Genomic DNA, 57,194 nt, shown 5'->3' with positions numbered 1-57,194 from the left:
ACCGTTATGCGGAACGCGCGGCCCGTTTCTGGCCGGCTGCCGAGCGGAAACATCTGATACAGGCGGTTTTGCGGGTCATCTCCGAACCGGCAGTACAATCGGCTTTTTCAGACAATAGCCGTGCTGAAGTATCCATCATGGGCACGATGGCGATCGGCCGGCAGCAATATGCCGTTTCCGGCCGTATCGACCGGCTGGCGGTGGATAGTGATCGCGTCATTCTGGTGGATTACAAGACCAACCGCGTTCCACCGCGCGACGTGCGCGAGATACCCTTTTCTCACACAGCACAGCTTGCCATCTATCGTGAAATTCTCGCACCGCTTTATCCTGGCAAAGAATTTGTCTGCGCGCTGATCTATACGGAAAATGCTAGCTTTATCCGCGTTGACGACGATGCCATGATGCAGGCTCTTGTCGCAATAAAGACAAAGTGAGATACCGGGCATTGAAATTTCGATGCGCCCGTATCACATCGATAAAGAAAAAGTTTAGCTGAAAGGAGAGCCAGATATGGCTACCGTAAAAGTCGACGCCGCCAACTTCCAGTCCGAAGTCCTCGAATCCTCCGAACCCGTTGTGGTGGATTTCTGGGCCGAATGGTGCGGCCCGTGCAAGATGATCGCGCCGAGCCTGGAAGAAATTTCGTCCGAGCTTGCAGGCAAGGTCAAGGTCGCAAAGCTCAATATCGACGAAAATCCGGAGTTGGCCGCTCAGTTCGGCGTGCGCTCGATCCCAACCCTTGCTATTTTCAAGGGCGGCGAAGTGGCTGACATCAAGGTTGGCGCTGCACCCAAGACAGCGCTTTCCGCCTGGATTTCCGGCGCCGCATAAGCAGTTTTTCAGGGAATGAAAAAAGCCCGGCATCACTGCAGGGCTTTTTTATTGGGGAACCGTACCGTTCAAAGAAAGAGCGTTGCCGGCAAGATAAAGCGATCCGCCGATAAGAATGCGCGGCGGCGGCCCTTCCGGATCGAAACGGCGGGAAAGCTCATCCAGCGCCTCGGTGAGAGACGAGGTCGGTGCCGCAACCAGCCCGGCATCGAAGGCCGCATGGGCGAGCACGACGGGATCAATCGCCGCATCAGTGCCGCCGATCGGCACGGTGAAGACATATTCGGCAATATCGGCGAAAGCCTTGAAATAGCCTACCGGGTCCTTGGTATTGATCATGCCGGCGATAATGAACAGCGGCCGGGGCGTCTTTTCCTCAAACCCTGCCATGGCCTCGGCAATGACTTCGCCAGCGCCGGGGTTATGACCGCCATCGATCCAGATTTCCGCATCCTTCGGGGCCATTTCGGCAATCCTGCCGGTCTGGATACGCTGCAGACGGCCGGGCCATTCCACTGACGTCATGGCCTTTTCGATCATCCGCTCCGTCACTTCGAAACCCGCAGCCTTGACGGCGCGGATGGCGGCGGCGGCATTGGCAAGCTGGTGGCGGCCTGGAAGCCGCGGCAGCGGTGCATCGGTCAAGCCGAACTCATCCTGATAGACCATGCGGCCAAATTCTTCATGGGCGGAAAAATCCTGCCCGTAGACCGACACGGGGCAACCGAGCCGCTCAGCCGTCGCAACAAGCGTTTCCAGCGCCGCATCATATTCCTGATGGCCGATGACGACGGGAGAACCCGACTTCATGATGCCGGCCTTTTCGGCGGCGATCAGCTCCACGCGGTCGCCGAGATAGGCCTGGTGGTCCAGCGAGATCGGCATGATGACAGACACGGCAGGATTATTGATTACATTGGTCGCATCGAAGCGGCCGCCCAGACCAACCTCGACGACGGCGGCATCGGCGGGCTGTTCCGCAAAGAGCACGAACATTGCGGCGGTCAGAATTTCGAATACCGTTATCATCTGCCCGCCATTGGCAGCTTCAATACGGCGCAGCGCATCCGCAAAGACCTCGTCCTCGACATAACGGCCCTTATCGCCGGCAACGCCGATGCGATACCGTTCATGCCAGTTGACGAGATGCGGAGAGGTATGAACGTGGACGGAAAGACCTGCGGCCTCCAGTAGAGCACGACAAAAGGCCGTGACCGAACCTTTGCCGTTGGTGCCTGCCACATGAATAACGGGCGGCATCCTATTCTGGGGATTGCCGAGTTTTTCGAGAAGACGGGAAATTCTGTCGAGTGAAAGATCGAACCCCTTGGGGTGGAGCTGCATCAGCTCTTCAATGATCTTCTCTGCCTCACTGATCGCGGGCTTCGTCATGTCTTCTGTTCGCCTTTCAGGCGTTGTCTTGGCCATTTGTCCGCCGCACCCAAAATGATGAATCATGCAACGTATAACGTCACCCCGAAGGCGTTTTCCCGCCTCCGGGCGACATATTTTTCAATCAGGCCGAAGCGGCGAGCGGAATGACTGCGTTTGCTTCCGCCGGAGCCTTCGTCATGATCTTGAGAAGGCTTGCCAGCGTATCGGGGATTTCGCGGCGGTCGATGACCATGTCCACCATGCCGTGCTCGAACAGATATTCCGATGTCTGGAAGCCTTCCGGCAGTTTTTCGCGGATAGTCTGTTCGATCACGCGTTTGCCGGCGAAGCAGATTTCCGCACCCGGCTCGGCAATATGAACATCACCCAGCATGGCGTAAGAGGCCGTGACGCCGCCGGTCGTCGGGTTCGTCAGAACCACGATATAGGGCATGCCCGCCTCTTTCAGCATGTTCACCGCAACCGTGGTGCGCGGCAACTGCATCAGCGAGAGAATACCTTCCTGCATGCGGGCACCGCCAGACGCCGGGAACATCACGAGCGGGCAACGCTCGGATATGGCGCGCTCGAAGGCCTTGACGATGGCTTCGCCGGCGGCAATGCCGAGAGAGCCGCCCATGAACTGGAATTCATGCACGACGGCAACGATCTTCAGGCCTTTCAGGAGACCGACGCCGGCAAGGATGGTGTCTTCCTGCTCGGTCTTCGTGCGGCTGTCACGCAGGCGATCGGTGTATTTCTTGGAATCGCGGAACTTCAATGGGTCCTGCGCCACCTTCGGCTGAGCCAAGGCCTCATAGACGCCGCCATCAAAGAGGTCGGTAAGCCGAGCTTTCGCCGGCATCTTCATGTGATAACCCGAGGCCGGGATAACCCACTTGTTATCCTCGAGATCCTTATGGAAGACCATCTCACCCGTTTCCGGGCACTTGATCCACAGGTTCTCCGGAACCTCCGGACGGCGGCCAAGCATGGAATTGATCCGGGGCCGAACGTAATTGGTGATCCAGTTCAATCAACTACTCCTTGACTGAGCCGCGCGTTATTCCGCAGCGGCAAGGCGCGACGCACGCACGCCTGTTGAAAGTCCCTTTACCAGCGTCGTGACCGACGGCACGGTATCGGCGGTCGCCTGTCCGTCCTTGGTCAGGCTGCCGGCGATCTGGTTGACTATGGCCGAACCGACCACCACACCATCCGCCACGGCACCGATCGCTTTCGCATGATCGGCCGTCTTGACACCAAAACCGACACAGACCGGCAGTTCCGTATGCGCCTTGATACGACTGACCGCGCCCGAGATCAACGATGGATCAGGAAGTGCGGAACCGGTAATACCGTTCATCGAGACATAATAGACGAAACCGGAGGTATTTTTAAGAACCGCAGGCAGACGCTTGCCATCCGTCGTCGGGGTGGCGAGACGGATGAAATTCACACCCCGCTCAAGAGCCGGAACGCAAAGCTCGTCATCCATCTCCGGCGGCAGATCGACGACGATCAGGCCGTCGACGCCAGCTTCCAGCGCATCTTCCAGAAACCTGTCGACGCCGTAAATATAGATCGGATTGTAATATCCCATCATCACGATCGGGGTCGCATCGTCTTGCCTGCGGAATTCACGGGCGAGATCGAGCGTGGTTTTCAGTGTCTGGCCGCCTTTCAGCGCGCGCTGTCCGGCCAGCTGGATAGCCGGGCCATCGGCCATCGGATCGGAAAACGGCATGCCGAGTTCGATAATATCGGCGCCCGCTTCCGGCAGCGCCTTCATGATGCCGAGCGAGGTTTCGAAATCCGGGTCACCGCCCATGAAATAGGTGATCAGGGCCGGGCGATTTTCAGCGCGCAGATCGGCGAAGCGCTTGTCCATACGTGCAGTCATGGTCTTATACATCCATTCCAAGGAACTTGCTGACGGTGTGGACATCCTTGTCGCCGCGACCAGAGAGGTTCATCAGGATGATCTCATCCTTGCCCATCTTCGGCGCACGCTTGATGACTTCGGCCAGTGCGTGGCTCGGCTCCAGCGCCGGAATGATGCCCTCGAGACGGGTCAGCATCTGGAAAGCGTCCAGCGCCTCATGGTCCATGATCGGCACATATTCGACGCGGCCGATATCGTTCAACCAGGAATGTTCAGGCCCGATACCGGGATAATCGAGACCGGCGGAAATGGAGTGGCCTTCCTTGATCTGGCCGTCCTCATCCTGCAGCAGATAGGTGCGGTTGCCGTGCAGAACACCCGGCGAGCCGGCGGTGATCGAAGCGCAATGCTCATCGCCCGAAAGGCCCTTGCCGCCTGCCTCGACGCCGACGATGCGAACGCTCTTGTCGTCGAGGAAAGGATGGAAGATGCCGATGGCGTTCGAGCCGCCGCCGACAGCTGCGATAACCATATCGGGAAGACGGCCTTCCGCCTCCTGCATCTGCGCCTTGGCTTCCTCGCCAATGACGGCCTGGAAATCGCGAACCATTTCCGGATAGGGGTGCGGGCCTGCCGCGGTGCCAATCAGATAATAGGTATCATCGACATTGGTGACCCAGTCACGCAGGGCCTCGTTCATCGCGTCCTTCAAGGTGCCGTGACCGGCCGTCACCGGCTTCACTTCAGCGCCCAGAAGCTTCATGCGGAAAACATTCGGGGCCTGACGGGCCACATCCGTCGCACCCATGTAAACGACACAAGGCAGGCCGAAGCGTGCGGCAACGGTGGCCGAGGCAACCCCGTGCTGGCCGGCACCGGTTTCGGCGATGATGCGGGTCTTGCCCATGCGCTTGGCAAGCAGAATCTGGCCGAGGCAATTGTTGATCTTGTGCGAACCGGTATGGTTCAGCTCTTCGCGCTTGAAATAGATCTTCGCGCCGCCCAGTTCCGCCGTCAGACGCTCCGCGAAATAAAGCGGGCTCGGACGGCCGGTATAGTGCGCGCCGAGATATTTCAGTTGCGCCTGAAATTCTGGATCGGTCTTGGCCTTGTCCCATTCCGCCTGCAAATCCAGAATGAGCGGCATCAGCGTTTCGGCAACGAAGCGGCCTCCGTAAATGCCGAAACGGCCGTCCTCATCGGGACCAGCGCGGAAAGAATTGGGTGTTGGCGCGTCGTTCACTTCAAGCTCCCTTTGGGCCTTTCGACCAATCATTCACCACATCGAAAAATGCGTCGATCATGGCCAGATCCTTGACGCCCGGCGCGCTTTCGACACCGGACGACAAATCTATGCCGTTTGCCCTGGTTTCCGCCAGAGCCTCGGCGACGTTGTCCTTATTCAGCCCTCCGGAAAGCATGTAATCAATACTTCCGTCAAGAGAGCGCAGGATAGTCCAGTCGAAGGAAACGCCGTTACCGCCGGGCAGATCGGAACCGGCGGGCGCCTTGGCATCCAGCAGGAAACGGTCGGCTATGCCAATATAGGGATCGATTTTGGCAAGATCAGCGGCATCGCGAATGGAAAGAGCCTTCATCACCGGCAGACCATACAGCGCCTTGATGTTCAACAACCGTTCCGGGCTTTCACTGCCGTGCAGTTGCAGGATATCCGGTTTTACGAGATCGACGATTTCATCGAGATAATCATTGTCAGCATTGACGGTGACGGCAACGACCTTGGCAGCCCCGTACGCGGCCTCCGCCAGCCTGCCGGCGATATCCGGCTCGATGTTGCGCGGGCTTTTTTCAAAGAAGATAAAACCGACATGGGACGCACCGCGCCTGACAGCGCGTTCCAGCGTCTCCGGTGTCTTCAATCCGCAAATCTTGATATCCGGTTTCATACCCGCGACCTGACATGAAATGCGATGAGAGTCGAGCCAAATCGCATTCGTCTATGGAATGTTTCACGTGAATCCAGATGGCGATCAATGCCTCCGGTTTCAATCGAAATCGATGGCGTGGAGTTTAGATCCATGGCGTTTCAGCCAGCCCTTGGCTTCTTCCGTGTGCGGGCAGAGCTTTTCACACAGAGCCCAGAATTTCGGGCCATGGTTCATTTCCCTGAGATGCGCGACCTCGTGGGCGGCTAGATAATCGATGACCTTTTCCGGGGCCATGACGATGCGCCAGGAGAAACTCAGATTTCCATCGTGAGAACAGGAACCCCAACGGCTGCGGGTGTCCTTCATGCTGATGGATCGCACCGGCCGGCCGGCAGCGGTTGCGTGAACCGCAACCAGTCTCTCCAGATCGGCCTTGGCTTCTTTCTTTAGAAAAGTCGCCACCCGTCTGCGCAGATTTTCGGGTGCGCCGCTGACTCTCAAAACGGCAGCCCCATTGGCATCTTTGGAAATATGGGTCAGGCCGCGCAAGCTGCCGGTGTGGTCTATGCGGTGGGATATGCCGCGAATATCGATGCTCGAACCACCGCGCAAGCCCTCATCGGGGCTGACATTCAAAAGCTTATTTTCAAGCCAACCCTGATGCCTCTCGAGAAAATCATCAACCTGGCCGTGGTGAAGTCCCATCGGGATCGTCAGCTTCAGTGCCCGGCCACCGGGTTCAATACGCAGGGTAATGCGGGTGGCGCGCGGGTTTTCCCTTACCGTGATCGGCACCTGTCTGCCCGCCACGGCGACAGTGCGCTGGCTGGGTGCGGCCTTTTTGGCCGCCGGCGATTTCACGGATTTTCCGAAGAGCGAAAACATGTGCTGTTCATAGCCGATTCGCCAGCGGTTTGGCCATGCAAATGCGCAGCACCGTCTGCTGTCTCACCCTATGCGGTCTGGTGTTTGCGGATGAAATCCAGCATGCGCGGCACGATTTCCTTTCGGAACCGCGAACCGTTGAAGACACCATAATGGCCGACATCGGGTTGCATATAATGCGCGCGTTTTTCATCGGGGATGTTGCGGCAGAGATCATGGGCGGCCTTTGTCTGACCGACGCCGGAAATATCGTCATTCTCACCTTCCACAGTGAACAATGCGACATTGCGAATAGCGGCGGGATCGACCGCCCTACCCCTATGCACCATTGTTCCCTTCGGAAGCGCATGTTCGATGAAGACGGTTTCCACCGTCTGCAGATAGAACTCCGCCGTCAAATCCATGACGGCCAGGTATTCATCGTAAAATTCCCGATGTTTCTCGGCGGAATCGCCGTCATTCTTGACGAGGTTGAGGTAAAAATCCTTATGCGCCGTCATGTGCTTGTCGAGGTTCATGGACATGAAACCGGACAGTTGCAGGAAGCCGGGATAGACATTCCTGCCGAAAGCAGGCTGTGGCCACGGCACCTGCATGACGACATTGTCGCGGAACCATTCGATGGGCTTGGCCTTGGCAAGATCATTGACGGCGGTGGGATTGATGCGCGTATCGATCGGCCCGCCCATCAGCGTCATGGATGACGGCGCAAAACGATCTCCATCCGCTTCCATCAGCGAAACGGCGGCCAGAACCGGCACGGACGGCTGACACACAGCGACTACATGCGCGCCCGGGCCAATCTGCCGCAACATCTCAATGACATAGCTGATGTAATCGTCGAGATCGAAAGTCCCCCCACTCACCGGCACTGTGCGGGCATCGGTCCAATCGGTGATGTAGATATCCGCTGAAGGCAACAGGGCCTCTACCGTTCCACGCAGCAGGGTGGCGTAGTGACCGGACATCGGCGCCACCAGCAGCACCTTGGGATCGGACTGGCGGGCCGCATCGAGTTCTCTTCTGAAATGAACGAGATTGCAGAACGGACGCGACCAGACGATCTCTTCGGTAACAGTGACGGTCTGACCGTCAACAGTCGTGTTGCCAAGACCGAATTCCGGTTTGACATATCGGCGGGTCAGGCGCTCGAACACCTCAAAACCGGCATCGAGGCTACGGCCAAAGGCAGTGCTGGAAAGCGGATTGAGTGGATTGTTGCAGGCTTGGCGCATCATATCGGCACCGGCGCGCAGCGGCATCATGGCCGCATGGTTCATTTCATAAAGATGGTAGAACACTGATGACGCCTCCCTGCGGATCAAGCTCTTTTTTTGGAGCATAGCAGCTTTTCGCAAGTGCACAAAATCGAAGACGCCGGCAGTTTCCCACCGGCGCCTCAATTTCAGTTGAATGCCTGCCGATGATCAGATGTCGGCGACGAAAGTCTGCTTCTGGGTGCCGAGGGCTTCAATGCCGAGCTCCACGACATCACCAGCCTTCAGATAACGCGGCGGCTTCTGACCCATACCGACTCCCGGAGGTGTGCCCGTAGAAATGACGTCGCCGGGATGCAGAGACATGAACTGGCTGAGATAGGAAACCACATGGGCGACGCCGTAAACCATGGTATTGCTGGAGCCGTCCTGCATGGTCTGGCCGTTCACCTTCAGCCACATGCCGAGGTTCTGCGGATTCGCGACTTCGTCCTTGGTCACCAGCCATGGGCCGATCGGTCCAAAGGTGTCGCAGGACTTGCCCTTGGTCCATTGTCCGGCACGCTCCGTCTGGAAGGCGCGTTCGGAAACGTCGTGGGAAACGCAATAACCGGCGACATAGTCAAGGGCATCCGCTTCGGAGACATATTTGGCGGTCTTGCCGATGACGACGCCAAGCTCGACTTCCCAGTCGGTCTTTTCAGAGCCGCGCGGAATGGTGACGTCATCGTTCGGACCGACGATGGCCGAGGTCGCCTTCATGAAAATGACAGGCTCCGGCGGTACGGTCGCACCTGTTTCGGCAGCATGGTCGGAGAAATTGAGGCCGATGCAGATGAATTTTCCGGTTCCCGCAACGCAGGCGCCGATACGCTCTTCGTTCAGAACGGGCAAGGTGGCGAGGTCGATCGCGGCAATCTTCTTGAGGCCTTCGGGAGAGATGGCGTCGCCGCCAATGTCTTTCACGTGGGCGGACAGATCGCGGACTTTTCCTTCCGCGTCGAGAATGGCAGGCTTTTCCTGGCCGGGCTGGCCAACGCGCATCAATTTCATGGAACTCTCTCCCGGTTGTCAGACAAGATGATGCATATATGAACGATGCATTCATCCTTGTCACCCCTTGACTGCTCCCACTTTCGAAAAATACCTTTTCCTTCCCGGCAACCAAAAGGACATGGCCCGTGACGAACAGCAATTCCCGGCAATCCGAATATCCCGTCGATCCCCTCTTCCTCGATCGCTGGTCTCCGCGCGCCTTCGATGGCAGCGCCATATCACAGGAACATCTGCTGACCATTCTGGATGCGGCCCACTGGGCGCCCTCGGCATCCAACCTGCAGCCATGGCGATTTGTCTATGCCCATAAGGACAGTGAAGACTGGCCGCTCTTCGTGGAGCTCCTCATGGAAGGAAACCAGCGCTGGGCAAAAAATGCCTCGGTGCTGCTGTTCGTCGTTTCCCGGAGCTACAACGTCTCCCGCGAAGGCGAGAAAAAACCGTCCGCAACCCATTCCTTCGATGCCGGTGCTGCATGGTTTTCACTCGCCATGCAGGCGCATCTGCTTGGTTATCATGCACACGGCATGGGCGGCATCCTGAAGGACAGGATCGTTGAGGCGCTGGATATTCCTGAAGGATACAAGGTGGAAGCCGGGATCGCCATCGGTACGCTGACTGACAGCTCCGTCCTCCCGGACGATCTGGCGGAAAGGGAAGTGCCGAGCAAGCGCATCCCCCTATCGGAGGTAGCTTTCGAAGGGCGGTTCACCGGCAAGATCGATTGATAGCAGGCAATTCAGAAACAAAAGGCCCGGCGATTATCGATCGCCGGGCCTTTTGTTAAAGTTTCGTTTCACGTGAATCGTCACGCGAGACGCTCCACAGGATTAGATGTCGAGATTGGCAACGTTCAGAGCGTTTTCCTGAATGAAGTCGCGGCGCGGCTCCACTTCGTCACCCATCAAGCGAGAAAACAGGCCGTCGGCATCGGTTGCATCGTTGACCCTGACCTGCAGCAGCGAGCGGACATTGGCGTCGAGCGTCGTTTCCCACAGCTGTTCGGCATTCATTTCACCGAGACCCTTATAACGCTGCATCGAAAGGCCCTTGCGGCCGGCGGCGAAAATAGCATCCAGAAGCGCGCGGGGGCCGGCCAGTTCCATGCTGCCGTCCTTACGTTGCAGAACCGGCGGCGTCACGTAGACGTCGCGCATGCGCACGGCAAGCTGATCGATATGACGGGCATCGGCCGAACCGAGCAGGCCCATATCCAGCGTCGAGACTTCCTTGACGCCACGCACCATACGCTCGAAGCGCAAACCGCCATCTTCCAGCACGGCGCCGGACCAACCACGTTCGGTTTCTTCAGCGATCATGTCGAGGCGGCGGGCCACCTCGGTCACGGTTTCTTCTGCGCGGGCGGCATTGGCCGAAAGCTCCGGGTTCAACGCGCCGGCAATGGCGGCCTGCTCCACGACCGAGCGGTTGTAGCGAGAATGCAGGCCATCGATCAGCATGCGCAAGCGCAGCGCATCCAGAATGGCTTCGCGAAGATCGGCGCCGACCCGGACTTCTCCGGAACCCAGCGTCAGTGACGCTTCCTCGAGGCCCATGGAGATGAGGTATTCTTCCAGCGCCTTCTCATCCTTGAGGTACTGCACGGATTTACCGCGCGTCACCTTATAAAGCGGCGGCTGGGCGATATAGAGATGGCCACGCTCGATCAATTCCGGCATCTGACGGAAGAAGAAGGTCAACAGCAGGGTACGGATATGGGCGCCGTCGACGTCAGCATCCGTCATGATGATGATCTTGTGGTAACGCAGCTTGTCGGCGTTGAACTCGTCCTTGCCGATCGAGGTACCGAGCGCGGTAATCAGCGTACCGATTTCCTGGCTGGACAACATCTTGTCGAAACGGGCGCGCTCGACGTTCAGGATCTTGCCACGCAACGGCAGGATGGCCTGCGTTTCACGCGAGCGGCCCTGCTTGGCGGAACCGCCGGCGGAGTCGCCCTCGACGAGAAAGAGTTCGGATTTCGCCGGATCGCGCTCGGAGCAGTCGGCCAGCTTTCCGGGCAAAGAAGCAATATCGAGCGCACCCTTACGACGCGTCAGTTCGCGCGCCTTGCGGGCGGCTTCGCGGGCGACTGCCGCTTCCACCACCTTGCCGACGAGGATTTTCGCTTCCGAAGGGTGCTCCTCCAGCCAGGTGGACAGGGCTTCGTTGACGAGGCTTTCCACGACCGGGCGCACTTCGGACGAAACGAGCTTGTCCTTCGTCTGCGAAGAGAACTTGGGGTCGGGAACCTTGACCGAGAGAATGGCCGTCAAGCCTTCGCGGCAGTCCTCGCCCTGCAAGCTAACCTTTTCCCTTTTCATAATGCCTGACGTATCGGCATAGGAGGTGACCTGACGGGTGAGTGCTGCACGGAAACCAGCCATATGGGTGCCGCCATCGCGCTGGGGAATGTTGTTGGTGAAGCAGAGCACATTCTCGTGGTAGCTGTCATTCCACCACAGCGCGACTTCGACGGTGATACCATCCTTCTCGCTGTGAATGGTGATGGGTTTGTCCACCAGCGGCTTCTTGGCGCGGTCCAGATAACGGACGAAGGCCTCAAGCCCGCCGTCATACAGCAATTCCTGCTGCTTGACATCCGAGTGGCGTTTGTCGGTGAGCAGGATGCGAACGCCGGAGTTCAAGAACGCAAGTTCGCGCAGACGGTGTTCCAGCGTACCGTAATCATACTCCGTCATGGTGAAGGTTTCAGGGCTTGCAAGGAAGGTGACTTCCGTGCCGGAGCGGCCTTCATATTCGCCAATCACCGAGAGCGGTGCATCGGCGACACCATGGGTGAAGCCGATTTCGTGCAGCTTGCCGTTACGGCGGATTCTGAGCTTCAGCCAGACGGAAAGCGCGTTGACCACCGAGACGCCCACGCCATGCAGACCGCCGGACACCTTGTAGGAATTCTGGTCGAATTTTCCGCCCGCATGCAGCTGGGTCATGATGACTTCGGCAGCGGAAACACCTTCGGAAGAGTGAATGGCGGTCGGAATGCCGCGGCCGTTATCCGTCACCGTCACCGATCCATCGGCGTTCAGCGTCACCGTCACCAGATCGGCATGTCCGGCAAGCGCCTCGTCGATGGCGTTGTCAACCACTTCATAGACCATGTGGTGCAGGCCGGAACCGTCATCGGTATCGCCGATATACATGCCGGGCCGCTTGCGCACGGCATCAAGACCCTTGAGGACCTTGATCGAATCGGCTCCGTATTCAGTGTCCACGCCGACTTCGCTTGACGATGTTTCGGTCATAAGTACTCTTTCCAAAGTTTCCTGGCCAGGTTTTCCAGTGAGAAGGCCTGAAGCCAGCGAATCACTCAAATCCGACATACGACTATAGAAATTCTACACCCAATCCCAAAGGCCGCATGCTTCAGGATGCTGCATAAAGCAGGGGATAGAGGGGGTTTCAATCGCAAGAACGGCTTTTTTGCAGCACCGCTGACAGTTCCTCTATCATACTCGGCGACAGCTTGCGAATATCACGTGCCAGCCGGTTGGCGAAAGCCGTATATTCCGGTGGCAGGCCCACCGTATCGATCACCACTTTAGGGTCGGATGAACCGGCGAGAAAGAACAATTCCTCAGCTTCATCCCAGATGATATTGAAATATCCGGCAATGCGCTGGAGTCGATCAAAACTCGGCTTGCCGCGTTTGCCGTGCTCAAGCGCCGAGAGATAGGCTGGCGACACGCCTATTGCCTCCGCCATCTGCTTCTGCGTCACGCCCTTGCGTTCGCGGAGTTGCCGCACGGCCTGCGCAAACGGTGTCATGATTTTTCACCCCGCCGGCGCGCCAGCCGCACATAAAGTGCGCCGTCGCCGCCATGATTGGCGGATGCGTCCTCGTAGGACGAAATCAGGTGGCGATATTCCGGTTTGGAAAACCACATGGGCACCGCTCTTTTCAGCGCGCCGTCGCTGCCGATCGAGCGCCCCTTGCCGGTGATGACGAGCACGTGCCTGAGACCCCGTTCATGCGCACGCAACAGAAAATCGAGCAACACCGCATGGGCTTCGCTCTGAAACATGCCATGCAGATCGATCCGGCCCTCCAGCGGCAATCGGCCACGGGTCAGCTTGCGTTTGACGGGCTTTTCCATCGGCTGATGAATTTTCGGCTTCTTGTCCGACGTTGCCGGTGGCACATCGACCGGCTCGGCAAGCATGCGCGGAAAAAGGCTGTTGCCGGGTTGCGGGATAACGGGCTCCAACGGGGCCTCTTCCATGTCATCGAAAGCCAGCAAATCTTCCAGCCTGCCGGAGATAGGCCGCGCGGTTCTTGCGACCTTGCCCCACAGAATGCGTTCTTCCTTGCCGAGCTTGCGACTGCCTTTCATCGCCGATACCTTTCCGCAGCAATGTGCGGCAACAGTATATAAAAATCGGCGTCATTGCGCACCGTACCGGCAAGCTCTCCCGCTTCGAAACCGGAGCCGGTGAAAATATCGCCGCGCGCCGGGCCGACGATGGCCGAGCCGGTATCGAGCGCCAGCATCAACCGGGCAAAGGGTTTTCCGTCATCCAGATGCGTCAGGGACGGCGCATGGATGAAAAAGGGGAAACCGAAGGTGTGAATAAGCCTGTCCACGGCGAGCGAACGCCCGGAAACCAGCGGCACCTTGGCGGCCGCAATCGGTCCCATATCCAGATCGGCGACATCCGCCTCGCGGAAAAAAATGAAGGAGCGGTTGTGCCACAGCACCTCATCCACCTCATCCGGGTGGTCAGCAAGCCACTTGCGGATCGTCTGCATCGAAACCGTCTTCGGATCCAGCACACCGCGATCCAGAAGCAGCCGGCCTATCGGTGAAAACGGATGCCCGGCCTTGGCCGCATAGGTCATGCGTTTTACTGTGCCATCCGGAAATACCAGACGGGCCGCACCCTGTACGTGGACGAAAAACAGGTCGACCTTCGATTTCGCCCAGGCGATCTCAAGACCCCTGCCCTCGAGATATCCCTCATCGATCGCCCGGCGATCGGGAAAATAGGAAATACCGCGCTCGTCCGCTTTTCCGAAAGCGTAGGACGGATCGAAACTGGCGGGACGATTGTCGTCGCCGATGTCCACCAGCTCCGGCGGCCGGCGGTAGATCGGATAACACCAGACATCATCACGAACGGATGACACTTCCAGTTCCGGTTCATAGAAGGCGGTTACAAAACCACTTTTTCCTCCAGGCGGAGAAATTTTAAAGGGTACACAATTCGTCTCGAAGAAGCGGCGGGCCTGTTCCGGACCGGCCCCATCCTCATCATCGACCGTTTCCAAAAGAGAAACCAGCTCAGCCGCGGTCAGCCCCAGCGCACCGCTCCTGTAAGGCTTTGCATTCCGGAGATGCGACAGAACCGTCCGCATCGCCGGAAAAAGCTTGCCCGGATCGTCTTCCCGCCAACCGGGCAGGTCTTGGAAAGCAACTTGCTCAATCGAAAAGGGCGCGGTCATTGCTCGGATTCGGTGGCGATCAGCTTCCAGTTCGGATCGCGCGAGCGCATGTCACGCGAGAAGGTCCAGATATCGTCCACTTCCGCAACCGTATCCGGGTCGCCATCCACCAGCTTGCCGTCCTTGTCATAGGTTGCCGAAATCAGCTGGCTGACGATCCTCAATGTGATCTGCACCTCGGAATCGCGAATGCCTGCCTGGGTGATATCGGCCTTCTCGATACCCACGAAAGTGGATTTCACGACTTCGCCGCGACTTTCGCGTTCGGAGATCGCCGCCTCGAAGCCTTCAAACACCTCTTTCGACAAGAGATTCTTGAGGGTATTGCGGTCGCCATCGGCAAAACCCATGACGATCATTTCATAGGCCATGCGAGCACCGTTCAGAAATTCCTTCGGCCGGAACGTCGGATCCTTGGTCATCACCTCGCGCAGGGACGCATTCAGGGAAGAATCCACAGGCGCCAGAGCATCCGCCTCGGCAAAGGGATTTTCATCCTCGGTCTCACCACGTTTCGGCAGAGTCACGACCTTGTTATCGTCCGTGACAGGGCCTTTCGCGACATCGCGCGGGCTATAGGGATCAAATGGCGGTTTCTCATTGCCCGTCCGGCGACCGAGAACACTGCGCAACTGAAGGAATATCAGCACCGCCGCAACGAGAAAAAACAATGTGATAAAGTCGCTAAAGCCCATCTTTTACCAAAACCGCCATTTAAATTCGAAAACCACACCATCATATAGTCTGCATCTTATCATCATTCAAATGTGCAGATTCAATCATCGGTGTTCCGGGGGTGCCCCAAGAACCAGCAATCTGCCAGAGATGCACACGCAAGGCTAGAAGATGCGTTTTTCCTTTCTCCCCATTGTCATCCTGATGATGCCCATTCTCGAAATTGCCGGCTTCATCATCGTCGGCAAAGCGATCGGCCTCTGGCTGACCCTGGCGCTCGTTCTCTTCACGTCGTTTCTCGGATTACTCATCCTGCGTCTCGGCGGTATCGGCATGGTGAGAAATCTTCAGGATGCGGGACGCACCGGCGCCCAGCCGGCAGACGAGCTGGTCAATGGCGCCATGCGGGTCGTTGCCGGGATCCTGCTTATCATCCCCGGTTTCATCACTGACATCCTCGGCCTTCTGCTTCTGTCGACAACGGTGCGACGCTTTTTCTGGAAGGCTTTCGGACCGCGTGTCGTCGTGGCGGGTTCGTTCCGCCAATCTGGCCGGCAATCTGGCCATCAGACCGGTCCCCAACAGGGAGACTATTCCGAGTTCCGCAATGGTCCGGGACGTGCGGGCAATTCGAAGGTGGTCGATCTGGACGAGGAGGAGTTTCACCGCGAAGAGGAGAGGGGCTCCCCATGGTCGCGCAAGCCGGATGATCGCGATCTGCCCAAACCCTGACCGACCCTCAAAACCGATATAGAGGCCCAATCACGAAGGGTTGTAAGGCCCCGGTCGAAATGATAGACCGCCATCCACGAATTCACGCCGCGAGGAAACGTAATGACCGCTGAAAATGGTGCACAGGGCGCAGTTAGTCCTTCCCTCAACATTCTTACCCAGTACATCAAAGACCTTTCCTTTGAAAATCCGGGCGCACCTCGTTCGCTTCAGGCTCGTGACAATGCGCCGGCGATCAACATCAATGTCAATGTCAACGCAAACCCGATCTCCGGTTCGGATTTCGATGTTGTTCTGGCGCTGAACGCGGAAGCCAAGGATGGCGACAAAGTGCTGTTCGCGGCCGAACTGGTTTATGGCGGCGTGTTCCGCATTGCCGGTTTCCCGCAGGAACATATGCTGCCGGTGCTGTTCATCGAGTGCCCGCGCCTGCTGTTCCCCTTCGCCCGCCAGATCATCGCGGACGTTACCCGCAACGGCGGATTCCCGCCGCTGATGATTGACCCGATCGATTTCGCGCAGATGTTTTCGCAGCGCGTTGCCGAAGAGCAGGCCAGAGCCAAGGTTCAGGCCGTACCGAACTGAAGCACTTCAGAATTTCTGACAAAACAAAACCCGGGTTCTTCGCCCGGGTTTTTCTTTGCCTTCATTTTTCTTTTCCGGCATTTGATGTTTTCAGGTCTGAGCGAACCTTAATTTTGGTAACGGTTCCAGATCGCCTTGTCACCCATGCCAAGAACGAGCTTGCCATGAGCCGCAACCGTCTCCGTGTCCAGCCTTGACGCCAATGCCCTCGGCCTTTGAAGCGGCTCAAGCGACACATCATCCTCGATGATGACCGCTTCCTGCCTGGCGGCGGAACCGAAACCGAGCGCCGTCTGACGCCCGCCAATCATCTCGATATAGACTTCGGCAAGCAATTCGGAGTCGAGAAGCGCGCCGTGCTTGGTGCGGTGGGAATTGTCGATGCCATAACGCCGGCAAAGCGCATCAAGGGAATTGGGTCCCATCGGGTTCTTGCGACGGGCAAGCGAAAGCGTGTCCGTCACCAGATCGGCTGCCACAGGCTCAATGCCGAGACGGGCAAATTCGGCATTGATGAAACCCATATCGAATGTCGCATTATGCGCCACCCAACGGGCACCCTCGAAAAAATCACGAATCTGATCGACGACCTCGCCGAATTTCGGCTTGTCTTTCAGAAAGTCGTCGGTAATCCCGTGAACCGCAAGCGCGTCCGGGTGAACCTTGCGGTCTTCCGGGCTGATATAGAGATGCAGCGTGCGACCGGTCGGAAAATGGTTGATCAGCTCAATGCCGCCGATTTCGATCACACGATCCAGTTTCGATTCGAGGCCCGTGGTTTCCGTATCGAAAATGATCTCACGCATTATTCTCTCCGTCGCCCGTCTCGGCCAATCGCTGCAATATTTCTCTTACCTGATCCCGTGCCGCTTCGACACCGTTTCCGCTATCGATGACGAAATCGGCGCGCTGACGTTTTTCGGCGTCGGGCATTTGCCGGACCAAGATCATTTCAAATTTCTCTTGCGTCATGCCGGGCCGTGACAAAACCCGCTGCCGCTGTATGTCCGGCGCGGAACTCACCACCACTATTTTATCGACACGCTTCTCCGCCCCGGTTTCAAACAGCAGGGGAATATCGAGAAGGGCGAATTGCCGCGCCTCTTTGCTCGCCTCCACCAGAAAGGCTTCCTGCCTTTGTCGAACCAGCGGATGGACAATGGCTTCCAGTCTGCTGAAATTAGCCGGATTCTCTCGCAGGACTTCGGCAAGCCTCTGCCGATCCACCGCGCCGGAAATGGTGGTGCCCGGAAACGCAGCTTCGATCAGCGGAACGGCTTCTCCACGATAAAGCGCATGCACGACCTCGTCCGAATCGAGAACAGGAACACCTTCTTCGGCAAACAGCTTCGCCGTCGTCGTTTTCCCCATTCCAATAGAGCCGGTAAGACCGATGACGATCATCAATGTTTCTCCATGTCCGCGATGATCAGGGAGCGGAGAGTTTCGTCAACCTCTGGCATTTCGCCGAACCATCGATGGAAACCGGGTTTTGCCTGATGAAGCAACATACCGAGCCCATCCACCGTTGCCATGCCCTGCTCTTGCGCCATCTTCAGGATCGGCGTTTTTAACGGCACATAGACGATATCAGTCACAACGGCGTTGGCGGCAAGCGGCGAAAAATCGAGTTCAGGTGCTTCGGTGCCGTCCATGCCGAGCGATGTGGTGTTCACAAAAAGCCCGGCATCCTGCAGGACCTCATGAAGTGCCGCCTGGGGATGGGAAAAAACCCGAGGACCAAAACGGTCGGCCAGTTCCCGGGCACGTTCGACCGTACGGTTCAGAACGTGGATTTCGGCAATACCTCGATCGCGCAGGGACTGGATGACCGCCCGACTTGCACCACCAGCGCCGAAAACGACCGCCCGGTCAGTCTTGTCCCAGCCGGGATGGCGCTCATCGAGATTGGAGACGAAACCATAACCATCCGTATTGGTGGCATGGAGCCTACCCTCTTCCACCCATATGGTGTTGGCGGCGCCTAGTTCTTCCGCCAGAGCATCGGGGCTGTCGGCTAAACTATAGGCCGCTTCCTTATGGGGAATGGTGACGTTGCCGCCAACCGCCGTATCCGGTTTGGCTTCCTTAAGAGCCGCGATGAAATTCGGGAAATCTTCCGGGGACACTTCTACAGCCTTATAGGAGCCGGCAATGTCGAATTTCTTCAACCAGTAGGAATGGATAATGGGCGAGCGTGAATGCTTGATCGGGTAACCGGCGACAAAGGCATTTATGGTTAATGTTTCACGTGAATCAGCCATCGATGACATCCATGTCGCGCAGTTTTGATAAAAGTGGCAGGAGCGGCAGGCCGAGAATCGTGAAATAATCCCCCTCGATCGAGGTAAATAGCTGGATTCCCTCCCCTTCGAGCTGATAAGCGCCGACGCTCGTCAGGGCTCTGTCACCCACCCGCTGCAAATGACGGGAGACGAATTCGGCGCTCAAAATCCGCACGGCAAGTTCCGCACTGGAAACCGTCTGCCATAGCACCTCACCGCCTTGGGTGAGAACAGCCGCACTGTTCAGGCGATGAACCTTGCCGGACAATGACAGTAGATGCGCTTCAGCCTCGGCCATCGTCTTTGGCTTGTGATAAACCCGAGTGTCGAGCGCCATGGTCTGGTCGCATCCAAGAACCAGCGCCGCCGGGTGCAGCTTGCTGACTGCAAGGGCCTTCGCCTTTGCCAGTTCCAGCGCCACTTCTTCCGGGCTCGCACCGTCTCGTTCCAGTTGCTCATCGAGCGCGCGCTCATCAATATCTGCTGGTATTGCCGAAAATGTCAGCCCCGCATTGCGCATCAGCATCTGGCGGGATGCACTGGACGAGGCGAGGATCAACTCTTGTTTCATCGACTGTCTGCTCCGAATGATGAGATTCGGATTATCGTGTCCTCGGACGAAGGGCAAGGATGGCAGCAGCCGTTTCCTCAATGGAGCGGCGTGTGACGTCGATCAGCGGCCAGTTGTTGCGGGCGCAGAGCGCGCGGGCATATTTCAGCTCTTCCATGATGGTGGCGCGATCCGTGTAACGGCCGCTGTCAAATCCGCCCGTCACACCCAGTTCCCGGTTTTCGCGCACCTGCGATATTCGGTCGGATGTTGCGACAAGACCGACGATCAGCGGACGGGTGGCAGCATAGAGGCTATCGGGCAGAGGCACATTGGGAACGACCGGGATGTTCGCAGTCTTTATTCCCCGGTTGGCGAGATAGATGCTGGTTGGGGTTTTTGACGTGCGGCTGATGCCGATGATGACAATATCGGCCTCGTCATAGGTCTCCGGCATTTGCCCGTCATCATGGTCCATGGCAAAATTGAGCGCTTCGATCCGCGCGAAATAATCGGCATTCAATACATGCTGCGCGCCCACTCGCCGTCTCGACGGCGCTCCAAGATAGGTCTGAAAGATGCCGATGATCGGTTCAAGGACGTTAACGCAGGGTACTCCGATCGCATGGCAGCGCAGATCCAGGAACTCGGCCAGTTGCTGGTCGACGATGGTATAAAGAACAATGCCCGGTTCCTTGTCGATAAGATCCACGACCTGGCCGAGCTGTTTCTGGTTCCTGATCATCGGATAAACATGTTCCACCGGCATCGAGGCATGGAACTGGGCCGAGACCGCGCGACCCGCCGACATCAGAGTCTCTCCCGTTGAGTCCGAAATCAGGTGCAGATGGAAGAAGCTTTTTTTGTTCTCCACGCTGTTTTTCTCCCGCTGTTGATAAACCGGGACAAACTTCAAAATTGTCCTGAGGGCCGAGCCGCGACATGAATAAGGTGGTGTTTTTCCACAATCCGCAAGTGGCTGCAATCATCCCCGGCGCGCCTGTGAATTATTGGAAGAACGTCAAATTGTTCAAAATTGTCCCCAAATTATCCACAGATTGAGCGTTCTAGTGGTACAATCTAAATTATTGAAATTATTTGAAAAATTTTCTTTTTCCAATTTACCTTGCGACACTCTGCCGGACAGTATTCACAGATGCTCAATGAACCTTGCGGCTGCGGCATTTCGACTGGAATGATTTTAATCCTTGCTACCCACAGACTCTAAGAAATAGAAAATCTTTTAAATCTCTTTGATTTTATTTTTTAGAAGTTGGGTGCCATGAACGAGCGTAAGGTAATGACGGTGTTGAACGGGCAGACGGTCACGCCGCCACCCATATGGCTGATGCGCCAGGCGGGACGCTATCTTCCGGAGTACAGGGAAACTCGGAAGAGTGCCGGAAGTTTCCTTGATCTCTGTTATAATCCCGAGTTGGCGGCAGAGGTTACCCTTCAGCCCATTCGCCGGTTCGGGCTGGATGCCGCCATTCTCTTTTCCGACATTCTGGTCATACCCGACGCGCTTCATCGCAACGTGTCCTTCAGCGAAGGCAAAGGTCCGGCCATGGACCCGATTGACGTAAGCGGCATCGAGAAGCTGAATGCGACGAATGTGATGACGCATCTTGCGCCTGTTTTCGAAACCGTTTCCCGTCTGCGCAAGACGTTGCCGAATGAAACGACGCTTCTGGGCTTTTGCGGCGCCCCCTGGACGGTTGCGACCTATATGATTGCTGGCCACGGAACGCCGGATCAGGCGCCGGCGCGGCTGTTTGGTTATCAGGAACCGGCCGCCATGGAAAAGCTGCTGGCCTTTCTCGCCGATATTTCCGCCGACTATCTGGTGGCGCAGATCGATGCCGGCGCTGATGCGGTGCAGATTTTCGATTCCTGGGCCGGTGTGCTCGGTGAAAAGGAATTCGAGGAATATGCGGTAAAACCGGTTGCCCGCATTATCGCATCGGTGCGCGCTCGTCGCCCCTCAGCAAAGATCATCGCTTTCGCCAAGGGTGCCGGTTATCTTCTCAAGGATTATCGCCGTAAAACGGGTGCAGACGCCATCGGGCTCGACTGGTCGGTGCCGTTGACCTTCGCCCGGGATTTGCAGAAGGAAGGCCCTGTGCAGGGCAATCTCGACCCGATGCTGATGGTGGCGGGCGGCAGGGCTTTGCAGGATGGTATCGATGCGGTGCTGCAGGCGCTTGGACAGGGTCCGCTGATCTTCAATCTCGGCCATGGCATTACCCCTCAGGCCGATCCGGAAAACGTTACCAGACTGGTGCAGCGGGTGCGTGCTGGCGGAGCCGGGGTATGAGCGAGGAGAAACAGACCTCTGCCCGTTCTGGAAACAGGGCAGCCTTGCGGGCCGGTATCGCACTCGGTGTCTTTGCGGTTTTCGTTGCCCTGTTGTTTTACGCCGACCCGGCCGATCTCTATCTCTGGATCAAGGCGCTGCATATCATCGCGGTGATCTCATGGATGGCGGCGATTTTTTATCTGCCGCGTCTCTTCATCTATCATACCGATGCGCCTGCCGGTTCGCAGCAATCCGAAACCTTCAAGGTGATGGAGCAGCGATTGATCAAGGTGATCATGAACCCGGCAATGATGATAAGCTGGATATTGGGGCTTTATCTGGCATGGTCGGTTTACGGTTTTTCCGGTGGCTGGCTGCATGCGAAGATCGCGCTGGTCGTGCTTCTAACAGCCACCCATGTTTATTTCACCCGCAGCGCCAAGCGTTTCGCCAGGGATGAAAATACCAGGCCTGCCCGTCACTGGCGGTTGATGAACGAGGTTCCAACGGTTCTGATGATCCTCATTGTCATACTTGTGGTTGTGAAACCCTTTGGTTAAGGGGCTTTGACGATAAATTTCGCGGAATTCGTGCTTTCCTCTTGCAGCGGCCGTATTCAGTCGCTATTTTCAGGCCACTCATCTTCGTGGCATGTGAATTATTCAGTCATCTGCGGCATTTCCCACAGCATCTGATTCGCGAACACGCCCTCCCCCGACATTACATTATTAGACGGTCTTCCCTTCATGGCTGAAATGAAGCTTCAGGAACTTAAGAGCAAATCGCCTACCGACTTGCTGACTTTTGCCGAATCCCTGGAAGTTGAAAATGCGAGCACCATGCGCAAGCAGGAGCTTATGTTCGCAATCCTCAAGGTTCTCGCGAGCCAGGATATCGAAATTCTCGGCGAAGGCGTCGTGGAAGTCCTTCAGGACGGTTTCGGTTTTCTGCGGTCTGCAAACGCAAACTATCTGCCGGGTCCGGACGATATTTATATTTCGCCCTCGCAGATCCGCCGCTTCTCGTTAAAGACAGGCGATACCGTCGAAGGCCCGATCCGTGGTCCCAAGGAAGGCGAACGTTATTTCGCGCTTCTGAAGGTCAACACGATCAACTTCGACGACCCAGAAAAAATCCGTCACAAGGTTCACTTCGACAATCTGACGCCGCTTTATCCGAACGAGCGGTTCAAGATGGAGCTGGAAATTCCGACGTCGAAGGATTTGTCGTCGCGGGTGATTGATCTTGTCGCACCGCTCGGCAAGGGCCAGCGTGGATTGATCGTTGCGCCGCCGCGCACCGGTAAAACGGTTCTGCTGCAGAATATTGCCCATTCTATCACGGCGAACCATCCGGAATGTTATCTGATCGTTCTTCTGATTGACGAACGGCCGGAAGAAGTCACCGACATGCAGCGTTCGGTCAAGGGTGAGGTTGTTTCCTCCACCTTCGACGAACCGGCTGTTCGCCACGTCCAGGTCGCCGAAATCGTCATCGAAAAGGCGAAGCGCCTTGTCGAACACGGTCGTGACGTCGTCATCCTGCTGGATTCCATCACCCGCCTCGGCCGCGCCTACAACACAGTCGTTCCCTCTTCCGGTAAGGTTCTGACCGGTGGTGTGGACGCCAACGCGCTGCAGCGGCCGAAACGTTTCTTCGGTGCCGCACGTAACATCGAAGAGGGTGGCTCGCTGACGATCATCGCGACGGCGTTGATCGATACGGGCAGCCGTATGGACGAAGTGATCTTCGAAGAATTCAAGGGTACGGGCAATTCGGAAATCGTGCTCGACCGCAAGGTCGCCGACAAGCGCATATTCCCGTCGCTCGACATTCTGAAGTCCGGCACGCGCAAGGAAGACCTGCTGGTGCCGCGTCAGGATCTGCAGAAGATCTTCGTACTTCGTCGAATTCTGGCCCCGATGGGAACGATGGATGCCATCGAATTCCTGATCGACAAGCTGAAGCAGACCAAGTCCAATTCGGACTTCTTCGAATCCATGAATACCTGATCCGGACCTTAGCCGGATTCATCTGAAAACCTTGAAGCCGCGTCCGTTTATTCGGATGCGGCTTGACTGTTTTAAACCGAGGTGAGTGATGCCTGCTTCCGCCGATACGATCTATGCGCTTTCAAGCGGTGCCTTGCCGGCAGGTGTCGCCGTGATCAGGATCAGTGGACCAAAGGCTTTTATGGCGCTAACGACGCTGACAGGTCAGGAACCCCCTCCACCAAGACGGGCTTTGCTGCGTTCGATTCGGAATCGAAACAATGAGATTATCGATCAAGCGCTGATCCTCGGTTTTCCGACGCCAAATTCGTTTACGGGTGAGAACTGTGTCGAGATACACAGTCATGGCAGCCGGGCAGTTCTAGCCTCGATTTTCGCCGAGCTGGAAAATCTGGAGGGGTTTCGCCCTGCCGATGCTGGTGAATTTTCCCGTCGTGCTTTTGAAAATGGCAAGATGGACCTTCTCGAAGTTGAGGGGCTGGCCGACCTGCTGCAGGCGGAAACGGAAATGCAGCGCCGCCTGGCGGTCGAACAGAGCACAGGTAAGCTGTCCGTACTCTATGATGGCTGGGCAGCGAGATTAACGCGGGCGCGCGCATTGATCGAGGCGGAGCTGGACTTCGCCGATGAAGAAGACGTACCGGATTCGGTTGCAACACAGGTCTGGGAGGCAATGTCGCAGTTGCGGCAGGAGATCTCTGATCATCTTCGCCACGGCGACGGTGAAGTCATCCGTGATGGGTTTAAGGTCGCTCTGGTTGGCGAGCCTAACGCCGGCAAATCCACTCTTCTTAATGCTCTGAGTGGCCGGGATGTTGCGATCGTCACCAATATAGCTGGCACGACGCGGGACGTTCTGAGCGTTGATATAAATCTGGATGGCTATCTTGTTCGGATATTCGATACAGCAGGCATTCGGGATACTAAGGATGTCGTCGAACAAGAGGGTGTTCGACGGGCCAAGTTGACAGCCGAAAATGCCGATCTCATTCTGTTGCTGCAGGATAATGATTCGTTTCCGAAACAATCCCCGATTTCGTTCACTAACACACGGCATCTCCATCTACGTACGAAGTCAGCTCTTTCGTCAGATTCTCCCGAGGCCCTATTTGATCTCTCCATCTCTGCTAAGGAGGGACACGGCCTGGACGAATTGCGATCGGTGATCATTCAGGAGATCAATAAGCGGGTTGGAGCCGGCCAGACGTTGGTTCCCGCCCGTGCCCGTCACAAAAAACGGCTTGAAGAGACGCTGAACTATGTTAGTGATGCGCTGGAATCCGAAGCCATGGACCTCGCGATTAGGTCAGAATATTTACGGCTCGCGGCGACATCGCTTGGACGCATTACCGGTCGCGTCGATGTGGAAGATTTGCTCGGCGTAATCTTCTCGGAATTCTGCATAGGAAAATGATTCACGTGAAACATTGGCTACTGCGGTGGCTATGTGGGTGATTTAGGATAAGGCGTAGTGATATGCACCAGTCATTTGATGTCATTATTATCGGAGGCGGGCACGCCGGCAGCGAAGCCGCCGCTGCCGCCGCGCGACATGGTGCAAAAACCGCCCTCATCACTCATAAGCGCGAAACGATCGGGGTGATGTCTTGTAACCCCGCAATCGGCGGACTTGGCAAAGGGCATCTGGTTCGTGAGATTGATGCGCTTGACGGGTTGATGGGCAGGGTCGCTGATGCTGCCGGTATTCAGTTTCGTATGCTCAATCGCAAAAAGGGTCCCGCCGTTCGCGGACCTCGGACGCAGGCGGACAGGCGGCTTTATCGCGAGGCGATGCAGCGCGAAATCGACGCGATTGAAAATCTGACGATTATTGAGGGTGACGCCTTTGATATCGAAATGGTTGGTGATCGGGTTGCAGCTGTCATTATGGCGAATGGTAGCCGGATTCTGTGTGGGGCCGTTGTTCTGACAAGCGGGACTTTCTTGCGGGGCCTTATTCATATCGGTTCCGAAAAGATTCCCGCCGGCCGTGTCGGCGAAAAGCCGTCATTGGGTCTTTCCGAGACACTTTCTCGTCTTGGCCTGGTTATGGGGCGGTTGAAAACGGGCACGCCTGCGCGGCTCGACGGTCGTACCATTGACTGGGGTGCCGTAGATCGGCAGGGAGCGGATGAGGAACCGGTACCCTTCTCCTTTATGACAGATCACATTCTCAACCCGCAGATCGAATGCGGCGTAACCCGCACGACGCCGGCCGGGCATAAGATTATCCAGGACAATATTCATCTTTCGGCGATGTATTCCGGTCAAATTGAAGGTGTTGGCCCACGCTATTGTCCGTCGATCGAGGATAAGATCACCCGTTTTGGGGAGCGGGACGGCCACCAGATATTTCTGGAACCAGAAGGTCTCGACGACCACACCATCTATCCGAATGGTATCTCGACCTCCCTTCCCGCCTTAGTGCAGGAGCAATTTATCCGTACCATACCTGGGCTCGAACAGGTCACTATTCTTCAACCCGGTTATGCCATCGAATATGATTATGTCGATCCACGAGAGCTCAAGCCTTCGCTGGAATGTCGTAAAATTCCAGGCCTGTTCCTGGCCGGACAAATCAATGGCACTACGGGTTATGAAGAAGCGGGTGCGCAGGGTCTCGTCGCAGGATTGAACGCTTCTCTATACGCGAGCAATACCGATCCGCTCTATTTCAGCCGAACGGAATCCTATATCGGCGTCATGATCGATGATCTGACATCTAAGGGCGTAAGCGAACCCTATCGCATGTTTACGTCGCGGGCCGAATATCGGCTTTCCCTACGGGTGGATAATGCCGATTTGCGGCTTACGCCAATTGGCCAAAGGACTGGCATTATCGGGTCTGAGCGTGAAAAGCGCTTTGAAGCATTTATTGCTGACCTGGAATCGGCTCGTGAACTGATGAGGGCAATTTCCATCAGCCCCTCGCAGGCGGCGAAGCAGGGATTAAAACTCAATCAGGATGGGCAGCGCCGTTCCGTTTATGAACTACTCGCCTATCCCGATATAACACTGGATGTTTTGACGCCACATTGGCCCGAACTGGAATCGCTTCGGGGCAAGGTTGCAGAAGTTCTGGAAATCGAAGCGAGCTATGCGGTTTATATGCAGCGGCAGAGCGCGGACATTGTTGATATCAAGCGCGATGAAGATAGAAAGATTCCGGATGATTTCGATTTCCAAAGTCTCTCAGGCCTTTCCAATGAACTGAAACAAAAGTTGGAAAAGGCCCGTCCCGAGAACATTGCGCAGGCTGCGCGTGTTGACGGTATGACACCGGCTGCGATATCGCTGCTGCTTGCGCTTCTGCGGAAAAATTCTGCGGGGCAAGGCGAAAAATTGCGCATGCACCAATAGCGAGTCGGATTATGAAGATAAACGGCCAGAGTGTTTCACGTGAAACACATGAGAGGCTCGAGCACTTTGTCGAGCTTTTTAAGAAGTGGAATAGAACCACAAATCTGGTCGCGCCCTCCACTCTCACGGAGCTTTGGAGTAGGCATGTGGCCGACAGCGCCCAGATATTCCAGATGTCTCCCACTCCACAGAAATGGGTCGATTTAGGCAGCGGCGGCGGCTTCCCCGGCGTTATTACAGCTATTTTTCTGGCCGAACTCGGTGACGGTTGGGTTGATCTGGTTGAAAGCAACAATAAAAAAGCCGCGTTTTTGCGGATTGCGTTGAAGGAAACCGGAGCAAGAGGCGCAGTTCATCCGGTGAGGATCGAAAGAGCGCCTGAAATCATAAACACTTGCGATGCGGTTTCTGCGCGGGCGCTTGCCGAGCTTGATCTGCTGTTCGATTATATACATCCCTGGGCGCAGAATAATCCAAATCTCAAGGCCTATTTTAATAAAGGCCGGGATTATGATTTCGAAGTGCAGAAAGCGCATGGTCGCTGGCAGTTTGATCTGATAAAACATCAGAGTGCCATTGAGGCAGATTCTGTTGTTCTTGAAATCAGCAACCTCGCTTTGAGGCGCTGACAAGCTGGCCAGGTGCGGTATGACTGAAAAAAACCGGATTATCGCAGTTGCAAACCAGAAGGGCGGCGTTGGAAAAACAACGACTGCCATTAATCTCGCAACGGCACTGGCGGCTATTGGTGAGCGCGTATTGATCATTGATCTGGATCCGCAGGGCAATGCCAGCACAGGACTTGGGATTGACCGCAAGGAGCGCAAGCTTTCCTCCTACGATCTTCTGGTGGGCGATCATACCATCGGTGAAGTTGCTGTTCCGACGGCAGTTCCAAATCTTGACATCGTGCCGTCGACCATGGATTTGCTCGGTTTCGAGATGCAGGTTGCCAATGTTTCCAACCGGGTGTTTCTGTTGCGCGCGGCCATGGAAACGCAAGAGGCAAGAGATTATTCCTATATTCTCGTCGATTGCCCACCCTCGTTCAATCTTCTGACCATGAATGCCATGACGGCCGCCCACTCCGTGCTGGTGCCACTGCAGTGCGAGTTCTTCGCTCTTGAAGGTCTTAGTCAGTTGCTGGATACCGTCAGTCAAATCCGCAGTTCGGTTAATCCGCAGCTTGATATCCAGGGTATCGTTCTGACGATGTTCGACGCGCGGAACAATCTCGCACAGCAGGTTGTCACTGACGTGCGTACCCATTTGGGAGAAAAGGTTTACCACACGCTCATTCCGCGTAATGTTCGTGTCTCCGAAGCACCGTCTTATGGTAAACCGGCAATTCTTTATGATCTGAAATGTGCTGGCAGCCAGGCCTATCTGCAGCTGGCGTCGGAAGTGATTCAGAGAGAGCGGCTGCGCAAAGCCGCCTGACGTCTGCCGGAATGTATGGAGTAATATCTTATGAGTGATGATCTTTCCAAGCGTCGACTCGGGCGTGGTCTTGCGGCATTGATCGGCGAAATGGATCAGCCGATGCCAGTGGGCGAGCCGCAGCGCGCCGTCAATGCCGACCGCACCATTCCGATTGAATTCATCGCTCGCAGTCAAAGAAACCCAAGACGCCATTTCGATGAGAACGAGCTGCAGGATCTGGCCGCATCCATTCGCCAGCATGGAATTGTTCAGCCTGTGGTCGTGCGGACGGTTGGTGTCAACCGTTACGAGATTATCGCCGGTGAAAGACGCTGGCGCGCGGCGCAGCTGGCTGGCTTTACCGATGTGCCTGTTATCGTCCGCGATGTGGATGACCGCACTGCACTTGAGCTGGCCATCGTCGAAAACGTGCAGCGTTCAGACCTGAACCCGCTTGAAGAGGCGATGGGCTATGAACAGCTGATCGCCGAGCACGGCTATACCCAGAATGATCTCGGTGAGATTATTGGCAAGAGCCGCAGCCATGTTGCAAACAGCCTCCGGCTTTTAAAGCTTCCCGATCCGGTGCGTGATATGCTAGCGGATGGCTCGCTCTCCGCAGGTCATGCGCGGGCGCTTGTTTCCACATCCGATCCGGCAAATCTGGCGCGGACGATCGTTTCCAAGGGATTGTCGGTGCGTGACGCCGAGCGTCTGGCGCAAAACGATATTAAATCACAGGGTGACGTTGCGGAGAAGCGACCAGCGGCTGAGAAGGATTCTGATACTGTCGCGTTGGAACGCAGCCTGTCTGATGCTCTGGGGCTGGATGTAAAGATCAACCACAAGGGCGGTTCGGGGCAAATCCGCATCGGATACCGCACACTCGAACAGCTGGAAGCGGTCTGCCGACTTCTGGAACAGAAATAGTCAAGTGTTTGTTTTTGTTTATAAATACCCGCTTTCGGCGGGTATTTTCATTTTGGGACGGTTCAAAAGTCGATAGCCCGGCCCTTTATTTCATAATCACCGAAACGAACAGGTTCGGCACCACCGCGGCCGCCCGTTTCCGGCGGCAATTGAAGGTCCGCCTGTTGCCTGCGTCGCTCTTCGGCCTCTTTCAAGGCACGTTCCGCTGCCGGCGATAGCCGCCTCGGCGTTTCCGCGCCGTTGTCATTATCCGCATCTTGCATCAGAAATCCTCCCTATAACGGGATATTGAAATATGTTTGGCGTTTACCAGATTATATAATCGAGCGGGGTTTATAAACCCTGCAATAGTCCTGATGAGCGACAAGGAGAATATAACGGATGAACATGATGCGCACGGCAATGCTTCTGGCCTTCATGACGGCATTGTTCATGGGTGTCGGTTTTCTGATCGGCGGCAAGGGCGGCATGATGATTGCCCTTCTCATTGCCGCGGGTATGAACCTCTTCTCCTATTGGAATTCGGATAAAATGGTCCTCTCCGCCTATCGCGCGCGGGAGATCGATCAGGCGAATGCGCCCGAATTTTTCCACATGATCCGCGATCTTTCGCACAATGCCGGCCTGCCGATGCCGAAGGTCTATATTTACGACAGCCCGCAGCCTAACGCTTTTGCGACGGGAAGAAACCCTGAGAACGCCGCCGTGGCGGCCTCTACTGGCTTACTGGAGCGTCTTACCCCGGAAGAGGTGGCCGGCGTCATGGCGCATGAGCTGGCGCATGTGCAAAACCGCGATACATTGACCATGACGATCACCGCCACGATCGCGGGTGCTATTTCCATGCTTGGTAATTTCGCCTTCTTCTTCGGCGGGAACCGGGAGAACAATAATAATCCGCTCGGTTTTATCGGCGTGCTGGTTGCGATGATCGTTGCTCCGCTTGCCGCGATGCTGGTGCAGATGGCGATCAGCCGAACGCGGGAATATTCTGCAGACCGGCGCGGCGCGGAAATCTGCGGCAATCCGCTGTGGCTTGCCTCGGCGTTGCAGAAAATCTCCGGCATGGCGCAGCAGATTCACAATGACGATGCCGAGCGAAACCCGGCAACGGCGCATATGTTCATCATCAATCCCCTCTCCGGCGAACGTATGGACAATCTCTTTTCCACACATCCGAATACGGAAAACCGCGTAGCAGCGCTGCATGCAATGGCGCAGGAGTTTTCCCCGCGAGCATCGACGCCGCCGCCATCGGGTGATAGACCTCTGCGCAAATCAGGCTCCGTTCCCAATACGGGACGAAGCAACGAAAACGAGCGCAAGGGACCGTGGTCTTGACATCCGATATTCAGAATAAGCCGGCACGGTCTAAAAAAACGAGGTCCGCACAAGGCGGGGGCCGTGAAGACGGCCCTTCTTCTTTCGAGGATAAGCCCGGTCTTGCCACGCGCATCGCCGCGACCCGTATTCTCGCTGCCGTTCTGGAAAAGAAGACTTCGCTTGATGGCATGCTGGATAGTGAAAACGGCAATCCTGTCTATCGGGCGCTTTCCATTGCGGACCGGGCGCTGGTGAGAGCCATCGTCAATAGTGCGCTTCGCCACCTTCCCCGCATTGAAGCGGCATTGTCGATGCTGCTTGACGGGCCGTTGCCGCAGGGTGCGCGATCTCTGCACCATGTGCTTGTCGTCGGCGCGGCGCAAATGCTTTATCTCGATGTTCCCGATCATTCCGCCGTCGATCTGGCTGTTGAACAGGCACATCGTGACCCACGTAACAAGCGTTTCGTGAAACTGGTCAATGCCGTTCTCAGACGACTTGGCCGGGAGAAAGCAGAAATCGAACAGGCTATCGCTGCTGTGCCGGTGTTGCCGGACTGGTTCTATGCCCGTCTCGTGTCGGCTTACGGTGATGAAGTTGCAAAGCGGATTTCCGAAGCGCAGCTGACACCGGCCTCCATCGATCTCACAGTCAAGGCCGATCCGGCCCTGTGGGCGGAGAAGCTGGGCGGTACGGTTTTGCCGAATGGCAGCGTGCGTCTTGGAGACTTCGAAGGTCAGATACCTTCGCTTGAAGGCTTTACCGAGGGCGCCTGGTGGGTGCAGGATCTTGCCGCCAGCATGCCGGTGCGGCTGCTGGGAGACATCTCCGGCAAACGTGTCGCCGATCTCTGCGCGGCCCCGGGGGGAAAGACGGCGCAGCTTGCACTGGCGGGTGCAAAAGTGACGGCGCTGGACCAGTCCGGCAATCGTCTGCGGCGTCTCAGGGAAAATCTCGACCGGCTTGGCCTCCATGCCGAAACGGTGGAGGTGAACATGTTGAAGTACCAGCCGGAGCAGCTCTTTGACGCTGTTCTCCTGGATGCGCCCTGTTCGTCAACCGGTACGCTGCGCAAACATCCCGATGTTTGCTGGACCAAGGATGAAACGGACATTGCCAAACTTGCGGCTCTTCAGGGCCAGATGTTGCGGCATGCGCTGACATTGGTGGGTTCTGGCGGTGTGGTGGTGTTCTCCAACTGCTCGCTTGATCCTTCGGAAGGCGAAGAGATGATTGCGCAGGTTCTGGCGGAAAATCCAGGTGTGGAGCGTATTGCCGTTCGCAAGGAAGATTGGCCGGGAATGGAAGCGGCAGTCAGTCCCGAGGGTGATCTGCGCACGACGCCGGATATGTTCGGCGGTGTCGATGGGTTTTTTAGCAGTGTCTTGCGTAAGAAGTAGAAAAAAGCGAAGCTTTCGCGAATCATTGATATTTATCGATAATGTTCCGGTCATCACGGTTCACTGATAAAAACAAAACATGTGAAGCGGGAAACACAGCTTGTCAGGGTCCTTTGCAGGCAGCATGAATGCGGCCGGTCTTCTTTCACGGATGGCGTATCGTCATCTGTGTGTCGGCCTTACACCTTTGCGCCTGCATGTCTCGCGGTTTGCCAATCGTGTTCCCGATGGTCTGGTAGCGGCGCCTACGGATCTGAGGGCAATCGATCCCTATTTTGCCGAGGAATTGCTGCGTGGGCGCATCGCGCTTGCCGGTCGTGTCGTGGAAACCGGCGGCCTGTCGCCTTTTCAGGTGGATTATCCCTCGCTGGTTTTTGAGGAGCGGCTGCACGCCTTCGGCTGGTTGCGGCATATCCGTTCCGACAGGTCGAGCGAAGCCTGCAAGCGGGCGCGTCGCATTGTTGCCGAATGGATTGCCCTGAACGGCAGACGCGTTACCGGGATAGGCTGGTCTCCGGAGATCGCGGCGCAGCGGCTGATTGCCTGGCTGTCCCATTCCCCCGTCGTTTTATTCGAGGCCGATGCTGGTTTTTATCGCCGGTTCCTCAAAAGCCTCGCCTTTCATGTGCGTTATCTCGACAGGATCGTTAAACACGCACCTGATGGCGAGACGCGGCTGCGAATCAGGATCGCGCTTGCCATGGCCTCCATCGCCATGCCGACACGCCTTTCGCGTATCACTCGGCATGGAATGAAGCTGGCTCAGGAAATGGAACGCCAGATTCTGCCCGATGGCGGGCATGTGTCCCGCAACCCGCGGGTCATGCTTGATCTGCTGCTCGATCTTCTGCCGCTTCGGCAAAGTTATATCAATCTTGGCCACGATCTGCCCTCCGGGCTCGTGCCGGCGATAGATCGGATGTTTCCGGCAATCCGCTTTTTCAGGCATCAGGGTGGCGACCTCGCACTGTTCAACGGCGCGACGGCGACGCTTGCCAACGAGCTTGTCTCCGTGCTGCGTTATGATGAAACCGCTGGTCGGCCTTCGAAAATGCTGCCGGATGTGAATTACCATCGGCTTGCGACAGATGAGACCGTCATCATTGTGGATACGGGGTATCCCGGTTCGGCGGAGCTTTCGCGTAGTGCCCATTCGGGTTGCCTGTCCTTTGAGATGTCCTGCGGCAAGAACCGGTTCATCATCAATTCTGGCTTTCCGAAAAATGCAGCACCGGAATATCAGCGGGCCAGCCGGTCAACGGCCGCCCATTCCACCGTCACGCTTGCCGATACCTCCTCGTGCAGATTGTCTCGCTCCAGGCTGCTTGGCCCGATCATGATCTCCGGCGTCAGCCAGGTGGATAGTGAGCGTGGAACGGACGGAAATGGCAGCGATGTTCTCTGGGCATCACATGATGGATATTTGCAGAACTTCGGCTGCTATCACGAGCGAGAAATCGAACTGAATGCGGCCGGCACGAAGATAAAAGGGCGTGACTTGTTGCGAGCTGACGAGAATGTGGCGAAGACGCCATTGCAATCGATCTCGGCGGTTTCACGCTTCCACATCCATCCCCATATTCAGCTGCATCGGCGGGATGAGGAATCGGTTTATCTGGAAGCGACGGATGGGACCACCTGGCTGTTTTCAGCGCCGGGGCTGGAGGTTTTCGTGACCGAAGATGTGTTCATGGCCGATGCCTCCGGCATGCGGCCTTCGCAACAAATCGAGTTGCCTTTCAATCTCGCCAATACGCGGGAAATCCGCTGGATCATCGAACGCAAGGCCTGAGCCGCATCTCGCCCCGCAATCCGGGTGATTTCGGGCGAAAACTGCCCATAGTTTTCACCCTCCGTCATCCGTGCTGTTTATTAATCCGGTAAGCTGTGTTAACGCGGCGGCAATTGCTGGATCAATTCCATTTCAGCCTGTCCTCCCCGTTAAACGGAGTATGCCCGATGGCCGTCGTGTCCAAAAAAATTCCCGCCCCCGATAAAGTCAAAATCCGCACGGCGCTTCTTTCCGTGTCCGACAAGACTGACATCATCGAGCTGGCGACGGTCCTCTCCAAGCTTGGTGTCCGGCTGCTTTCGACCGGTGGAACGGCGAAGGCCATTGCCGATGCGGGGTTGCCGGTGACGGATGTTTCCGACGTGACCAATTTTCCCGAGATCATGGACGGTCGGGTCAAGACCCTGCATCCGAATGTGCATGGTGGGCTTCTGGCGATCCGGGATGATGCAGACCATGTAGAGGCGATGAAGGCACATGGCATTGAGGCGATCGATCTCTCGGTGATCAATCTTTATCCCTTTGAGGAAGTTCGCGCCAAGGGCGGCGATTATCCGACGACGGTCGAAAACATCGATATTGGCGGGCCGGCGATGATCCGCGCTTCCGCCAAGAACCATGCTTATGTCACCGTCGTTACCGATCCCTCCGACTATCCCGCGCTGGTCGAAGCCCTGCAGGCGGATGACGGGCAGACTTCCTATGCGCTGCGCCAGCGCTTTGCCGCCAAGGCCTATGCCCGCACGGCCGCCTATGACGCCGTGATTTCCAACTGGTTCGCTGAAGCGCTTTCGATAGAGACGCCGGATTACCGGGCCATCGGCGGTAGACTGAAGGAAAAGATGCGTTATGGCGAGAACCCGCATCAGAGCGCCGGTTTTTACCTGACCGGCGAAAAGCGTCCCGGCGTCGCAACCGCAACGTTGCTTCAGGGCAAGCAGCTTTCCTACAATAATATCAATGATACGGATGCGGCTTACGAGCTGGTGGCGGAATTCCTGCCGGAAAATGCACCAGCAGTCGCCATTATCAAGCATGCCAACCCCTGTGGCGTTGCGACCGGCCCGACACTTGCCGAAGCTTACCGGCGGGCGTTGGCCTGCGATTCCGTTTCGGCTTTTGGCGGCGTCATTGCCTTGAACCAAACGCTTGATGCGGAGACGGCGGAAGAGATCGTCAAGCTCTTCACCGAAGTCATCATTGCGCCTGACGTCACCGAAGAAGCCAAGTCCATCATTGCCCGGAAGCCGAACCTGCGCCTGCTGACCGCTGGCGGTCTACCGGACCCGCGCGCAGCCGGCATTACCGCGAAGACTGTTTCCGGCGGTCTGCTGGTGCAGAGCCGTGACAATGGCATGGTTGAGGATCTGGACCTCAAGGTTGTCACCAAGCGTGCGCCGACGGCGCAGGAGCTTGAGGACATGAAGTTCGCCTTCAAGATCGCCAAGCATGTGAAATCAAATGCCGTGATCTATGCCAAGGATGGACAGACGGCTGGTATCGGTGCCGGCCAGATGAGCCGGGTGGATTCCGCCCGCATCGCCGCCCAGAAGGCGGAAGATGCGGCCGAGGCCCTCGGCCTTGCCGAACCGCTGACGCGCGGCTCTGCCGTTGCTTCGGAAGCCTTCTACCCCTTCGCCGATGGTTTGCTTGCTGCGATTGCTGCGGGCGCTACCGCTGTCATCCAGCCGGGCGGCTCCATGCGTGATCAGGAAGTGATCGACGCTGCAAACGAGCATAATGTGACGATGGTGTTCACGGGCATGCGTCACTTCCGCCATTAAGGCGCGGACCTATGGTCAGGAATAGTTAAGGCCCGGAAAAGCGATTTCCGGGCCTTTTGTTTCACGTGGGACAATTTTGACCTTTGTTCAGGTCACCGCCCCGACCTGCCACGGCACGAATTCGTTGTCGCCGTAGTCGTAAATTTCGCTCACCGTCTTGTCGCCGGAAGCCACGGCCAGAATATGTTCGAAAATTCGTTTGCCGGATTCTTCGATAGTTTCTGTACCGGTAACAATCTCACCGCAGTTGATATCCATGTCTTCCTTCATGTGTTCATACATTTCGGAATTGGTGGCGATCTTGATGCAGGGTGACGGCTTGAAACCGGACACCGAGCCGCGGCCGGTGGTGAAACAGATGACGTTGCAGCCGCCGGCGACCTGGCCAGTAACGGCAACGGGATCGTAGCCGGGTGTATCCATGAAAACGAAACCTTGCTCGGTGACGGTCTCGGCGAATTCGTAAACGGCCTTCAACGGCATGGAACCGCCCTTGGCGACTGCACCCAGCGATTTCTCCAGAATGGTGGTCAGCCCACCGAGCTTGTTGCCATGGGAGGGGTTGTTGTTGAGTTCATCGCCATTGCGCGCGGTATAATCCCGCCACCAGTCGATGCGCTGCAACAGCTTTTCGGCGACCGCCGGGGTGACGGCGCGCTTTGTCAGCAGGTGCTCCGCGCCGTAAATCTCCGGTGTTTCGGAAAGAACCGTCGTGCCGCCATTGCGGACGATGAGGTCGGATGCATAACCCAAGGCCGGGTTCGCGGAGATGCCGGAGTAGCCATCCGAACCGCCGCATTCCAGCGCCACCTTCAGCTTCGAAAGCGGTTGTTCGGTACGGCGGGCGGCATTGACCATCGGCAGCATGGCCTTGATCTCGGTAATCGCCGCATCGATTGTCTTGCGCGTGCCGCCGTGCTGCTGGATCGTCATGGTGCGCAGCCGCTCGCCCTCTTCCATCTTGTAATGTTCGAGGATAGGGGCGATCTGGTTGGTTTCGCAGCCGAGGCCGATCAGCAGAATACCGCCGAAATTGGGATGGCGAGCATAACCCTGGATGGTGCGGATCAGAAGGCGATAGCCTTCCGATTTGGTATTCAGCGCGCAGCCCCCGCCGTGCGTCAGCGCTACGACGCCATCGACATTGTCGAAACCGTCAAGTCCACCCTGCTTGTTGAAGTAGTCGGCGATATAACGCGACACCGTGGCGGAACAGTTCACCGATGCGATGACGCCGATATAGTTGCGTGTGCCCACGCCGCCGAGCCCGCGATCATAACCCATGAAGGTGCGGCGCTCGGTTTCCGGCACCATGCCCTTTTCTTCGATATCGACGCTGAACTGATGTGTATGCTCGGAGGGCACCATTGCGAGATTGTGCAGATGCACGTGTCGGCCCGGTTCGATATCCTGAGTGGCGATACCGATCACCTGGCCGTATTTCAGTACCTCGTCTCCGGATTTGATGTATTTCAGGGCCACTTTGTGCCCGCGCCCGATCAACTCACGAGCCGTCAGATCGCCCCTCCCCGTCGCACCACCGGCCGGAATTGACCGGCGCGCCACCGCAACATTGTCGTTGGCGTTCAGCAAAATGGTTGCCTCGGAATTCTCACTCACGGGTTTTCCTCCTCCCGGTATATTGCCTGCTATGTTTTTAACTCAGCTTTCGACCCAGCGCCGCTTGGAGCCTTCCAGATGGATATGAATGGCCGCCTGCGCCAATAGCGGATCCTTGAGTTCGAGAGCTGCCAGAATGGCTTCGTGCTCCTGAAGCGCATGGGTCCAGGTATCCCGATCCTCGAATTTGACCCGCAACTGGGCTGAAATGGGGCTGTGTCGTTCGTCGAAAAGATTTGCCACCAGCCGTGTGAGGACGCTGTTGCCGGATTGTTCGGCAATGGTGACGTGAAACAGCCGATCCTGATCCAGCGGTTTGCGTCCGGCCTCGATTTCCTTCTGCATGGTATTCAGGATCTGGCGAAGGCTTGAGATCGTTTCATCTGTCATGCGGCTTGCCGCCAGCACGATGGTTGCGCCTTCCAGGGCGGCGCGCGCCTGCATCAGTTCAGAGGGGCTGTCGCCCAGCGATTTGGTGTGATGGGTAGTCTGGAGAGCCTCTGTCGATACATAGACACCGGAACCCATACGAATTTCGACAGTGTTGTCGATTTCAAGCGCAATCAGCGCCTCTCGCAACGAGGGTCTCGATACACCGAGCTTCTGCGCCAGCTCCCGTTCGGCCGGAAGCCGTGTTCCGGGCAGAAATTCACCGAGATCAATGAGTTCACGTATCTGGTCCGCTATCTGCTGATAGAGCCGGCGTGGTTCCGCTATTTTGGCCTGACCATTCATGTGTTTTTCGATAAGCCCTGTCTGCAATCTCTATTTGGCCTTACCGTAACGCCAAGCGTATCAATACGCAAGAAATTACTTAAATATAAGAATTTACAGAATTATATCTGTTTTCTATAGGTAGGCATTCCGTTCCTTTCAAAACCGTATTTCAAATTTTGGCCTAATTGGCTTGACCATTCAAAAAAACCGGCCTAACCATTTGGCCTGTTGAAGGCACCCCGGTGGAGCGGGGAACACGGGTGGGAGGTTTCCAGATGCCGCAGGGCGCATCGACAATTCGGGGCGATTTTTCGCCTGAGGAGACGGGCGCGGAGCGTTCGGCCCTCCTGCGTCTTGAAAACATCAGCAAGGAATTTCCGGGCGTCAAGGCGCTGTCGAATGTGCATTTCGATCTGCGCAGCGGCGAAGTGCACGCTGTCTGCGGCGAGAATGGCGCTGGAAAATCGACACTGATGAAAATCATCAGCGGCGTTTACCAGCCGAGCGACGGCACGATCCTGCACAAGGGCGTGAAGGTGCAATATGCATCGCCGCTGGAGTCCGAAGCTGCAGGCATCGCTATTATCCATCAGGAACTCAACCTCGTTCCTCATCTCTCCGTTGCCGAAAACATCTATCTTGCCCGCGAGCCGCGCCGTGGCTTTCTCGTCGACCGCAAAAAGCTGTGCCTCGATGCCAAACGCTGTCTCGATCGGCTGGGAGTCGATATCGACCCCGATCAGATTGTGCGTGGCCTCTCCGTCGCCCAATGTCAGATGGTGGAGATCGCCAAGGCGCTCTCTCTTGACGCTGAAGTGCTCATCATGGACGAGCCAACCTCCTCGCTGACCGAGCAGGAAACGCGGCTGCTGTTTAAGGTCATTCGCGATCTCAAGGCATCCGGTGTCGGCATTGTCTATATTTCTCATCGTCTTGATGAAATGGCCGAGATCGTCGATCGCGTGACGGTTCTGCGCGACGGGCGTTATATTTCTACCGACGATTTCGCTTCGATCACCGTTGACGATATCGTCACGCGCATGGTCGGGCGCTCACTGGAAGACAAGTTCCCGGAGCGCACATCGAATCCCTCCGAAGATATCATCTTCTCTGCCGAGGGATTGACGCGCGCGGGCGTGTTTCAGAATGTCTCCTTCTCACTGCGGCGCGGCGAAATTCTCGGTTTTGCCGGGCTGATGGGGGCTGGGCGCACCGAGGTGGCGCGTGCGATCTTCGGAGCCGATGCCCTCGATAGTGGAAAAATCGTTTTTGAGAGCCGCGAGCTTTCCATTCGCTCACCGCAGGACGCCATCAGGGAAGGCATTGCCTATCTGTCGGAAGATAGAAAGAGCGATGGTCTGGCCATCAAGATGTCCGTTGCTGCAAACACAACTCTTGCCAATATCGGCGAGGTTTCCAACCGTTTCGGACTGATCGATTTCAAGAAGCACGACGATGTCGCCAGACGTTACGTCGACCTTCTGAATATTCGCACGCCTTCCATCCAGCAGACGGTGCGGCTGCTCTCTGGTGGTAATCAGCAGAAAATCATCATCGGCAAATGGCTGTTCCGGCAGTCGCGTGTGCTCTTCTTCGATGAGCCGACGCGCGGCATCGATGTCGGCGCGAAATTCGCGATCTACAAGATCATGGACGAACTGGCTGCGAAGGGCATCGGCGTTGTTCTCATCAGTTCAGAGCTGCCGGAAATTCTCGGGCTGACGGATCGCATCGCCGTTTTCCACCAGGGCCGGATCACGGGCGTGCTTGAGACCGCCAAGACCAATCAGGAAGAAATCATGCGGTATGCGTCCGGTTACGGCCGGGCCGCGCAGTGAGGAACGACATGGCCAATATTGCAGAACCAAAGAAGAGCTTCGCTTTCAGCGACCGCCAAAAGGACATCATCCAGAAATTTGCGGCGCTTGGCAGCCTCGTTGCGCTTGTAGCGGTCTTCTCCGCAACCAGCAGCGCTTTCTTCACCGTTAATAATGGCATGACGATCGCATTGCAGGTCACGTCCATCGCGCTGCTGGGTATCGGCGCAACCTGCGTCATCATCACCGGCGGTATCGATCTTTCCGTTGGCTCAGTGCTTGCGCTCGCCGGCGTCGTTGCAGCCCTTGCGGTGAAAGAACTTGGCATGCCGGTGCCGATCGGCATGTTTCTCGGCATTCTGACGGGGTCGCTTTGCGGCTTCATCAACGGCCTGCTTGTCACACGCTTTAAGCTGCCGCCCTTTATCGCCACACTTGGCATGATGCTGATCGCCCGCGGCGTGGCCCTGCAGATCACCGGTGCGCGTGCTGTTTCTGGCCTCGGCGAATCCTTCGGCGAACTCGGCAATGGCGCTCTCTTCCGCATCGTCAATATCGGTGACGACGGCTTCCCGAACGTGGTGTTTCCGGGCATCCCCTACCCTGTCATCCTGATGGTGGTGATTGCGCTTGCGGTTTCCTTCATGCTCAACCGCTCGATCCTCGGCCGTCATATCTATGCCGTCGGTTCCAATGCGGATGCGGCGCGCCTGTCTGGCGTGAACGTCGCCCGCGTTACCAATTTCACCTACATTCTGTCCGGCACGCTCGCTGGACTGACGGGCTGCGTGCTGATGTCGCGCCTCGTCACCGCCCAGCCGAATGAAGGCGTGATGTATGAGCTGGATGCGATTGCCAGTGCCGTCATTGGCGGCACATCGCTGATCGGGGGCGTTGGTACCATTTCCGGCACAGCCATCGGCGCCTTCGTCATCGGTATCCTGCGCAACGGTCTCAATATGAACGGCGTCTCCGCCTTCACGCAACAGATCATCATCGGCCTCGTCATTCTGGTCACCGTCTGGATCGACCAGTTGCGCAACCGCCGCTGATCAAGGGCCTGCGGACCCTTTCCGCAAAAAAGATCGGCAAGGGGAGGCCCGGTATGCCGACATCACGGAGGAAGAAATGAACAAACTTGCGACCGCCCTTCTGACATCCGCAATCGCGCTGTGGAGCGTTTCCACCGTGCAGGCCGGCGAAATCGCCGTCATTGTCAAGACCGTCAACTCCACTTTCTGGCAGAACGTCCAGAAGGGCGCCGATGCGGCGATGAAGAACTCTTCCGGCAACACCATGACTTTCCAGGGTCCGGCTGCCGAATCCGCGATCGCCGACCAGGTCAACATGGTTGAAAACGCCATCAACCGTAAGGTCGCAGGCATTGTTCTTGCCCCTTCCGATCCGGATGCACTGGTTCCGGCCGTCAAGAAGGCCTGGGAAGCCCGTATTCCCGTGGTTCTGATCGACTCGCAGCTGGCCAGCGGCTCGGAGCAATATTACCAGTCGTTCCTCGCGACCGATAACAAGAAAGCCGGCGAACTGGCAGCGCAGGCGCTGATCGACAAGGTGGGCAAGGAAGGCAAGATTGCCGTCATGTCATACGTCGCCGGCGCCGGTTCGGAAATTGGCCGCGTTGGCGGTTTCACCGATTACATCCAGATGAATTCCAACCTTAAGATTGTCGGTCCTTTCTATTCGCAGTCGCAGATGGCGACCGCGCTGAACCAGACCACCGACGTTCTGGCCGCGAATTCCGATCTGAAGGGCATCTTCGGCGCCAATGAGCCGACGGCAATCGGCGTTGGCCGTGCGCTCGCCCAGACCGGTAAGGCCGGCAAGGTCATCGGCATCGGCTTCGACGGCAATCAGGACCTTCAGGGCTTCGTCAAGGACGGCACGCTGGCCGGCATCGTCGTTCAGGGTTCCTACCAGATGGGTGAAAAGGGTGTGGAAACCATCACCAAGCTCATCAACAAGGAAAAGGTTGAGAAGTTCGTCGACACTGGCGTCGTTGTCGTCACTAAGGACAACGTTGAAAAGCCGGAAGCCAAGAACGTTCTGTACTAATGCATGACGGCGCGCCGCTTTACGGCGGCGCGCCTTTTCAAAGAAAAACCCGGAAAGTCCCTGCGATGAAAGTCTCCGATACACGCAAATTGCCGCGCCGCGCCGTTGACGTCACGGTCATGGGCCTCGGCTGCGCCCAGATGGGCAATCTCTACCGCGTTACGCCCTATGAAGAGTCCAAAGGTGCGTTCGATACGGCATGGGAAAGCGGCATGCGTTATTTCGATACCGCGCCCTTTTACGGTTACACGCGATCGGAGCGTCGTCTCGGCACCATGGTAACGGAGCATGAGCGGAGCGATTATACACTCAGCACCAAGGTCGGTCGTGTGATGGTTCCGGATGAAACCGTCGGCCCGGAAGAGGACGCCTATATCGCGCCGTTGCCGTTCCGCCCGACTTATGATTATTCCTATGACGGTATCCTGCGTTCCTTCGAGGCTAGCCAGCAGCGGCTGGGTGTTCTGAAGCCGGATATTCTTTATGTGCATGATATCGGCTCCTTCACCCATGGCGAAAAGCACCAGCATTACTGGGAGCAGCTGACCACTGGCGGCGGCTTCCGGGCGCTTGGCAAACTGCGTGAAGAAGGGTCGACCGGAGCTGTTGGCCTTGGCGTCAACGAATGGCAGATCGTTAGCGACGCGATGGATGTCTTCGATATCGACGTCGCCATGCTTGCCGGTCGTTATACGCTCCTGGAACAGCAGAGCCTTGCCTTCATGAACCGCTGTGCTGAAAGCGGCGTGGGCATCGTCGTCGCCGGTGCGTTCAATTCGGGCATTCTGGCCGGCAACCGCAAGTTCAACTACGCCGATGCGCCTGCCGATATCCTCACGCGCGTCGATGCGCTGCAGGGCGTTTGCGAGGAGCTGAGCGTGTCGTTGCAGGCGGCCGCGCTGCAATTTCCGCTCGCCCATCCGGCTTCGGTCACGGTCGTGTCAGGCGCGCGCAATGCGCAGCAGCTTGCCTCCAATATCGAATGGTTCGAACAGCCTATCCCGGATGAATTCTGGTCTGAGTTGCACAGGCGCGGCCTGATTGCCGAAGGTTCGCCCGTACCCGGCGGAAAGGCCTGAGGCCATGATCATCGACGCCCACCAGCATTTCTGGTTGATGAAGGACCGCGCCGGGCAATGGCCGCCGCCGTCGCTCGCCGCCATCTACCGGGATTTTCTTCCGGCCGATCTGTCGCCGTTATTGGCCGAAGCCGGTGTCTCCGGCACGGTGCTGGTGCAGACGATGGAGACTGCGGTCGATACGGATTTCATGCTGGAGCTGGCGGAAAAGACCGACTTCATCAAGGGCGTGGTCGGCTGGGTGGACATGAAGTCTCCCGATGCGGTGACGGAAATTGCCCGCCGGGCAAAACATCCGGCCTTCAAGGGAGTGCGCCCCATGCTGCAGGGCATGGAAGATATTGCCTGGATCGACGATCAGGCGCTGGATGCCGCCGTGGAAGCGTTGGTGAAACACGGGCTGGTCTTTGATGCGCTGGTGTTGCCGCCCAATCTGCCGCATCTCCTTTCCTTTGCCCGCCGTTATCCGCAATTGCCTGTTGTCATCGATCATGGTGCGAAGCCATTGATCGCTACCGGTCATTATAGCGGCTGGCGGAGCGACATGGCGGCTCTGGCTGCTCTTCCCAACGTCCATTGCAAGCTCTCCGGCCTGCTGACGGAGCGTGGCGATCAGCGGCCGGAAGCGGTTCGGCCCTATGCCGAAACCATTCTGGAAATCTTCGGTGCCGACCGCGCGATCTTCGGCAGCGACTGGCCGGTGTTGCGACTGGCGGGAGATTATCAGGGCTGGCTGGATTTCTGCCGCGACATCGTGCCGGCAGAGGACCATGCGGCAGTTTTTGGCGGCAACGCCATCCGTTTTTATTCCCTTTCTGACAGGTGATGCATGCTGGCGATTTTCTGTGACACTCCCGGTCAACTCACCGCCAAGGACCTGCCGAAGCCTCTTCGTGGCGAAGGTGAAGTGCTGGTGCGCATCCGGCGCATCGGTGTCTGCGGTACGGATTTACACATCTTCACAGGCAACCAGCCCTATCTTTCCTACCCACGCATCATGGGCCACGAGCTTTCCGGGACAGTGGAAGAGGCACCGGAAGGCAGCGATCTTACGGCAGGCGACGTCGTCACCGTCATCCCTTATATTTCCTGCGGTGAGTGCAGCGCCTGCCTGAAAGGCAAGAGCAATTGCTGCCGCAATATCGGCGTTCTCGGCGTTCATCGCGACGGCGGCATGGTCGAATATCTGAGCGTGCCGCAGCAATTCGTGCTGAAGGCGGAGGGGCTGAGCCTCGATCAGGCAGCCATGACTGAATTTCTGGCCATTGGCGCCCATGCGGTCCGCCGTGGAGCGGTCGAGAAAGGACAGAAGGTCCTGATCGTCGGCGCCGGCCCGATCGGCATGGCGGTTGCGGTTTTTGCGGCTCTCGATGGTGGCGAGGTGACCATGATCGACGGGCGCACCGACCGGCTGGATTTCTGCAAGCAGCACCTCGGTGTTGCCCACACGGTAACGCTTGGTGAAGGCGACAAAGACCGCCTTTACGATATTACCGGCGGTGATTTCTTCGATGCGGTTTTTGATGCGACGGGCAATCCGAAGGCCATGGAGCGCGGGTTTTCCTTCGTCGGGCATGGCGGCTCCTATGTGCTGGTATCCATCGTCGCCAGCGATATCAGCTTCAACGATCCGGAGTTTCACAAGCGCGAGACGACGCTGCTCGGCAGCCGCAACGCCACGCCTGAGGATTTCGAACGCGTTTTGCAGGCGCTGCGGGAAGGCAAGGTACCTGAAGCGCTGATCACCCACCGTATGACGCTTGCCGATGTGCCTTCCAAATTCGCCGGTCTGACCGATCCGAAAGCCGGAGTGATCAAAGGCATGGTGGAGGTCGCATGACAGCTGACACGCCCATTCTGCAATTTGGCACCAGCCGCTTTCTTCTGGCGCATGCGGATTTGTTCGTTTCGCAGGCGCTGGATAAAGGCGAGGCTCTTGGACATATCGCTATTGTCCAGACGACCGGCAATGCGGAAAGCCTGAAGCGTGTTGCGGCACTGAACAGCGGAGCGCCCTACCCTGTGCGCATTCGCGGTATCAGCGATGGGCAGGAAGTGGAAGAGGAAATTCCGGGTAAGGCTGTCGCACGCGCGCTGACGGCCGCGACCGACTGGGCCGAAGTGCGGCGTCTTGCCTGCGTGGCCGAGGTTATCCTGTCCAATACGGGCGATCGCGGTTATGAGCTGGATTCCGCTGACGGTCCTGGCCTTGCGGCCGATTTCACGGTGGTGCCGAAAAGCTTTCCGGCGAAGCTCTGCACGTTGCTGCTGGAGCGTTTTCAGAGCAATCCGGAAGCGCCTTTGTCGATCTTCCCCTGCGAGCTTGTGCCGCGCAATGGCGAAAGGCTGCAGCAAGTCATTCGCCAGCTTGCAGACGAGTGGCGGCTGCCGGCGGGGTTTGCCTTTTATCTCAACGAGAAATGCCGTTTCGCCAATAGTCTGGTCGATCGCATCGTCTCCGAGCCGATCGATCCAGTTGGTGCGGTGGCGGAGCCCTATGCGCTCTGGGCGATCGAGAGGCAGGAAGGGCTCGTTTTGCCATGCGCTCACCCTGCGATCGTGCTGACGGATGATCTCGACCACTACGAAAAACTGAAGCTCTTTCTGCTCAATCTCGGCCATTCCTATCTGGCCGAGCGCTGGATGCAGGATGCCCGGGCCAAGGACGAGACGGTGCGGCAGGCAATGGCCGACGACGCTCTCGTTACGGATCTGGAAACGCTGTGGCGGGACGAGGTTCTGCCGGTCTTTGCTGCCGAAGGCATGGGAGATGAGGCTGCGGTCTATATCGGTGTGTTGCGCGAACGTTTGCGCAATCCTTTTCTCGCGCATCGGCTGGCCGATATCGCCGGTAACCACGATGAAAAGAAGCGTCGTCGATTCATCCCGATCATCGCTGCTGCAGAACGGCTGGGGTTGAACCTGCCGCAACACGGGCTGCGCGCGGCGCTTGCCACCATCAAGCAATAACGGAGTTTTTCATGCAGCGTATGGGCATGGTCATAGGCGTCAAACCGGACATGATCGTGGAGTATAAAAGGCTGCACGCTGCCGTCTGGCCGGAAGTTCTGGCGCTCATCAGCGACAGCAACATCCGTAACTATACGATCTTCCTGCGTGAACCGGAAAATCTGCTGTTCGGTTATTGGGAATATCACGGCACGGATTTCAGCGCTGACATGGCGAAGATAGCCGCAAGCCCCAAGAACCAGGAATGGTGGTCTTTCACCATTCCCTGCCAGCAACCGCTCGAAAGCCGCAAGCAAGACGAGTGGTGGGCGATGATGGAAGAAACCTTCCACCACGATTGAACGATTTCCTTTGACACTGACCGCGAGTAACCGGCCATGACCAAAATTACAGATCTGCGTGTTTTCGACCTGCGTTTCCCGACCTCCCAGAGCCTCGACGGTTCGGATGCGATGAACCCCGACCCGGATTATTCGGCGGCTTATGTCATTCTCGACACCGACGAGCCGGGCCTGAAGGGCCATGGCCTGACCTTCACCATCGGCCGTGGCAATGACATTTGCTGCATGGCGATCGAAGCGATGCGGCATCTGGTGGTCGGCACCGATCTTGCCATGGTTACCGAGAACCCCGGCAAATATTGGCGGCATCTGACGAGCGACAGCCAGCTGCGCTGGATCGGCCCGGACAAGGGTGCGATGCATCTCGCCACCGGTGCCGTCGTCAATGCGGTCTGGGATCTGCTTGCGAAGAAGGCGGGCAAGCCGGTGTGGCAGCTTGTTGCCGATATGAGCGCGGAAGAAATCGCCGATATCGTCGATTACCGTTATCTGACCGATGTGCTGACCCGCGACGATGCGCTTGCGATCCTCAAAAAGGCCGAAAGCGGCAAGAAGGAACGTATCGAAACGCTGAAGAACGAGGGTTATGCCTGCTACACGACGTCGGCCGGATGGCTCGGTTATGACGACGCCAAGCTGCGTCGTCTTTGCCAGGAAGCCATCGATGCCGGTTTCAACCATGTGAAGATGAAGGTCGGTCGCGATCTGGAGGATGACATCCGCCGTCTCACCATCGCCCGCGAGGTGATTGGCCCCGACCGTTATCTGATGATCGATGCCAATCAGGTGTGGGAAGTGGATCAGGCAATCGAGTGGGTGAACAAGCTCGCCTTTTCCAAGCCCTTCTTCATCGAAGAGCCGACCAGCCCGGACGATATCGCCGGCCATCGCAAGATTCGCGCAGCCATTGGTTCCGTGAAGGTAGCAACTGGTGAAATGTGCCAGAACCGCATCATGTTCAAGCAGTTCATCGCCGAAGGCGCCATCGATGTGGTGCAGATCGACAGCTGCCGTATGGGTGGGCTGAATGAAGTGCTGGCTGTGCTGCTGATTGCCGCCAAATACAATCTACCGGTCTGGCCGCATGCCGGTGGCGTCGGCCTTTGCGAATATGTGCAGCACCTGTCGATGATCGACTACCTGGTGGTATCGGGCACCAAGGAAGGTCGCGTCATCGAATATGTGGATCACTTGCACGAGCACTTCATCGAGCCTTGCGATATCCGCAACGCCGCTTACATGCCGCCGAAACTGCCGGGCTTCTCCATCGAAATGAAGCCGGATTCGATTGAGACCTACACCTTCGAGGGATGATAGAAAGAGAGCAGCGCTTCATCGAGGCGCTGCCAGTCCGCTTCGCTGCCGGGAAGGCCGAAACGCATGTCGTTCGGCCTTTCATCGAAAATGCGGACCAGAATGCCGCGCCGACCGAGATGGCCGAACAGCGCTGTGGCACGCTTGTCCCGAACGAGCGTGAAGAGGGACGTGCCGCCGGCGATTTCCAGCCTCGCTTCCTTCAGCAGGTCATTCATGCGCCGGGCTTCTTTAGCGAGCTGGAGGCGCATGGATGATTGCCATTCCTCGTCTGCCAAAGCTTCGGTCGCAATATGCAGTGCCGGGCCGGAAACTGCCCACGGGCCTAAGTTTGCTTCCAGTGCGGCAGCAATATCGGGACGCGCAATCGCGAAACCGAGCCGCACGCCAGCCATGCCATAAAATTTGCCGAAGGATCGCAGCACAATCAGCGCCTCGTGATCCGCAGCATTTGCGAGGCTTTCCGCCCCTCCTGCGTCGACAAAGGCTTCATCCACGACGAGCATGCCGCCTTTACGACGCATCGAATCGGCGAGAGACAGCAAAGCCTCTCGATCCGTGATGCGGCCATCGGGATTGTTGGGATTGACCACCACCACATAGTCGTGAGCTGACAGGTCGCCAAGATTTTCAACTTCGGTCACGGTTAGTCCGGCCATGCGCGCGGTGCGGGCATGTTCGGCATAGGCGGGCGAAAGCACGGCCCCGCTTTTTGCCCCACGGGAAAGCGCGACTTGAGCGAGTAACGGCATCAACATCTGGGTGCCGGGAGACAGCGTGACATGCGAGGCAGAAGGCGCGCCAAAATGGGCTGCTGCCAGCTGCTTCAAATCTTCGGCGGCATCCGGTTCCGGCAGGCGGGCGAATGCGCTGGCGGGAACCGGCGAATGCGGATAGGAGTGCGGATTGATCCCGGTCGAAAGGTCGATCCACGGTTCAGGCGCGTCAGGAAACATCAGGCGCGCCTTGCCGAGATTGCCGCCGTGACGGATCGCTCCTTGAGCCTTTTCTGGTACTGTCTCGCCCATGTTCTTTGCTCTCGCTTTCCTGTCGCTCGTGATCGAACGCCTGACCGGCTATCCGGACTGGCTGTTCAATCGCATCGGCCACCCCGTCACCTGGATCGGTTCGCTTATCGCGCTGCTGGACAAAAAATGGAACCGGGAGAGCGCGTCATTTTCGCAGCGTAAGGCGGCGGGCGTGGCGGCTCTGGTGGTTTTTGCCGGTCTCACCGTCATTCTTGCATGGTTTGCGCAATCGATTCTGCTTCTCCTGCCCTTTGGCCTGTTGGCTGTGGCGATCCTCGGTGCTTCGCTTCCGGCGCAGAAAAGTCTGGAACAGCATGTGGAAGCTGTTGCCACCGCTCTGGAGCGCGAGGGGGTGGAAGGTGGCCGCAAGGCTGTATCGATGATCGTTGGTCGTGATCCGCAAAAGCTGGATGAGGCGGCGATCTGCCGGGCGGCGATTGAAAGTCTGGCCGAGAATTTTTCTGACGGTATCGTTGCCCCTGCCCTTTGGCTCGGCCTGTTGGGCCTGCCGGGCGGCGCGGCCTATAAGGCGATAAATACGGCCGACAGCATGATCGGCCATCGTTCGCCACGCCATGGAGCCTTTGGTTGGGCCTCGGCCCGGCTGGACGATCTGGTCAATCTGCCGGCGTCGAGGTTGAGCGGCGTTCTTTTCGTAGTGGCAGCTTTTTTTGTGAAGGGCGCGTCGCCCAAGGGCGCCATCGCTGCGATCCGTCGTGATGCGCACCACCATCGTTCCCCCAATGCCGGCTGGCCGGAGGCGGCGCTGGCTGGTGCTCTTGGCTTTGCACTTGCCGGCCCCCGCTCCTATGGCGGGCAGATGATTGATGCGGGTTTCATGGGTGAAGGCGGAAGAGCGACGCTGGTTGCCGGCGATATTCGCACCGCGCTGCGGCTGGCGCGGATCGCAGATGTCTTGCTGATCGGCCTGTTTGGGCTGCTGGCGATCCTTATCGCGCTATAGACAGCAGCCGGTCGAGATCGAGGTGCTGTTCCATATGTGTCGCCAGACGGTCAAGAACGGCGTCCACTTGCGCATCGTAATTCAGATGGGTGCCCTCACCGCCAAGCCGCTCCAGCCATGCGCTGCGCTGGCCGTTATCCGCAAAAAGCCCGTGAATATAGGTGCCGAAGATGCGGCCGTCGGGCGAGATGGCGCCATCGGCATGTCCGTCGATCATCGAGAACGGCTGGTTATCCGCAGCACCCTTGGTTTCGCCGACATGCATTTCATAGCCGGATAAATCAATTCCGTCGAAACTCCTGCCCTGCACGGAAACCAGCCGTTTGTCGCCGGTCAAAACCGTATCGACATCCAGCAAGCCAAGCCCGTCAATCGTCGCCAGCGGCCCTTCTATGCCGTCAGGATCAGCGACGGTTTTCCCCAGCATCTGGTATCCGCCGCATAGGCCAAGAACATAGCCACCACGCCGGGCATGGGCCTTGATATCGATATCGAGACCCGCATTTTTCAACACGGCCAAATCGGCGATGGTGGATTTCGAGCCGCAAAGCAGCACCAGCCGGCAATCGGCAGGAATGGTTTCGCCCGGCCGCACGCGGATCAGTTCCACATCCGGTTCCATGTCCAGCGGATCGAGATCGTCGAAATTGGAAATATGTGGCAGGATTGGCACCGCGATGCGGATCTTTGCGCCCGGTTTCTGCTGGGCAGGGCCGGAAAGACCGAGAGCATCTTCCGCCGGCAGTTTCGCGGCATCGGAAAAATGCGGCAGAAGCCCAATGGAGGCCCAATCGGTCTTTTCCGCAATCATCCGCATGCCATCTGAAAACAGCGCCGGATCGCCGCGAAAGCGGTTGACGATGAAACCTTCGATCATTGCCGCATCGCCCGGCTCAAGCACTGCCTTGGTGCCGACGAGGCTGGCGATGACGCCGCCCCGATCGATATCGCCGATCAGGATTACGGGCACATTTGCCGCACGGGCAAAACCCATATTGGCGATGTCATTGGCGCGAAGGTTGATTTCAGACGCGCTGCCCGCTCCTTCCACGAGCACAAGATCGGCCCGTAGTTTCAGGTGCTCAAAGCTTTCCAGCACAAGCGGCATCAGCCCGGCCTTCATGTGCTGATAATCGGCCGCTCTGGCATTACCGACGATCTTGCCCTGCACCACCACCTGTGCGCCGGTCTCGCTCTGTGGTTTCAGGAGTACCGGGTTCATGTGAACGGAGAGCGGCACACCCGCCGCCCGCGCCTGCAGCGCCTGGGCGCGGCCGATCTCGCCGCCATCGGCGGTGACCGCCGCATTATTCGACATGTTCTGCGGTTTGAACGGCATGACGGACAGGCCGCGCTTGACGAAAGCACGGGCAAGGCCGGCCACCATCAGCGATTTGCCGACGTCCGAGCCGGTTCCCTGAAACATCAGCACCCGCGCAGTCATGTCAGAATTCTATCCCGGCCTGCGCCTTCACGCCCGCCTTGAAGTGGTGTTTCACCAGCGTCATTTCCGTCACCATGTCGGCGGCGTCGATCAGCGGTTGTTTGGCGTTGCGGCCGGTGACGATAACGTGCAGATCAGGCCTGCGACTGGACAGCGTTTCAACGACCTCTTCCAGCGGCAGATAGTCGTAACGCAGCGCGATGTTCAGTTCATCGAGGATCAGGAGGCCGATCGTTTCATCGGCCATCAGGACCTTGGCTTCTTCCCAGGCCTTTGTGGCTGCGGCAACATCGCGTTTCAGATCCTGTGTGTCCCACGTGAAACCCTCGCCCATGGTGCGCCAGACAATCTTGTCACCGAAAAGCGTCAGAGCCTGTTGTTCGCCCGTTGACCATACGCCCTTGATGAACTGCACCACGCCGACTCGCCGCCCGGTGCCGAGCATGCGCAAAGCAAGGCCGAAGGCCGCCGTGGACTTGCCTTTGCCGGGGCCGGTATTGATCATCAGCAGACCTTTTTCGATGGTCTTTGCCGCAACTTCGGCATCCTGAGCCGTCTTGCGGTTGACCATTTTCTGCCGGTGGCGTTCGGCTTCGTTGTCGCTGATGTCGCGCGTCATCACGTTTTCCTTCTCATCCTGCTGTGCGGGGCCATGCCCCCGCCATTCGGAGCGGCGACTATACCCAATTTGCCGCACCCGGCAATGTGTGAGGGACAGGCCGCGGCATTGACCCTCACCCCCGTTCAGCCTAATGGTAGCGGACTGACGGTCTTTTCCCGGCAACGGGAAAAGCTAAGAGGGAACACGGTTCCACCCGGACAATGGGTCATTCCGTGGCTGCCCCCGCAACTGTAAGCGGTAAGCCCGCACCGTAAAGCCACTGGGCCTTCAATATGGGTTCGGGAAGGCGGTGCCCGGGTGTTTTGAAGCCGCAAGCCAGGAGACCTGCCGTTTCAGAAAAAACGTCTGCCGGGCGGGGTGCTCCGGTCAGTCGGTCAGATCGAACATTGGGGTTGCGCATCTGCGCATGCCGTTTTCGATATCCGCACCCCGACGATTTTTTTGAAGGCGCGGGAAGCGAAACGGTTTGGATATTTCAGCGACATTTTCATGTGCAGGCGGAAACACGCAGGCTGACACGGCGTCCGGTGTGGTCGTCTTCGTTTGCCGAAGCTGTCGCGATGAAGCCGATCCCAATGCTGAACCGCGCGCCGGTTCGCGCCTCGCCGATGCCGTCACCGCAAAGGCGGAAGAATCTGGCGTCGTCGTTCGTTCCGTCAATTGCCTTGCCAATTGCAAGCGCGGCCTCAGTGCCGTGCTGCGTGGCGGCGACGGCTGGTCCTATGTGTTTGGCGGGCTGACGCCCAATGACGCGGAAGACCTGCTTGCAGGCGCGCATATGCTGGCCGCCTCCGCAGATGGCCTGATGCCCTGGCGTGGCCGGCCCGACACATTAAAGCGCGGCATGGTGGCGCGCATTCCCCCATTCGATTTTACCGAGGAGAGATCATGAGCACCCTTCTGGACCGCGTTCCCTGCACCATCGTCACCGGCTTTCTGGGGGCCGGAAAAACCACGCTGCTGCGCGGTCTTCTGGAAAAGCTGGATGGCAAGCGGCTCGCCATCATCGTCAATGAATTCGGCGATATCGGCATCGATGGCGAAATTCTGAAAGGCTGCGGCATTGAAAGCTGCCCGGAAGAAAACATCGTCGAACTGGCCAATGGCTGCATCTGCTGCACGGTGGCGGATGATTTCCAGCCCGCCATCGAGCAGATTTTGAGCCGCCAGCCGAAGGTGGAGCATATCCTCATCGAAACGTCCGGCCTCGCCCTGCCGAAGCCGCTGGTGCAGGCCTTCCAATGGCCGGCGATCAAGAGCCGCGTGACGGTGGATGCCGTGGTGGCCGTAGTGGATGGTGCCGCCCTTGCCGAGGGACAGGTTGCCCACGACATGGAAGCACTCGCCGCCCAGCGGGCGAATGACGAGGCGCTTGATCACGATGACCCGGTTGAAGAGGTTTTCGAGGATCAGATCGCCTGCGCCGACCTTATCGTGATGACCAAGGCTGATCTTCTCGATAGCGCTGGTCTCGACAAGGCAAAGGCCCACATTCTTGAGCACCTGCCAAAGGCCGCGAAGATCGTCGTGGCATCCAATGGCGCAATCGATCCTGCGGTGCTGATCGGTCTCGGTCTTGCAGTGGAAGAGGACATCGAAAACCGCCGTACCCACCATGATGGTGAACTGGATCATGAACACGACGATTTCGACAGCTTCGTCATCGATCTGCCTGCCGTGAGCGATCCGGAAGCGCTGGCGATCCGCATTGCAGAGACGGCGGCTGCGGAAAATGTTTTGCGCATAAAGGGCTTCATTGAGGTTTCCGCCAAGCCGATGCGCCTGCAGGTGCAGGCCGTGGGCAGCCGGGTCAACCACTATTACGATCGCCCATGGGCGGCGGGTGAGGAGCGCCGCAGCCGGCTCGTTATCATCGGTGAAAAGGGCATCAACCGCGAAAAGATAGAACAGATGCTGGCCGCCTGACCGGCCACGGACTTTTACTGGAAATGCCTTAGATGCATATTCTCGCCACCACATCCTCGTCTCTGGACGACCTGATCGAGCCGGTTGATCTCAACCAGCCCCGTTCAGATGTGGTGATGTTGTCTTTTTCGGCAAGCGACATCGCCGGGCTTGAGCAGGCCTGGCGACAGGCGGGGGACTCTGCGCCGTCCCTGTCCGTCGCCAACCTGTCCGAGCTTCGGCATCCGATGTCGGTTGATCTGTGGACCGAAAAGACGGCGGAACATGCCCGCGTTATTCTTATCCGGATTCTGGGCGGCGCGGAGCGCTGGCGTTACGGCGTCGACCAGCTTGCGATTTTGGCACGCAGGCACGGCATCAAGCTTCTGCTTTTGCCGGGAGAATGCAGCGAAAGGGACGAAAAGCTCGAAGCGGCTTCGACCGTGGATCGGCAGATGTTGGCCTCCGTCCTTTCCTTTTTCCGTAAAGGCGGAGGGGAAAATATGGGCCGCCTTGCAGCTGGTCTGGCGGTTCTGGCAAAGGATGGCATCTGGCCGGATATCGAGGCCGAACCATTGCCGAAGGCCGGATTCTACCGGCCGGGGCAGGGCGTCGTCGGCCAGGCAGAAGCGCGCGCGGCTTTTTCAGCCGATGCAGCCATCCTTCCCATTCTCTTTTACCGCTCCATGCTGCTTGCGGAGGATGCGGTGCCCGTGGATGCGCTTTTCCACGCGCTCTGCGAGCGCGGTTTTGCGCCCTTGCCGATTTTCGTCAGCGGCCTGAAGGATGGGGAGGCGATCCGTTTTCTCGAAACCGTGCTGCCCGATCTTCAGCCTGTCGCCATCATCGCCGCCACGGCTTTTGCCAGCCAGACGGATGAAGTCGGGAAAACACTGTTCGACCGCCTTGGCGTGCCGGTGTTTCAGGTGGTCATGGCAACGACCCGGCGGGATGGCTGGGTGGAAAATGCCCGCGGCCTCAACCCGTCCGATCTTGCCATGCATGTGGTTCTGCCGGAACTGGATGGCCGGATTCTCGCCGGTGCGATTTCGTTCAAACAGGCGCGGGCGGATGGTGGTGTCAGCCTCCTAAATGTGCCGGAGGCGGATCGCGTCGAGCAGGTGGCGAACCGCATCGCGGCCTTTCTGCGATTGAAACAGGCATCGAAACAGGATCGCCGTATCGTTATTCTGATGCCCGATTATCCCGGTGCCGCGCCGGGGCGCATGGGTTATGCCGTTGGTCTGGATGTGCCGCAAAGCGTGCTTGAAATGTTGCGCGATCTTGCCGATGCGGGATATGCGGTGTCGAATATTCCTGAAACCGCTCGGGCTTTACTGGATTGTGTCGAGCATCAGGAAGCGGCGATTGATCTTTCCGCCTATCTAGATTTTCTTGAGGTTTTGCCGGAAACGGCGGCCGTATCCGTGAATGCCACGTGGGGAACTGCGGAAAGTGACGATGCGCTTGCCGATGGCGCATTCCGCTTTCGCGTCGCCCGTTTTGGCAATGTGTTCGTGGCGCTCGCACCGGACCGGGGGCGAAACGAGGATAAGCGGGTGGATTACCACGACCCTGCCCTGCCGCCGCGTCACGCACTTGTTGCTTTCGGTGCGTGGATGCAACGGGTCGCGGCGGCACATGCCATCGTCCATGTCGGTGCTCACGGCACGCTCGAGTGGCTGCCGGGCAAGACGGTCGCGCTTTCGCGCAATTGTTTTCCGGAAATCGTCACCGGCCCACTGCCGGTGGTCTATCCTTTCATCGTTTCCAATCCCGGCGAGGCGGCGGTGGCCAAACGGCGGATTGCTGCCGTGACTATCGGCCATATTCCGCCGGTGCTGGTCAATGCCGGGCTTTCACAGGGCCAATCGGCGTTGGAACAGCTGGTCGATGAATATGCGCAGGCGGATGGGCTGGATCGCCGCCGCCGTGACCGGCTGGCGAAACGGATCGTTGAAAAGGCGCTGGAAACCGGGCTTGCGGCGGAGGCGGGCGTGGGCGCGAAGGATGACGCCGACGCGGCCCTGTCGCGTATCGACGCCTTTCTCTGCGACCTGAAAGATTTCGCCATCAAGGATGGCCAGCATGTCTTCGGCCGCTACGCGGAAGGGGAAATCGATCCGCTGAGACTTGAAAGCGCCAGGGCGGAAAAAGCGGCGCTACTCGCCGCGCTTGATGGACGACATGTGGTTGCCGGCCCTTCCGGGGCACCCGCTCGCGGACGGCTCGACGTGCTGCCCACCGGCCGTAATCTTTATGCAGCCGACCCGCGCACCATGCCGACGCCGACGGCTTTCGAGCTAGGCCGCATGGCGGGGGAAGAAGTGCTTCGGCACCACCTGCAAAGTCATGGCGACTGGCCGAAACATCTGGTTTTCGATCTCTGGGGAAGTGCGAGCCTGCGCAATGGCGGTGAGGATGTGGCGCAGGCGCTGCATCTGATGGGGGCGAGACCGATCCATGACCTGACCACTGGCCGCGTCACCGGCATCGAAGTTATGCCACCGGCGAGCCTTGGGCGGCCGCGGGTTGATGTCACCTTTCGCATTTCCGGCCTGTTCCGCGACATGTTTCCGGCGCTGATTGCGCTGCTTGATGCCGCCGCCAAGGCCGTGGCGCGGCGGGATGAGGCGCCGGGAGACAATCCGCTGGCGGAAGAGGCGGCAGCGCTCGGGCATATTCCGGCGCGTATCTTCGGTTCCGCGCCCGGAACCTATGGCGCGGGTATCGAAGAAAAACTCGCCAGCGGAAAATGGGAGGAACGCGAGGAGTTGGGACAGGCCTATCTTGATGCTGCAAGCCATGCTTTCGGCGGTGCCGATGGGCTGGAGATGTTCGAGAATGCCGGTTTTGTGGAACTTGTGCGCCGGGCCGATCTTCTGGTTCATACTGGCGACGATCCCGGCCGCGATCTTCTTGACGGTTCTTCCGATGTCGCCTTCATCGGCGGCTTCTCCTCGGCGAAGGCAGCATTGGGTGGTGTAGCCGATATCGTGGCGCTGGATACGACCGACCCGGCACGTCCGCGTGCAAGGTCGATGGCGCAGGCGCTGACGCGGGTGGTGCGGGCACGCGCCGTCAACCCGCGCTTCATTGCCGGCCAGATGCGGCATGGCCCACGCGGAGCGGCGGAATTTGCCGAGACTGTGGACCGGCTGGTCGGTTTTGCCGAAACCACTCATGTTGTTTCCTCTTCGCTGATCGAGGCGCTTTATGATGCCTATTTCGGCAACGAGGCGGTGCGCGATTTCATCCTGCGGGAAAATCCGAAGGCAGGACAGGTGATGGCTGAGCGCTTCCTGTCCGCCCGCCGTCGCGGCCTGTGGCACAGCCGGAGAAATGCGGTGGATGCGGAGCTGGAAATGCTGATCCTGCCCCGCACAGAAAGGGTTGGCGCATGATGGCTGCTGCTGCCGATACCGTTCAGCCATTCGGTCGCCGCGGTCTTTGCCCGGCGCTCTCAGCACCCATGCGGACCGGCGACGGTTTTCTGTCCCGAGTAGCTTTCGAGGCGGATATCTCGCCCCGTGCGATGGTGGCACTTTGC

Annotated in this window: 55 protein-coding genes and 1 riboswitch (2 of these 56 cut by a window edge); of the genes, 31 read left to right on the top strand and 24 right to left on the bottom strand. The window is 57.7% G+C overall.

The features are described 5' to 3' along the window. Together addA and trxA are read left to right on the top strand one after the other, a co-directional pair. Positions 1 to 437 carry the 3' end of a double-strand break repair helicase AddA gene (gene addA, locus FCH38_RS16240; protein WP_174374369.1) on the top strand. 3,121 nt of this gene lie to the left of the window's left edge, so 437 of the gene's 3,558 nt are visible here — the last part of the coding sequence; the start codon falls outside the window, past its left edge; its stop codon occupies positions 435 to 437. A gap of 76 nt (positions 438 to 513) precedes the next feature. Next, positions 514 to 834 (top strand): thioredoxin, encoded by a 321-nt coding sequence (trxA, locus tag FCH38_RS16235; protein ID WP_045019255.1) that lies wholly within the window; start codon positions 514 to 516, stop codon positions 832 to 834. 48 nt (positions 835 to 882) lie between these two features. Here trxA and FCH38_RS16230 read toward each other — a convergent pair whose 3' ends face one another. From FCH38_RS16230 to FCH38_RS16195, 8 genes are all read right to left on the bottom strand, one after another. Then, the gene (locus FCH38_RS16230; protein ID WP_174374368.1) at positions 883 to 2,262 is read right to left on the bottom strand and encodes a bifunctional folylpolyglutamate synthase/dihydrofolate synthase; all 1,380 of its coding nucleotides are present in this window, start codon (positions 2,260 to 2,262) and stop codon (positions 883 to 885) included. Positions 2,263 to 2,350: 88 nt separating this feature from the next. Further along, the gene (gene accD, locus FCH38_RS16225; protein WP_174374367.1) at positions 2,351 to 3,244 is read right to left on the bottom strand and encodes an acetyl-CoA carboxylase, carboxyltransferase subunit beta; all 894 of its coding nucleotides are present in this window, start codon (positions 3,242 to 3,244) and stop codon (positions 2,351 to 2,353) included. A gap of 27 nt (positions 3,245 to 3,271) precedes the next feature. After that, on the bottom strand, positions 3,272 to 4,111 hold the full coding sequence (gene trpA, locus FCH38_RS16220) for a tryptophan synthase subunit alpha (protein WP_153515397.1): 840 nt from the start codon (positions 4,109 to 4,111) through the stop codon (positions 3,272 to 3,274). Positions 4,112 to 4,115: 4 nt separating this feature from the next. After that, a complete protein-coding gene (trpB, locus tag FCH38_RS16215) occupies positions 4,116 to 5,336 on the bottom strand; it encodes a tryptophan synthase subunit beta (protein WP_174374366.1) in 1,221 nt (406 codons plus the stop codon). A gap of 1 nt (position 5,337) precedes the next feature. Next, positions 5,338 to 6,000 (bottom strand): phosphoribosylanthranilate isomerase, encoded by a 663-nt coding sequence (locus FCH38_RS16210; RefSeq protein ID WP_174374365.1) that lies wholly within the window; start codon positions 5,998 to 6,000, stop codon positions 5,338 to 5,340. 99 nt (positions 6,001 to 6,099) lie between these two features. Then, entirely contained in the window at positions 6,100 to 6,867 is a 768-nt protein-coding gene (locus tag FCH38_RS16205) for a M48 family metallopeptidase (protein WP_174374364.1), read from the bottom strand. Between the two features lie 68 nt (positions 6,868 to 6,935). Continuing rightward, the gene (locus FCH38_RS16200) at positions 6,936 to 8,168 is read right to left on the bottom strand and encodes a polyhydroxyalkanoate depolymerase (protein ID WP_336510804.1); all 1,233 of its coding nucleotides are present in this window, start codon (positions 8,166 to 8,168) and stop codon (positions 6,936 to 6,938) included. A gap of 126 nt (positions 8,169 to 8,294) precedes the next feature. Beyond that, positions 8,295 to 9,137: a fumarylacetoacetate hydrolase family protein gene (locus tag FCH38_RS16195; RefSeq protein ID WP_149900342.1), complete on the bottom strand. Its 843-nt coding sequence runs from the start codon at positions 9,135 to 9,137 to the stop codon at positions 8,295 to 8,297. A 128-nt stretch (positions 9,138 to 9,265) separates the two neighbouring features. On the opposite strand from FCH38_RS16195, the gene FCH38_RS16190 reads away from it, so the two are divergent. Continuing rightward, the gene (locus FCH38_RS16190) at positions 9,266 to 9,868 is read left to right on the top strand and encodes a nitroreductase family protein (protein WP_149900343.1); all 603 of its coding nucleotides are present in this window, start codon (positions 9,266 to 9,268) and stop codon (positions 9,866 to 9,868) included. Positions 9,869 to 9,970: 102 nt separating this feature from the next. Here FCH38_RS16190 and gyrB read toward each other — a convergent pair whose 3' ends face one another. From gyrB to FCH38_RS16165, 5 genes are all read right to left on the bottom strand, one after another. Continuing rightward, positions 9,971 to 12,406: a DNA topoisomerase (ATP-hydrolyzing) subunit B gene (gene gyrB, locus FCH38_RS16185; protein ID WP_149900344.1), complete on the bottom strand. Its 2,436-nt coding sequence runs from the start codon at positions 12,404 to 12,406 to the stop codon at positions 9,971 to 9,973. Between the two features lie 157 nt (positions 12,407 to 12,563). Next, positions 12,564 to 12,929 (bottom strand): helix-turn-helix domain-containing protein, encoded by a 366-nt coding sequence (locus FCH38_RS16180; RefSeq protein ID WP_149900345.1) that lies wholly within the window; start codon positions 12,927 to 12,929, stop codon positions 12,564 to 12,566. Next, complete coding sequence (locus tag FCH38_RS16175) at positions 12,926 to 13,495, bottom strand: Smr/MutS family protein (protein WP_153515403.1); 570 nt, start codon at positions 13,493 to 13,495, stop codon at positions 12,926 to 12,928. Before FCH38_RS16175 ends, FCH38_RS16180 begins: the two co-directional genes overlap by 4 nt. After that, entirely contained in the window at positions 13,492 to 14,604 is a 1,113-nt protein-coding gene (locus FCH38_RS16170; protein ID WP_174374362.1) for a murein transglycosylase A, read from the bottom strand. The genes FCH38_RS16175 and FCH38_RS16170 overlap by 4 nt, the downstream gene beginning before the upstream one ends. Continuing rightward, the gene (locus FCH38_RS16165) at positions 14,601 to 15,299 is read right to left on the bottom strand and encodes a Tim44/TimA family putative adaptor protein (RefSeq protein ID WP_149900348.1); all 699 of its coding nucleotides are present in this window, start codon (positions 15,297 to 15,299) and stop codon (positions 14,601 to 14,603) included. Before FCH38_RS16165 ends, FCH38_RS16170 begins: the two co-directional genes overlap by 4 nt. A gap of 151 nt (positions 15,300 to 15,450) precedes the next feature. Between FCH38_RS16165 and FCH38_RS16160 the strand changes: the two genes are divergently transcribed. Together FCH38_RS16160 and secB are read left to right on the top strand one after the other, a co-directional pair. Next, positions 15,451 to 16,011 carry an FxsA family protein gene (locus FCH38_RS16160; RefSeq protein ID WP_174374361.1) on the top strand — a complete coding sequence of 187 codons (561 nt, stop codon included), beginning with the start codon at positions 15,451 to 15,453 and terminating at the stop codon, positions 16,009 to 16,011. 102 nt (positions 16,012 to 16,113) lie between these two features. Then, positions 16,114 to 16,596 (top strand): protein-export chaperone SecB, encoded by a 483-nt coding sequence (gene secB / locus FCH38_RS16155; protein ID WP_149900350.1) that lies wholly within the window; start codon positions 16,114 to 16,116, stop codon positions 16,594 to 16,596. A 107-nt stretch (positions 16,597 to 16,703) separates the two neighbouring features. On the opposite strand, the gene dnaQ is transcribed toward secB, so the two are convergent. Genes dnaQ through FCH38_RS16130 form a run of 5 tightly spaced genes read right to left on the bottom strand, consistent with a single transcriptional unit; the run spans position 16,704 to position 20,305 of the window. Then, positions 16,704 to 17,402 (bottom strand): DNA polymerase III subunit epsilon, encoded by a 699-nt coding sequence (gene dnaQ, locus FCH38_RS16150; RefSeq protein ID WP_153515406.1) that lies wholly within the window; start codon positions 17,400 to 17,402, stop codon positions 16,704 to 16,706. Continuing rightward, a complete protein-coding gene (gene coaE / locus FCH38_RS16145; RefSeq protein WP_174374360.1) occupies positions 17,395 to 18,000 on the bottom strand; it encodes a dephospho-CoA kinase in 606 nt (201 codons plus the stop codon). The genes dnaQ and coaE overlap by 8 nt, the downstream gene beginning before the upstream one ends. Further along, complete coding sequence (locus FCH38_RS16140; RefSeq protein WP_174374359.1) at positions 18,000 to 18,860, bottom strand: shikimate dehydrogenase; 861 nt, start codon at positions 18,858 to 18,860, stop codon at positions 18,000 to 18,002. The genes coaE and FCH38_RS16140 overlap by 1 nt, the downstream gene beginning before the upstream one ends. After that, positions 18,853 to 19,452: a Maf-like protein gene (locus FCH38_RS16135; protein ID WP_174374358.1), complete on the bottom strand. Its 600-nt coding sequence runs from the start codon at positions 19,450 to 19,452 to the stop codon at positions 18,853 to 18,855. The genes FCH38_RS16140 and FCH38_RS16135 overlap by 8 nt, the downstream gene beginning before the upstream one ends. A gap of 31 nt (positions 19,453 to 19,483) precedes the next feature. Beyond that, complete coding sequence (locus FCH38_RS16130) at positions 19,484 to 20,305, bottom strand: pyruvate, water dikinase regulatory protein (RefSeq protein WP_149900354.1); 822 nt, start codon at positions 20,303 to 20,305, stop codon at positions 19,484 to 19,486. A 408-nt stretch (positions 20,306 to 20,713) separates the two neighbouring features. On the opposite strand from FCH38_RS16130, the gene hemE reads away from it, so the two are divergent. The 8 genes from hemE to FCH38_RS16090 all read left to right on the top strand — a co-directional run bounded on the left by hemE (position 20,714) and on the right by FCH38_RS16090 (position 29,454). Then, entirely contained in the window at positions 20,714 to 21,748 is a 1,035-nt protein-coding gene (gene hemE / locus FCH38_RS16125) for a uroporphyrinogen decarboxylase (RefSeq protein WP_174374357.1), read from the top strand. Continuing rightward, on the top strand, positions 21,745 to 22,290 hold the full coding sequence (hemJ, locus tag FCH38_RS16120; RefSeq protein ID WP_174374356.1) for a protoporphyrinogen oxidase HemJ: 546 nt from the start codon (positions 21,745 to 21,747) through the stop codon (positions 22,288 to 22,290). The genes hemE and hemJ overlap by 4 nt, the downstream gene beginning before the upstream one ends. A gap of 186 nt (positions 22,291 to 22,476) precedes the next feature. Beyond that, entirely contained in the window at positions 22,477 to 23,742 is a 1,266-nt protein-coding gene (gene rho, locus FCH38_RS16115; RefSeq protein ID WP_149900356.1) for a transcription termination factor Rho, read from the top strand. An 88-nt stretch (positions 23,743 to 23,830) separates the two neighbouring features. Beyond that, positions 23,831 to 25,156 carry a tRNA uridine-5-carboxymethylaminomethyl(34) synthesis GTPase MnmE gene (gene mnmE, locus FCH38_RS16110; RefSeq protein WP_174374355.1) on the top strand — a complete coding sequence of 442 codons (1,326 nt, stop codon included), beginning with the start codon at positions 23,831 to 23,833 and terminating at the stop codon, positions 25,154 to 25,156. A 62-nt stretch (positions 25,157 to 25,218) separates the two neighbouring features. After that, on the top strand, positions 25,219 to 27,102 hold the full coding sequence (gene mnmG / locus FCH38_RS16105) for a tRNA uridine-5-carboxymethylaminomethyl(34) synthesis enzyme MnmG (RefSeq protein WP_174374354.1): 1,884 nt from the start codon (positions 25,219 to 25,221) through the stop codon (positions 27,100 to 27,102). Positions 27,103 to 27,113: 11 nt separating this feature from the next. After that, entirely contained in the window at positions 27,114 to 27,731 is a 618-nt protein-coding gene (gene rsmG / locus FCH38_RS16100) for a 16S rRNA (guanine(527)-N(7))-methyltransferase RsmG (RefSeq protein ID WP_174374353.1), read from the top strand. 19 nt (positions 27,732 to 27,750) lie between these two features. After that, on the top strand, positions 27,751 to 28,542 hold the full coding sequence (locus tag FCH38_RS16095; protein WP_149900360.1) for a ParA family protein: 792 nt from the start codon (positions 27,751 to 27,753) through the stop codon (positions 28,540 to 28,542). Between the two features lie 30 nt (positions 28,543 to 28,572). Further along, positions 28,573 to 29,454 carry a ParB/RepB/Spo0J family partition protein gene (locus FCH38_RS16090; protein WP_174374352.1) on the top strand — a complete coding sequence of 294 codons (882 nt, stop codon included), beginning with the start codon at positions 28,573 to 28,575 and terminating at the stop codon, positions 29,452 to 29,454. 62 nt (positions 29,455 to 29,516) lie between these two features. On the opposite strand, the gene FCH38_RS16085 is transcribed toward FCH38_RS16090, so the two are convergent. After that, positions 29,517 to 29,717, bottom strand: coding sequence for a DUF1674 domain-containing protein (locus FCH38_RS16085; RefSeq protein WP_142842141.1), 201 nt, complete (start codon positions 29,715 to 29,717; stop codon positions 29,517 to 29,519). 118 nt (positions 29,718 to 29,835) lie between these two features. Here FCH38_RS16085 and htpX point away from each other — a divergent pair, with 118 nt between their 5' ends. The 4 genes from htpX to purH all read left to right on the top strand — a co-directional run bounded on the left by htpX (position 29,836) and on the right by purH (position 35,753). Continuing rightward, a complete protein-coding gene (htpX, locus tag FCH38_RS16080; protein WP_153515416.1) occupies positions 29,836 to 30,795 on the top strand; it encodes a zinc metalloprotease HtpX in 960 nt (319 codons plus the stop codon). Next, positions 30,792 to 32,177, top strand: coding sequence for an RsmB/NOP family class I SAM-dependent RNA methyltransferase (locus tag FCH38_RS16075; RefSeq protein ID WP_174374351.1), 1,386 nt, complete (start codon positions 30,792 to 30,794; stop codon positions 32,175 to 32,177). Before htpX ends, FCH38_RS16075 begins: the two co-directional genes overlap by 4 nt. A gap of 124 nt (positions 32,178 to 32,301) precedes the next feature. Next, positions 32,302 to 33,969, top strand: coding sequence for a heparinase II/III family protein (locus FCH38_RS16070; protein ID WP_174374389.1), 1,668 nt, complete (start codon positions 32,302 to 32,304; stop codon positions 33,967 to 33,969). Positions 33,970 to 34,136: 167 nt separating this feature from the next. Then, on the top strand, positions 34,137 to 35,753 hold the full coding sequence (gene purH / locus FCH38_RS16065) for a bifunctional phosphoribosylaminoimidazolecarboxamide formyltransferase/IMP cyclohydrolase (RefSeq protein WP_174374350.1): 1,617 nt from the start codon (positions 34,137 to 34,139) through the stop codon (positions 35,751 to 35,753). 87 nt (positions 35,754 to 35,840) lie between these two features. On the opposite strand, the gene FCH38_RS16060 is transcribed toward purH, so the two are convergent. Then, complete coding sequence (locus FCH38_RS16060) at positions 35,841 to 37,373, bottom strand: UxaA family hydrolase (RefSeq protein WP_174374349.1); 1,533 nt, start codon at positions 37,371 to 37,373, stop codon at positions 35,841 to 35,843. 42 nt (positions 37,374 to 37,415) lie between these two features. Continuing rightward, complete coding sequence (locus FCH38_RS16055) at positions 37,416 to 38,108, bottom strand: FadR/GntR family transcriptional regulator (protein WP_153515419.1); 693 nt, start codon at positions 38,106 to 38,108, stop codon at positions 37,416 to 37,418. Positions 38,109 to 38,365: 257 nt separating this feature from the next. On the opposite strand from FCH38_RS16055, the gene FCH38_RS16050 reads away from it, so the two are divergent. The 9 genes from FCH38_RS16050 to FCH38_RS16010 all read left to right on the top strand — a co-directional run bounded on the left by FCH38_RS16050 (position 38,366) and on the right by FCH38_RS16010 (position 47,681). Next, positions 38,366 to 39,928: a sugar ABC transporter ATP-binding protein gene (locus tag FCH38_RS16050; protein ID WP_174374348.1), complete on the top strand. Its 1,563-nt coding sequence runs from the start codon at positions 38,366 to 38,368 to the stop codon at positions 39,926 to 39,928. A gap of 8 nt (positions 39,929 to 39,936) precedes the next feature. Then, positions 39,937 to 40,959: an ABC transporter permease gene (locus tag FCH38_RS16045; RefSeq protein WP_149900368.1), complete on the top strand. Its 1,023-nt coding sequence runs from the start codon at positions 39,937 to 39,939 to the stop codon at positions 40,957 to 40,959. Between the two features lie 76 nt (positions 40,960 to 41,035). Then, positions 41,036 to 41,977, top strand: a complete 942-nt coding sequence (locus FCH38_RS16040) for an ABC transporter substrate-binding protein (RefSeq protein ID WP_153515421.1) — start codon at positions 41,036 to 41,038, stop codon at positions 41,975 to 41,977. A 65-nt stretch (positions 41,978 to 42,042) separates the two neighbouring features. Further along, positions 42,043 to 43,056, top strand: coding sequence for an aldo/keto reductase (locus FCH38_RS16035; RefSeq protein WP_174374347.1), 1,014 nt, complete (start codon positions 42,043 to 42,045; stop codon positions 43,054 to 43,056). A gap of 4 nt (positions 43,057 to 43,060) precedes the next feature. Further along, positions 43,061 to 43,882, top strand: coding sequence for an amidohydrolase family protein (locus FCH38_RS16030; protein WP_174374346.1), 822 nt, complete (start codon positions 43,061 to 43,063; stop codon positions 43,880 to 43,882). 3 nt (positions 43,883 to 43,885) lie between these two features. Beyond that, complete coding sequence (locus FCH38_RS16025; protein ID WP_174374345.1) at positions 43,886 to 44,896, top strand: zinc-binding alcohol dehydrogenase family protein; 1,011 nt, start codon at positions 43,886 to 43,888, stop codon at positions 44,894 to 44,896. Next, positions 44,893 to 46,026, top strand: coding sequence for a mannitol dehydrogenase family protein (locus FCH38_RS16020; protein WP_174374344.1), 1,134 nt, complete (start codon positions 44,893 to 44,895; stop codon positions 46,024 to 46,026). Before FCH38_RS16025 ends, FCH38_RS16020 begins: the two co-directional genes overlap by 4 nt. Before the next feature lie 11 nt (positions 46,027 to 46,037). After that, positions 46,038 to 46,367 carry an L-rhamnose mutarotase gene (locus FCH38_RS16015; RefSeq protein WP_174374343.1) on the top strand — a complete coding sequence of 110 codons (330 nt, stop codon included), beginning with the start codon at positions 46,038 to 46,040 and terminating at the stop codon, positions 46,365 to 46,367. A gap of 36 nt (positions 46,368 to 46,403) precedes the next feature. Beyond that, positions 46,404 to 47,681 carry an L-fuconate dehydratase gene (locus FCH38_RS16010; RefSeq protein WP_174374342.1) on the top strand — a complete coding sequence of 426 codons (1,278 nt, stop codon included), beginning with the start codon at positions 46,404 to 46,406 and terminating at the stop codon, positions 47,679 to 47,681. On the opposite strand, the gene cobD is transcribed toward FCH38_RS16010, so the two are convergent. Then, complete coding sequence (cobD, locus tag FCH38_RS16005; RefSeq protein ID WP_174374341.1) at positions 47,663 to 48,709, bottom strand: threonine-phosphate decarboxylase CobD; 1,047 nt, start codon at positions 48,707 to 48,709, stop codon at positions 47,663 to 47,665. The two genes, FCH38_RS16010 and cobD, sit on opposite strands and share 19 nt — an antisense overlap. Between cobD and cbiB the strand changes: the two genes are divergently transcribed. Further along, a complete protein-coding gene (gene cbiB, locus FCH38_RS16000) occupies positions 48,708 to 49,673 on the top strand; it encodes an adenosylcobinamide-phosphate synthase CbiB (RefSeq protein ID WP_174374340.1) in 966 nt (321 codons plus the stop codon). The two genes, cobD and cbiB, sit on opposite strands and share 2 nt — an antisense overlap. Here cbiB and FCH38_RS15995 read toward each other — a convergent pair. Further along, positions 49,660 to 51,117, bottom strand: coding sequence for a cobyric acid synthase (locus tag FCH38_RS15995; protein ID WP_174374339.1), 1,458 nt, complete (start codon positions 51,115 to 51,117; stop codon positions 49,660 to 49,662). The two genes, cbiB and FCH38_RS15995, sit on opposite strands and share 14 nt — an antisense overlap. A gap of 1 nt (position 51,118) precedes the next feature. After that, positions 51,119 to 51,736 carry a cob(I)yrinic acid a,c-diamide adenosyltransferase gene (gene cobO, locus FCH38_RS15990; protein WP_174374338.1) on the bottom strand — a complete coding sequence of 206 codons (618 nt, stop codon included), beginning with the start codon at positions 51,734 to 51,736 and terminating at the stop codon, positions 51,119 to 51,121. 131 nt (positions 51,737 to 51,867) lie between these two features. After that, positions 51,868 to 52,085: riboswitch (cobalamin riboswitch) on the top strand. Between the two features lie 120 nt (positions 52,086 to 52,205). Here cobO and FCH38_RS15985 point away from each other — a divergent pair. The 4 genes in view from FCH38_RS15985 to cobG are tightly spaced (at most 32 nt apart) and all read left to right on the top strand, a layout consistent with a single transcriptional unit that may run on beyond the window. Continuing rightward, positions 52,206 to 52,631, top strand: coding sequence for a DUF1636 family protein (locus tag FCH38_RS15985; protein WP_174374337.1), 426 nt, complete (start codon positions 52,206 to 52,208; stop codon positions 52,629 to 52,631). Next, on the top strand, positions 52,628 to 53,665 hold the full coding sequence (gene cobW, locus FCH38_RS15980; protein ID WP_149900381.1) for a cobalamin biosynthesis protein CobW: 1,038 nt from the start codon (positions 52,628 to 52,630) through the stop codon (positions 53,663 to 53,665). The genes FCH38_RS15985 and cobW overlap by 4 nt, the downstream gene beginning before the upstream one ends. A 32-nt stretch (positions 53,666 to 53,697) precedes the next feature. After that, entirely contained in the window at positions 53,698 to 57,048 is a 3,351-nt protein-coding gene (gene cobN / locus FCH38_RS15975) for a cobaltochelatase subunit CobN (protein WP_174374336.1), read from the top strand. Next, on the top strand, positions 57,048 to 57,194 hold the 5' end (the start) of the coding sequence (cobG, locus tag FCH38_RS15970) for a precorrin-3B synthase (RefSeq protein ID WP_174374388.1). The gene runs 1,212 nt beyond the window's last position; the window shows 147 of its 1,359 coding nt (coding positions 1–147); it begins with the start codon at positions 57,048 to 57,050; the stop codon falls past the right edge of the window. The genes cobN and cobG overlap by 1 nt, the downstream gene beginning before the upstream one ends.

This window comes from Agrobacterium tumefaciens, from assembly GCF_013337285.1.
Lineage (GTDB): Bacteria > Pseudomonadota > Alphaproteobacteria > Rhizobiales > Rhizobiaceae > Agrobacterium > Agrobacterium burrii.
Note: the sequence above shows the minus strand (reverse complement) of the source record. Positions and strands in the feature narration are given on the sequence as shown.

Coding starts and splice junctions, on each gene's coding strand:
- mnmG (WP_174374354.1), top strand. CDS start 25,219: ATGCACCAGTCATTTGATGTCATTATTATCGGAGGCGGGCACGCCGGC.
- FCH38_RS16175 (WP_153515403.1), bottom strand. CDS start 13,495: ATGAAAGGCAGTCGCAAGCTCGGCAAGGAAGAACGCATTCTGTGGGGC.
- FCH38_RS16140 (WP_174374359.1), bottom strand. CDS start 18,860: ATGGCTGATTCACGTGAAACATTAACCATAAATGCCTTTGTCGCCGGT.
- FCH38_RS16095 (WP_149900360.1), top strand. CDS start 27,751: ATGACTGAAAAAAACCGGATTATCGCAGTTGCAAACCAGAAGGGCGGC.
- FCH38_RS16165 (WP_149900348.1), bottom strand. CDS start 15,299: ATGGGCTTTAGCGACTTTATCACATTGTTTTTTCTCGTTGCGGCGGTG.
- cobD (WP_174374341.1), bottom strand. CDS start 48,709: ATGGGCGAGACAGTACCAGAAAAGGCTCAAGGAGCGATCCGTCACGGC.
- FCH38_RS16030 (WP_174374346.1), top strand. CDS start 43,061: ATGATCATCGACGCCCACCAGCATTTCTGGTTGATGAAGGACCGCGCC.
- FCH38_RS16020 (WP_174374344.1), top strand. CDS start 44,893: ATGACAGCTGACACGCCCATTCTGCAATTTGGCACCAGCCGCTTTCTT.
- FCH38_RS16170 (WP_174374362.1), bottom strand. CDS start 14,604: ATGACCGCGCCCTTTTCGATTGAGCAAGTTGCTTTCCAAGACCTGCCC.
- cobN (WP_174374336.1), top strand. CDS start 53,698: ATGCATATTCTCGCCACCACATCCTCGTCTCTGGACGACCTGATCGAG.
- secB (WP_149900350.1), top strand. CDS start 16,114: ATGACCGCTGAAAATGGTGCACAGGGCGCAGTTAGTCCTTCCCTCAAC.
- hemE (WP_174374357.1), top strand. CDS start 20,714: ATGAACGAGCGTAAGGTAATGACGGTGTTGAACGGGCAGACGGTCACG.
- FCH38_RS16050 (WP_174374348.1), top strand. CDS start 38,366: ATGCCGCAGGGCGCATCGACAATTCGGGGCGATTTTTCGCCTGAGGAG.
- cbiB (WP_174374340.1), top strand. CDS start 48,708: ATGTTCTTTGCTCTCGCTTTCCTGTCGCTCGTGATCGAACGCCTGACC.
- cobO (WP_174374338.1), bottom strand. CDS start 51,736: ATGACGCGCGACATCAGCGACAACGAAGCCGAACGCCACCGGCAGAAA.
- FCH38_RS16035 (WP_174374347.1), top strand. CDS start 42,043: ATGAAAGTCTCCGATACACGCAAATTGCCGCGCCGCGCCGTTGACGTC.
- FCH38_RS16040 (WP_153515421.1), top strand. CDS start 41,036: ATGAACAAACTTGCGACCGCCCTTCTGACATCCGCAATCGCGCTGTGG.
- hemJ (WP_174374356.1), top strand. CDS start 21,745: ATGAGCGAGGAGAAACAGACCTCTGCCCGTTCTGGAAACAGGGCAGCC.
- htpX (WP_153515416.1), top strand. CDS start 29,836: ATGAACATGATGCGCACGGCAATGCTTCTGGCCTTCATGACGGCATTG.
- trpA (WP_153515397.1), bottom strand. CDS start 4,111: ATGACTGCACGTATGGACAAGCGCTTCGCCGATCTGCGCGCTGAAAAT.
- trxA (WP_045019255.1), top strand. CDS start 514: ATGGCTACCGTAAAAGTCGACGCCGCCAACTTCCAGTCCGAAGTCCTC.
- mnmE (WP_174374355.1), top strand. CDS start 23,831: ATGCCTGCTTCCGCCGATACGATCTATGCGCTTTCAAGCGGTGCCTTG.
- FCH38_RS16230 (WP_174374368.1), bottom strand. CDS start 2,262: ATGGCCAAGACAACGCCTGAAAGGCGAACAGAAGACATGACGAAGCCC.
- FCH38_RS16015 (WP_174374343.1), top strand. CDS start 46,038: ATGCAGCGTATGGGCATGGTCATAGGCGTCAAACCGGACATGATCGTG.
- FCH38_RS16205 (WP_174374364.1), bottom strand. CDS start 6,867: ATGTTTTCGCTCTTCGGAAAATCCGTGAAATCGCCGGCGGCCAAAAAG.
- purH (WP_174374350.1), top strand. CDS start 34,137: ATGGCCGTCGTGTCCAAAAAAATTCCCGCCCCCGATAAAGTCAAAATC.
- rho (WP_149900356.1), top strand. CDS start 22,477: ATGGCTGAAATGAAGCTTCAGGAACTTAAGAGCAAATCGCCTACCGAC.
- FCH38_RS16070 (WP_174374389.1), top strand. CDS start 32,302: ATGAATGCGGCCGGTCTTCTTTCACGGATGGCGTATCGTCATCTGTGT.
- FCH38_RS16195 (WP_149900342.1), bottom strand. CDS start 9,137: ATGAAATTGATGCGCGTTGGCCAGCCCGGCCAGGAAAAGCCTGCCATT.
- FCH38_RS16045 (WP_149900368.1), top strand. CDS start 39,937: ATGGCCAATATTGCAGAACCAAAGAAGAGCTTCGCTTTCAGCGACCGC.
- FCH38_RS16085 (WP_142842141.1), bottom strand. CDS start 29,717: ATGCAAGATGCGGATAATGACAACGGCGCGGAAACGCCGAGGCGGCTA.
- FCH38_RS16135 (WP_174374358.1), bottom strand. CDS start 19,452: ATGAAACAAGAGTTGATCCTCGCCTCGTCCAGTGCATCCCGCCAGATG.
- FCH38_RS15995 (WP_174374339.1), bottom strand. CDS start 51,117: ATGACTGCGCGGGTGCTGATGTTTCAGGGAACCGGCTCGGACGTCGGC.
- FCH38_RS16010 (WP_174374342.1), top strand. CDS start 46,404: ATGACCAAAATTACAGATCTGCGTGTTTTCGACCTGCGTTTCCCGACC.
- FCH38_RS16055 (WP_153515419.1), bottom strand. CDS start 38,108: ATGAATGGTCAGGCCAAAATAGCGGAACCACGCCGGCTCTATCAGCAG.
- coaE (WP_174374360.1), bottom strand. CDS start 18,000: ATGATCGTCATCGGTCTTACCGGCTCTATTGGAATGGGGAAAACGACG.
- FCH38_RS16160 (WP_174374361.1), top strand. CDS start 15,451: ATGCGTTTTTCCTTTCTCCCCATTGTCATCCTGATGATGCCCATTCTC.
- FCH38_RS16210 (WP_174374365.1), bottom strand. CDS start 6,000: ATGAAACCGGATATCAAGATTTGCGGATTGAAGACACCGGAGACGCTG.
- cobW (WP_149900381.1), top strand. CDS start 52,628: ATGAGCACCCTTCTGGACCGCGTTCCCTGCACCATCGTCACCGGCTTT.
- rsmG (WP_174374353.1), top strand. CDS start 27,114: ATGAAGATAAACGGCCAGAGTGTTTCACGTGAAACACATGAGAGGCTC.
- FCH38_RS16090 (WP_174374352.1), top strand. CDS start 28,573: ATGAGTGATGATCTTTCCAAGCGTCGACTCGGGCGTGGTCTTGCGGCA.
- FCH38_RS16180 (WP_149900345.1), bottom strand. CDS start 12,929: ATGACACCGTTTGCGCAGGCCGTGCGGCAACTCCGCGAACGCAAGGGC.
- dnaQ (WP_153515406.1), bottom strand. CDS start 17,402: ATGCGTGAGATCATTTTCGATACGGAAACCACGGGCCTCGAATCGAAA.
- gyrB (WP_149900344.1), bottom strand. CDS start 12,406: ATGACCGAAACATCGTCAAGCGAAGTCGGCGTGGACACTGAATACGGA.
- FCH38_RS16025 (WP_174374345.1), top strand. CDS start 43,886: ATGCTGGCGATTTTCTGTGACACTCCCGGTCAACTCACCGCCAAGGAC.